Source organism: Leptospira kemamanensis (assembly GCF_004769665.1).
GTDB lineage: Bacteria > Spirochaetota > Leptospiria > Leptospirales > Leptospiraceae > Leptospira_A > Leptospira_A kemamanensis.
Map to the genome: position 1 here is coordinate 1 of NZ_RQGG01000046.1, position 57,480 is coordinate 57,480.

Sequence of the window (57,480 nt, forward strand, 5' to 3'; positions counted from 1 at the left end):
GGATATATTTTCTTCTCAGATTATATCTACGATAATCAATTCATTGGAGATTCGGAGGTAATTGCATTTTTTGTTCCTTTTTTCTCCTTTATATTGAGCCATTTTATCATTTTTTATTTCTTTTCACCCAAAAATACAAAAACAAACTTATTCAGAAAATCTTTACTGATAGGAATGATATCACCAAGTATATTTTGGATTTGCACAGATCTTATTAATGAAATTATTAAGTAAGAAAAAATATTGTGATTAGAATGATCTATTAACTAAATCAAATTAATCAAAGATTTCAAAATATTTTTAATATTAGCTAAGTGATATATTTATGACTCAATTAGATACAATACCAACGATAGAATTTAAATCACAAAAATCTTTTGAAACTTGGCTTGATAAGAATCACAAAAGTTCCAATGGAATTTGGTTAAAAATATTCAAAAAAGATTCTGGAATCAAAACCATCAGTTACGCCGAAGCCCTTGATGTTGCACTTTGTTATGGTTGGATTGATAGCCAAAAACAAAAGTTTGACGAAAATGCATGGTTGCAAAAATTCTCTCCCCGAAAAGCCAAAAGTATTTGGTCAAAAGTCAACATAGGACATGTTGAAAGATTAACCAATGAAGGAAAAATGAAACCTGCTGGATTAAAGGCTGTCGAAGAAGCTAAAGCAGATAGTAGATGGGAAAAGGCATACGATTCACCAAGTAAAATGACTGTGCCAGATGATTTTTTATTAGCACTCAGCAAAAACAAAAAGGCGGAAAAGTTCTTTAAGGGTCTCAATAAGACAAATATTTTCTCTATTGGATTTCGAATTCACACAGCAAAAAAAATAGAAACAAGAGAAAAACGAATCAAAGAAATTATCGAAAAGTTAGCAAAAGGGGAAAAAATCCAATAACTTCTCTATCAAATTTAAAGCGACTAACAGCAAATAATTACCCAACTAATACCTGGGACACCGATATAATCTAAATCAATCTCTTCTCTTGAAACTCTCTTATCACCACTTTTAAATCTGCTGGAGAATCCACTCCCAAATTTGCTTTTTCGGCAAGAAACACTCCAATCGTAGATCCATTTTGTAAGGCGCGGAGTTGTTCTAAGGATTCGACTGTTTCCCAATCGGATGTGGGGAGTTGGTTATAGGACATTAAAAAATCACGTTCATACGCATAAATGCCAAGATGACGGTGGTATATTGCTTCCCCTTTAAAAGAAGCAGGGATAGGAGAACGAGAAAAATAATTGGCGCGTGAATTTCTGTCAAAGACCACCTTTACTTTGTTAGGGTCTTTAGGGTCTTCATGGTGCGAAAAAGGAACGGCCGCAGTTGTCATTTCCCAATGGCGGTGTTTGGTTTTTAAACCCACTACTCCATCTATGAGGGAAGCTTCCATACCAGGTTCATCCCCTTGGATGTTCACGATGATTCCGTAGTCCGGGTATTTGTTTGCCACTTCGATGATACGATCTGTGCCTGTGGGATGGTCGGGACTCGTAAGAACGGATTCACCACCAAACCCTAATACAACATCATGGATTCGTTTGTCATCGGTTGCGACCACCAAACGGTGGAAAGACTTGGACTTTGAGGCATGTGTATAAGTCCACTGGATCATTGGTTTTGTGCCAATGAGGGCCAGTGGTTTTCCAGGAAAACGTGTGCTCGCGTAACGCGCAGGGATCACACCAAGGATTTGGTCGGACATAGTCCTAGTTTACCAAGAACTCGGTAAAGTAAACCTCTTTGATTTTTCCATTGGTCAAAATGTGATTTAAGTGGGCTTTGATTTCCTCACGTAAATCCAATTGGTTGGTAATGGATTTTAAATCGTCTTTTGTTTTACGAGCAATCACCAAGTTAATGATGTTTTGCATTTGTGCGACACGTGCTGCAAGTTCTGCAGAAAGTGCAGGTTGTCCTGACTCAAATCCAAGAGACATCTTTAACTTCACAAAGTGTGATTCTCCAACATCAGAAGTATTCACTCGGAACTCTTCCTGAAATGTGTAAACTTCCAAAGGAGGTGGAGCTTTCACAAGTGAGATATTCTTTTGTTGTTTGAACACACTTGTTGCAGTTTTCTGAGCAACAAACATCGATATTACGGTTACAATGATAATTCCAAAAATGGCCGCAGCGATGTACAATAACCATTTTACAATGGGGGACATCCCAGCAGAGGCGGAACTACCTTCGGCTAACCCACCTTCTTCTTCATCTACTTCACGGTCACCCATGTTAAAATTCTCCTTCTACATTTGTTTCAGTGTTCGGCAAACGAGAGTCAGGTAGTCCGTATTTACTTTCTCCTGGCGCTCGTTTTGTAGACTTCTCTGTTAAAATGATGATATCCACTCTTCTGTTAAAAGCCTTTGCTTCCGGTGTACCTTCATTTTCCAACACAAGAGGTCTGTAGGATCCAAAACTAACTGCTTGGAACCAACTAGGCTCAATTTCTTCTGCATTGATCATAAATACAGTGGCGTTCACTGCCCTTGCTCCCGCCAAATCCCAGTTATTGATATATTCTCTTTCTTCGCGACCAGGACGACTCACTGGATTCACAGCATCATCATCACTATGTCCTTCTACTCGCACAAATCGTTCGAGTCCTTTGATAAGGCCCGCTGCTTTTCGTAGAGTCTCTCGTATCGCAGGTGTTAAAATAGCGGAACCTGGATAAAAATAATCAGCACCTACAAGAGAGATCACAAGGCCTCTTTCGTTTTCCGAAATCCGCACTTTCCCCGCTTCTACTTCCGGTTTGAATACTTCTTGTGCATCTTTTTTGGATTTGGAAAGGTTACGCCCTACCACTTGAGATGGCAAAGATTCAATTTGCATCCCCATCTCTTCCAAAGATCCTTTTGATAAAGTTTGTCCACCTGTGAAAAATCCTGTGGTGGATTTAAATGCCGAGAGAATGATTTGCATCTCCTTTGCATCTGTTTTCCCTGTGGTATACAAAAGGATAAAGAAACAAAGGAGAAGTGTCACCATGTCCCCGTAAGTCGCCATGAACTCGGGAACTTTTTGGATACACTCAGGACATTTTTCTTTTTTAGAAGCCATGGCTAAGGATTAATCTCCGTCATCTTTCAAGGCAACTCGTTCTGCAGGTGTTAAGAAACTCGCCAATTTCTCTTTTACAATCCTTGGGTTATCACCCGACTGGATGGATAAAGTTCCTTCCACCATCACTTGTTTGATCACAAGTTCATCTTCCGATCTACGTGTGAGTTTTCTCACAACTGGTGCTGCAAATAAGTTCTGAGCAAGCGATCCGTATAATGTTGTAATTAGGGCTGTCGCCATACCTTGTCCAATGGCACTCGCGTCCCCACCACCTAAGTTCTTTAACATCCCCACAAGACCCACAAGGGTCCCAAGCATTCCAAACCCTGGCGCAAAACCAGCGTAAGCATCCCACCAGGAACGTCCGTATGCATGCCTTGTGGCTGTGTTCCCAATTTCCGTTTCCATAATGTTACGGACAAGTTCGGGATCGGTTCCATCCACTACGAGTTGGATTCCCTTCTTTAAAAATTCTTCTGGTAATTCATTGATATCATCTTCTAAGGCAAGTAAACCTTCACGACGAGCTTTTTCAGAGAAACTAACAAGTGTCGTGATGAGACCTGGTAAATCCGATGGTGGATTTTGGAAGGCTTTTTTAGTCACCGCACCCACTCCAATGGTAGATGTCCAAGGAAAAGAAATGATCGTGGCTGCCGCTGCCCCACCAAATGTAATCATCACCGAGGGAATATCGATAAGGTCTGTTAATGCAAGACCCCCCGAAACCACCCCTAGTAACATCAAGGCCACTCCTAGGGCCAAACCAATGACTGTAGCTATATCCATTTCTTATGTTTCCTCAGGTCTTCTTTCAGTGACTCGAGGGAGGTTGTGAATTCTCGTTTGGTAAGCGATTACCTTTTCCACAACTTCCGCAACAGGCTCTTGTACAATGAATTTTTTCTCATTCACAAGAGTGATGATTGTATCCGGATTGGCTTCAATTGTCTCAATCATATCTGCATTGAGAACAAATTCCGCACCTTTGAGTCGATGTAAAATGACCAAGAGATCCCCCTTCAGAGATTTCTATTTATGTCTATCGACTACCTTTCGAATTTCGCTTACGAATTTTTCTTCCGTGAATCGATTGATGGAATTTTGGAAATCCCAACGTTTGAATTGGATTTTTTCTGCCCTTTTGATGGCGTCATTTAAGGATTTTACCGTCTGTTCTTCGAAAAATACCCCAGTTTTGCCCTCTTTCACCGATTCTAAGGCCCCACCTTTTCCGTAGGCGATGACAGGAGTGGCGTAGGCCTGCGATTCCACTGGTGTGATCCCAAAGTCTTCCATCCCAGGGAAAATAAATCCCCGTGCTTTTTTATAGAGTTCAATCACTTCTGTGCGAGGCAGTCCCTTTTTCCAAAGGATGTTTTTCGGAAGATTTTTGATGAGTTTTCCCTCTTCTTGCCCTCCCCCCACAAGGATCAGTGGTTTTCCATTTTCACGGAAGGCTTCGATGGCTAAGTCAATTTTTTTATAAGGAGCAAAAGCGGATACCATCAGATAATAATCATCTTTGGAATTGTCATGCACCCGAAAGTCTTGTGGCAAACATGGTGGGTAAATGATTTTATAATCACGGCGGTAGTACTTTTGGATCCGCCTTCCCACAAAATGAGAGTTACATGTAAAATAATCGACCCGATTCGCGGAAGCAGCATCCCAAGTTCTTAAATAATTAGCAATGGATTGTAAAAGGAAAAATTTAAAACCCTTCCTAGCGGGAAAATAATCATAATACATATCCCAAACATAACGCATAGGACTATGCACATAACTCAAATGGAAAGTATCGGGATGAGGGATGACCCCTTTGGCAACACAGTGAGAAGAACTGATGACAACATCATACCCTTTGAGATCCAAAGTTTCAATGGCTGTAGGGAATAAAGGTAAATAGTATCGATAGTATTTTTCTTTAAAAGGAAGGTTGTTTGTAAAAGCAGTTGTGATCTTACGATCTTCTATCCTTGCATTCAGTTTCCCTTTGGAATAAAAAAGGCTAAACAAATCCGCTTCTGGATACGCTTTTAACATACTATCCAGGACAACTTCTCCCCCACGCATTCCCGTGAGCCAATCATGTATAATTGCAACTTTCATTAATCTTGTGGTCCAATCCTTCTTCCCGTAATTGGCGTTGTACGGCCGTAATACGATGCTGTTATTAAAAATGGGATCGGCATGGTGTTTTCTAAATTCCTAGAACTTTCCATATACCGTCTTCCTTCTTTTCCGATAGCTTCTGCGTCTTTGATGGTCGCAAGAAGTTCATCATACATCTCAGTACTTCCAATGATTTTGGGAATCGTACCTTCTGTTTGGTTTAATTTATCGGAGATGGAACGGAAATCCAATGTGATTTGTCTTAGGTCAGAACGATTTTCTTCCATCGTGGCAGATGTGGCTTTGAAAAAATCATCAAAATACCGTGCCGATGGTAAGTAGTCAGGAGACTTTTCCCCTTCCCGAAATGTAGGTTTAAAAAAGGGACGTTTCCCATCAGAACTACCTGGGTTGATATTGATGATCCTTCCCGAAAATAAAGTGATGGTTTGAAAATCAACTTCATAATTGTCCCAAAGGGTGAGAGGGTCTTCGAGAGCAATGTGTAACTCGATCGCATGATCCATGTTATGGTCGAGAAACCTTCTGTCTGGAACATCTATCATGGGTCTTGAATCAATATGGGCCACATACCCTTTCTGAATCCCAAGGATTCGCACCTCTGTTCCTTCTTTGATCCCATCAATGCGTGAATAAAATAACGAAAGTCGGTATGGATATTTTTTGGTGGGTCTGTCCGGCTCTATGACAGTCGTAAAAAATGCAAAAACCAAAATGGAAAAAAAAATGATACCGACGATGGTTTCGTTGTTTAATTTTTTTGATTTCATAGGGGACTCAAAGTACTTTCCTTCCAAAGAAAGAGTTGGCAAGCAGATTTTCCGTGAGTGAATGGGATGAGATGAAAGCAGTCACCATCCTTAAATACGATGAAACCGAACCACAATTGGAACTTCGTGAAAAAGAAATTCCAAGACCAAAAGAAAACGAAGTTAGGATCAAAATCCACCTTTCCCCTATCAATCCATCGGATTTGATGTTCATCCGTGGTTTGTATGGTTTCAAAAAAAAGGCTCCCGTTTCCGCAGGATTTGAAGCGAGTGGAACCGTAGATGCTGTGGGCAGTGGCATCAAAACTCTCAAACTGGGAATGGCTGTTTCTTGTGTGGCCCCTCAAAACGATGGGTCTTGGGCTGAATACATGATCACAACGGAAGACAACTGTTTGCCGTTAGTGGATGGAGTGACTCTTGACGAAGGTTCTAGTTTTTTTGTAAACCCTATGACAGCCTGGGCCATGGTATCCCGTTGCCAAAAAGAAGGACATGCGGCCATGATCCAAACAGCTGCTGCCAGTGCCCTTGGCAAAATGGTGGTTCGCCTCTGTAAAGAAAAAGGAATTCCCCTAATCAATGTTGTGCGAAAAAAGGAACAGGAAGATAGTTTAACAGAAATTGGTGCGGAACATATCCTAAACTCCTCCTCACCGAATTATCAAAAAGATTTATTCAAACTCTCCAAAAAACTGAACGCAACCTATGCTATCGATGCAGTTGCTGGAGAAACAGCACAATCCTTAGTAGAATGTATGCCTTATGGTTCGAGGATAGTTTGTTATGGTGCTTTGTCAGAAAAACCATTTTCTGTGAACTCAGGAATCATCCTCTTTCAAAATAAAAAAATCGAAGGTTTCTGGTTGTCCTCTTGGATTTATGAAATAGGACTAGAAGAGTTTCAAAAACAAGCGAAGGAAGCACAGAAGTATTTAAAAACGGTTTTCCAAACCAAAATCAACAAACGATTTGCATTCGAAGACTTTCAAGAAGGTTTGGAATTTTACAAACAACATATGACCGAAGGGAAGGTAGTGTTTGGTCCGTAAGTATTTCTTCCTTGTATCGATCCAATTTCTATTTTTCTTTGGATTCTCAAATTGTATCAGTGATACAAAACAAAATTTAGAAAGTCTGAAGGCGTGTAAGTTTGATTTGGTGGATGTTCGTGTCGAACTGAAACCAAATCCTAGTTTTCCACTCATCCCACTTCTTGACTTATATCCACAAGTCTCAGTGACAAATCCTAATTCCACCAAAGTGAGTATTTACCAATTTGATTTGGAAATCGAACTTTTGACTGCACAAGGGAAGGAATATATAGGCAAACTGCAAAATTTAAACCCCGTAGAAGTGGAACCCAATTCTGAAGCCCTGGTAGTTTTGAAATTAGTGCCCGAACAAAAAGGTTCCATCCTTCCGAAACTTCTAGTCCTTGCTGAGAAACTGGGAACTGCTGCAAGAAAGGGAGAAGAAGCTGAGTTCGAAATTTACGGAACCGTACAAATTGATAGTGTGTTTGGAAAACTTCCTCTTCCCGTAAGAGAAATCTCTCGGATCAAATTGAAAAAATGAAGTGGTTTTTCCCCACAAAATCAATGTTCTTTGTTAGGTTTTGGTTACTTGTAAGTTTCCTTTCTATAGGGTATTGCATTCAAAATCGAGATGATTTGTTTTATTCTGCTATTGAAGGAAACCAAAGAACCTTTCAAGCTTATGCCCTAAAAAACTCCGCTTGTGGAAAGGAAAAACTCCCTGGCACTCTTTTTCTTTCCAGGGTAAAAATTGATGATTTAAAACTTTGTATTCGAGCCATTGAACTCGTTGATTGTAACACATGGAATACGGAAGGTTATCTTCCTGACACATGTAAAGCGGTTGGAACAAGATTTCGTTAACTATGTTTCGTTATCTCTTTGATTTATCCACGGCAGAAGTATTTTTATTCGCAGCACTTGGGCTCGCTGGTGTTTTTTTACTGATTTTTGGGAAGTTAAGAAAAAAGGAAAAAGCCAAAAACCAAAAAAACAAATCAGGTTCCACACCAGATGATTCCAATCGAAGTGCGGATGGCAAAACCAAAAAAGATCCAAAGTCTTCCAAAGATAACAATCTAAAGGTGATGGAAATTTTCGATTATAATGGCACAAAAATCCTTCACCAAGATGGTGCTTATACCGTAAACGACCAAGGTGTTGTGACCAATTATATGAATTGGAATTTATTACCGACGAAATACCAAAAAATGGTAAAGGAACTCGACAATCGTTCATTAGGTGAAAAAGGAGAGGATTATTTTTTAGAAATGATCAATGGGTTTTATTATGTATCTCTGCCAGGGGGAAAGAAAAAGAGATATGATTCGATCCAAAGTATCCCGGCAGATATACGCAAACGATTAGGAGTTTGAAGTTTCCTTTAGGAAGCTGATAATACTTCCACTTTCTTTTTCGATTTGGCTTCCTGTTTGTTTTTACGTGCGAGTAAAATTTCTTCTTTTTTAGCTCGGTCACGACTGATTCCTTCATTCAAAACTTTTTGTGGAGGTTTTTTCAGATCCCAAACTATTCCAAACCAACTTAAAAACTTTAAGATATAATAACTCATATCAATCTCATACCAGTAAAACCCTTGGTTTGCCGACGAACAGTAGTAATGGTGGTTGTTATGCCAACCTTCTCCCATCGTAAGCAGTGCTAACCAAACATTGTTTTTACTAGTGTCTCTTGAATCGAACCGAACCGATCCATAGACATGGGATAAGGAATTGATCGTCCAAGTGGCATGTCCTAAGATAAATGTGGAAACAGCATAACCGTAAACAAGCCATCCCCAACCACCCACGACATACAATAGAATTGCATAAGTCAAAGGTGGGATCCAATGATAACGATCCAACCAACGCAACTCAGGAAATTTATAAAAATCGGGAATGAGTTTTGCTTCGTAGTCGTTGTAATCATCCCGTAAAAACCAAAACATATGAGAATACCAAAACCCTTTCCGACTTGGGGAATGGATGTCTTTTTCGGTATCCGAATATTTGTGATGGTTCCTGTGATGAGCGGCCCACCACAAAACCCCTTTTTGCATAGACATGGATCCAATCCAAGCCAACACAAATTGGAACACACGTGAGGTCTTAAAAGAGGAATGCGAAAAATAACGATGGTAGGCGGCTGTGATTCCAAACATCCGGAGGAAATAAGATCCTACCGCAACCCAAACGAGAGCCCAGGAAAAGGGAACGGTGAAAACAGTTAAGACAGTCGCTTGGACAAGAAAAAACAAAATGAGGAAGAGTAAAGGAGCCTGTTCTTTGACAACAGGTTCCACCGAAGAAGATGCAGAATTCATTCAATAACCTATACTTATTGGAGTCTTTTCAAATCGATTGGTTGCAAAAAAATTCATTCTACTTGATTCCCGATTTGCCTCTCCTAGCCTGTCCATAAACCCATGTCATCGAAAATCGTTGTCCAAAAATACGGTGGAACCTCAGTTGGTGACACCACTAAAATTAAAAATGTGGCCAAACGCATCAAACGTTACCACGATGAAGGCCAAAAAGTTGCTGTTGTCGTTTCGGCAATGGGACATACTACAGACGAACTGGTCGATCTTGCTGACCAAATTTCGAAAAACCCTCCCAAACGGGAAATGGATATGTTACTTTCCACGGGGGAACAAGTATCCATTGCGTTACTTGCGATTGCACTCAATGAATTGGGAGTTCCGGCCCAATCCTTTACCGGTTCTCAATTAAAAATTTTGACGGATGGAAACTTTTCCAACGGTAAAATTGAAATGATCGACAGATCCAGAATCGACGAAGCCTTTAACAAAGGAAAGGTGGTTATCGTCGCAGGATTCCAAGGGATTGATAAAGACGAAAATATTGTTACCTTAGGACGAGGTGGAAGTGATACCTCTGCTGTAGCCCTTGCCGCAGCTTTAGGGGCAGACGAATGTGAAATTTATACAGACGTAGATGGGGTTTACACAGCCGACCCAAGAAAAATTCCAACTGCAAAAATGCACAAACAAATCACTTACGAAGAGATGTTGGAACTCGCAAGCCTTGGGGCTGGAGTTTTACATTCCAGAAGTGTTGAATTAGGGATGAACTACAATGTGGTCATCCACGTACGATCGAGTTTCCACGACAAACCGGGAACGTTAGTAATGAGTGAGGATAAAATTATGGAAAAAATGAAAGTGAGTGGAGTGACTGCAAAAGGTGACCAAGCACGTGTTACCATTGCGGACGTAAAAGACAAACCAGGAATTGCAGCAGACCTATTCACTCAACTATCTAACAAAGATGTCATCGTTGACGTCATTGTGCAATCCTCTCCAAGAGACGGAATCAATACCATTTCGTTCACCATTGCCAAAAAAGACATTGGAGCTGCAAAACCAATCATCGAAGCCTATGCAAAGGATCATGGGAATGGAAAAGCAGAGATTGACGAAAACATTTCTATTGTTTCAGCAGTGGGAGTGGGTATGAAATCTCATGTGGGAGTGGCAGCAAAAATGTTCCAGTCCTTAGCTGAGAAAAATATCAATATCGAAATGATTTCGACATCAGAGATTAAAATTTCTTGTGTCATCAAACAAAACCAAGCGGAAGACGCAGTAAAGGCTTTACACACTACCTTTATCGGGTAAACTTTTGACCGTATGCAAAAAAGACCACGACTCAAACGTCATTTCGTTTTCATTTTTGCTGCGGTTGTTTGTGTTTTCCTAGCCGTTCCCACAAAACCACTCGGCTCCTATGAGTCGTTAAATGCTGTCCTTGCCATTGTAGGTCCCAAGTCTATCTCCACCTTGGATTATGAGGAAGGAGTGGAACGGTATAAAAACCTTTCTCGTTTTTTTCCTGCGTATCGCAAAAAAGGATCCTTACATTCCCAGGTCATCGACTTTCTCATTGACCGCGCAGTAGTAGACAATGTTGCCGATGAAGAATCGATCCAAGTCAATGAAAAACGGATCGAAGCGGAAATTCAAAAACGAATGGAAGCGCAAGGAATCAGTGACATCGAACAATTTAAAAAAGCAGTTCAAACACAGTTTAATCTTCCTTACGATGTTTGGTTAGAGGACCTTCCTTACCAAATCAAAAAAGGACAACTTTTACAAATCAAAGTGAGTCCACCACTTCCCTCAGAACAAGAAGTGCAATCTTGGTATAACAAAAACAAGGCGAAAGTGGGAAACGAATTTAGATTCCGTGAATTAGTTATCTCTCCTGCGAATAGTTCCATTGAAGAAGAATCTCGTTTGTTCAATGAATTAACAGAAATTCGAAATAAGTCCATTCAAGATCCTTCCTTTTTCAAACTTGTGGCTTCTGGGCCGAGAAACGAATCCAGATACAAACTCAATGGTGGTCTCGTGAATTGGGTTCCTACCTTTGAATTGTATAAATCACAACCAATGACAGCCTCCGTTCTCGCACAAGTGGGGGGACAAGGAAAGTTTTCAGAGGTTTTCCGTGATGATCGCAAACGATATTGTATTGTTTACATTGAAGGGGTGCGACCTACACCACTCGATGCTGTGAGAAAAGGGATCCAAGGATTTTTATTTCGCGAAAAAGAACAAACCTCCTTTGAAGAATGGGTTGCCGCCACGAGAAAAAGTACATCCATCACGATCTTTGATCCTATCTACATCAAAGAACATAACATTAGTAATCCGGAAGAAAAGTACAACTCAGATTAATGGTAAACCGTAAGGACTACAATCCCAGCTTTGCGGTTGTTTATTTAGACAACCAAACACTTACCTTTTTAGAATCTCATTTTGAGATTTCACTTGTCAAATCCTTTGTCAAAAAACTTCATTCCGTCTTTCCAAATCTCAAAATTCATATCAATGTTTCTAATTCCATCTTATCAAAGTTTGATGGGGATAAAATCACAGAGTCATTTGTGTTTTACCAACAGGTTTCTTCAGAAATTGAATTCATCAAACAAATTGGTGCCTTACTTCCTGAATCGATTTTCAAAGATCCAGAATGGGATGAAGTTTGTTTTTTATATTTTACAGGGATCTCTCCACTCTTAAATCCAACTCTGACTGAAAAAATTTGGAATCGTCACAAAAACTTTTTTTGCCAATATTCCTATTCGGAAAACTTACCACCAGGTCTCATTCCAACAGTCATCACTAGAGAATTTTTAAGTTCTTTGCCTGACCAACTCACAACCGACATTCATTCTTTTTTCTTAAAGAACATCAACCAATACGATGTTGATATTTTTTTCCAATCTCCAGATTTGCGACAATTACGTTTGGACTTTCGATTCAATTCCATTCGTTCCAAGGTTCTCATCAAAGGGTTACTTGAGATTACAGAAGAAATTCCATACGAGAATTTACAAAATATCCTGAAAGAAAATCCGGAACTCTATCGTAGTTCTCCTTCCTATTTGGAATGGGAAATCTACAAAGGATGTGAACTCTCTTGTATTTTTTGTCCGAGAGAGTTTGTCGACAAATCCAATGATGGAAGTTTTGTTCCTCTCACTTCTGTTCAAAATTTAATAAAACAATTAGAAGAAAAACAACATTCTCCGATCACCATCAGTTTGTCCGGAAATGGAGAGCCTCTTTTACATCCTGAGTTTTCGTTGGTAGTGAAAGAAATTCTCAAACTCACTTCCCTAAAAGAACTCATCATTGAAACAGCCTTATACAAACACGTGGATGTTTTAGTTTCCCTCATTGGCGAATTAGAACCTTCTTCAAAAGAAAAACTTTGTATCATCGCAAACGTCTCTACACTAAAAGAAGACAAATACCAAACCTTATACGGAAAAAAAGGATTAACACAAGTTTTAGAAGCTGTGGAAACTCTATCTAAAATCCTACCACCAAACTCATTGTATGTGCAAATGATCAAAATGAAAGAAGTGGAAGAAGAAATTGATTCTTATTTCACATATTTTGAAAAAAAGGGAATCAACGTCATTTTGCAAAAATACAATCGATTTGCAGTAAAGTTACCAGAAAGACGAGTTAGTGATCTTACACCGATTCATCGAGAATTTTGTTGGCACCTAACACGCGATCTATACCTTTCTGTAACTGGTGAAGTATCGATTTGCAAACAAAACCAAACCGAAATCATAGGAAATTTATTCACAGAATCGTTTGAAAGTATCTGGAAACGAGGATTACCATTTTTTCACCATAGTTTTAAAGGTGAACATGACAAAATTCCAGCTCCTTGTTTGAATTGTGATGAGTGGTACACCTTCAACGCATGATAGTTTTGCCTTCATACAGGCAAGACTAGGTTCTACACGATTTCCCAAAAAAATTTTAAAATCCATTCCAGAAGGATCAAATCTAACGTTTTTGGATCATATTCAGAATCGTTTAACAACTTTACTCGATAAGGAACAAATCGTTTTTTTGATTCCAGAAAATGATGAGGAAACGATTCAATTTCTAAAAGGTAGAGGATATTTATACTTTTGTGGATCGGAAACGGATGTAAGAGAAAGGTATCGATCTGCTGCAAAACAGTTTGGAGCCAAACACATCATTCGACTCACGGGAGACAATCCGTTTGTGGATGTCGATTCCATACGGTATTTGTATGAAGCAATCTTAGAAATCAGAGAACCTTACTATAGTTTGTCGATGGTGGGACTACCTCTTGGAATGGGAGTGGAATGTTTTTCTGCTGCTTCACTTTTTTACGAATCAAACGAAACCAATTTAGAACGACATAAGGAACATGTTTCCTTACACATTAAAGAATTTCCCGAAATTCATACACAATACCGACTGTATCCCCCTCACTTACAAAGAATTCCTCTATTCCAAGAAATGCAAAATGGTTTGATTTCCCAACTTAGAATCACTGTGGATGAAAAAAATGATTATGACTTAATCTGTGAAATTTGGAAACATTTGGGCGAAACAAATCCTAACTTTGGTGTGGAAGAAATTTTGTCTCTGTACAAGTCCAATCCACAAATATTTTCCATCAATTCTGATGTTTCCCAAGTAACTTTTTCCTTACCAAAACCAGAAAAGGAAAAAAAGAAGGTGAACATCCTCTACGGAAATCCAAACCAATTTGGATATGGACACTTTGAACGTTGCAAATCATTATCCATTTATTTACAAGTGAATGGTTATGATGTGGTTCTCAGAGATACCTTTCACGATGACGAACGAGATCTGCCTCATATATTCGATATCCGGGAAATCGAATACCCTGTCCGCCATTCCTTTTATATCGATAACCTAAACCATCCACCTAACAAATACAATGCGTGTTTTTTCTTACCTCATCCTTCTTATGTTTTTTCCGAAACAGTTTCCAAAGAAGAGAATCCTGATCCAACACCCACAAATCTCTCGTATTACAGCTCCCCTTTGTCGGAGCTGAACCGAGGGACAAAAACCATTCCTGGAAAAATATTGGTTTATGCTGGGCAATTGGATGAAACCGAGTCCAATCAAATTGATGATTACTTACTTCAGTTTTACAAACAAAGTTTGAATACCGAAAATCCTTCCTTCGATTTCATCTTGCGAATTGGAGGGAAAAAACCAAACAACTCTAAGATTCATTTCCAAGAACGAATCTCTTATACCGAATTTTTACGTGAAATGAATTCAGCAGAATGGGTGTGCACCTATTTTGGACAAACCATGATGGAAGCAATGGCCAAAGGAAAAAAAGTGAGTTTGCTTGGAATTTCGGAAGTGCATACAACTCTTGGTGAATTCGCAGAGAAAGAATTGGGGATTCCTTTTATCGGAAGATTGTCCAAACTGGATTCCGTTTTCAGATTTCCAAATAAAATGAACACAAAGAATATCAATTTGGTTCGCGATGCGCACATACAAATCCTAGACTGGTTAAACTCCCTTACTTAAAATGAATATGAAAATCAAATCCACATTTTTAGTTTCTTTAATTTTGTTAGTTGGATCCTATACATCTGTTTTTTCTGATACAGAAGACCAAGAATCAATTGAAATCAATGCCAAAATCGAAATCGAAAAAGTAAGTCGAAATATCATCAATGCTCTCCGGTATGGAAGATTTGGTTTAGCTGATGGAGAATGGAAAAAAATCCAATCGGAAGTTTATAAATCTTTTGCTGAATACGATTATCTCAATGGAAGTTTGTTATACTCTCGAATGGAATGGCAAGAAGCGAAAGAGAGTTTGAATCGTGCACTTAAAAAAGAGCCCAACCACGAAGCCGCAAGTTTCCTACTCGGGATGATTTACGCACAAGAAGATAGTTGGTCAGAAGCAAAAGAAACTTGGATCGAAACCAATCAAATCTCGCCTTACAATCCATTTTATCATTATAACCTTGGATTGGCCTATTACATTCTAAAAGACTATCCGAATGCAATCACTTCCCTAAATAAATCTTTAGAATACAAAACGAACTACAATGAAGCAAAACTCATTTTAGCAAAAACCTTTTTGGAACTGAATCAAGTGGATCAAGCTAAAACGGAACTAACATCCATTTTGGAACAAGATCCAAAACATATGTTAGCATCTCACTTGATGGGACGAGTCGTGTATCTACTCGAAAAAGATCCTAAAAAATCTCTCACCTATTTGAAGAATCCAAGAGTTCTCGGTTGGAGAGAAAAAAAAGTGTATGCTCGTTGTTATTTTGAAATGAGAAAATGGCGTGAAGCAGAAAACTTACTGAGACCAATCGCCTATTCACCGTTTGCTGACGAATACGATCAAAGTTTTTATCTTAACTTACTTCTCAATCTTGGATTTGATGAAAGAGCAAATGACTTTTTCCATTTCATTCAAAAACAATCCCAAAACGAATCCAAAATTGCAGAAGCGTATAGAATGTTACTCTCTTCCCGCGAAGGAAAAGATTTACTTTACCATTACTTCAAACTTAGATATTAATTAACTATTATTGATTTCTTGATATGAATACTTGAATTTATCTTCTAGTATTCATATTCTATAGTTAATAAATTACGAAACGACGATATCGGTTTTGGCTTGGGTGTATTTCCACTCCACTGCCACTCGAATCAATTTTTCGTTTTCTGTGATGCTGAGTTTGGATTTGATACGCGAACGTAAAGTTTCAATCGTGGAAGGAGCAAGTCCCATATTGGCGGCGATTTCTTTCACCGGCATCCCTTCTCCAATCATGAGAAATACTTCCAACTCTCGATTGGACAATCGATCGATAGGATCTTTTTCATCTTTCTGGGAAGCACGATACAGATGCCCAAGTAGTCTTGTTGCTTGTGAAGAACTCACAAAATAATCACCTTTGAGCACTGTATGGATGGCTTCTACAATTTGTGTGGTAGTATCTTCTTTAAATACATAACCCATAGCACCAAGTTTAAATGCACGATCCACAAAGGTATCATCCGTCAACATACTGATGATGATGACGGCGATATTAGGAAATGTTGTTCGAAGGCGTTTGAGTAACTGCAATCCGTTTTGGTTTTGTTTGAGTTGGATATCAATTAAAACCAATGTTGGTTGCAGTTGTTCTATATCGTTAAATGCTTTTTCAATATTATCCGCACTCCCGATGCACTCTAAATCTTCTGATTTAGCAATTAAGTTTTGTAGTGCATCTACTACAAGTGGATGGTCATCAACGATATAGACTTGTTTTTTCATAAATTACGACTCTAAGATTCTTTTAAAGCTGCGATCATCTCTTGCGTTGCTTTTTTACCATCACCGAACAACATCAAACAGTTGTCAGCAATGAAAAGTGGATTGGGAACTCCCGCAAATCCAGGGCTAAGGGAACGTTTGATCACAACTACCGTTTTTGCATTTCCAACGTCCAAAATCGGCATACCAGCAATTGGTGATTTAGGATCTGTTTTTGCAAGTGGGTTCGTTACGTCATTCGCACCATTAACGATCACAACATCAACATTTTCGAAAGTACTATTGATCTCGTCCATCTCTTTCAAACGATCGTAAGGAATATCGGCTTCCGCAAGTAACACGTTCATGTGCCCAGGCATACGACCCGCAACTGGATGGATCGCAAAAGTAACATCGATTCCACGAGCTGTGAGAAGTTGGTACAAATCTCTGACAGTATGTTGCGCTTGTGCTACAGCCATACCATAACCAGGGACAATCACTACACTTCTTGCGACATCTAACAACATCGCTACTTCTTCTGCACTGGTTGACTTAACTTTACCAGAGTAAAAATCGCCATCATCTTTCATTTCTGTAGCGACAGCCCCAAATCCCCCAAATAGAACATTCGTCAAACTACGGTTCATCGCTTTACACATGATTTGTGTTAGAATGATTCCAGATGCTCCTACGAGAGATCCTGAAATGATAAGAACGTTATTATTGAGAACAAATCCTGTGGCAGACGCCGCAATCCCTGAATAGGAGTTGAGGAGGGAAATTACAACTGGCATGTCGGCTCCCCCAATCGGAATCACAAGGAAGATACCGAGGAGTAAACTCACACCACTTAAGATCCAATAAATAGATTCATCCGTTGGCTCTAAACATCCATAAACTCCAAGTCCTACAGCAGCAAGGCCAACGAGGATTTTTACAAGTTGATCACCAGGATAACGAACTGCTTTTTCTGTAATAAAACCTTGTAACTTACCGAAGGCGATAAAACTTCCTGAGAACGTAATCCCACCAACAATTGCCGAGAAAACAATCGAAACGATTTCTTGGTAATTGACTGTAGTCGCATATTTTGGAATGGAAAGTTGTAAAGCAGCACCAGCTACAAAAACAGAAGCGATACCACCAAATCCGTTGAGTACGGCTACAAGTTGTGGCATTGCAGTCATTTGGATTTTGATCGCAAGGATGATACCGATCACAGATCCAATGAGAACACCCACAGCGATCCATTCGTAAGAAAGAATTTCACGATCAAAAAGTGTTGCGACAACGGCAATGAGCATCCCAAGTGCACCAAGAAGATTTCCTCTGGTCGCTGTTTTAGGATGAGCAAGTTGTTTGATTCCAACGATGAATAATATGGAAGCAACGAGATAAGCGAGATTTAAAATACTGATGAGTTCCATTATTTCGGTGTATCCTTTTTCTTAAACATGCCAAGCATCCTGTGAGTGACAAGGAATCCACCCACTACGTTGATGGTGGCAAAAATGACAGAGAGTAAGCCCAAAATTTTGGTGATATTACTTTCTTGGATTCCGGCTGCATACAATGCCCCGATGAGGGTGATGCCGGAAATGGCGTTAGAACCCGACATAAGTGGGGTGTGGAGGATGGGAGGGATTTTTGTGATGATTTCAAATCCCACGAAGATCGCTAAAACGAAAATCGTGACGGCTGTAACAAATATTTCCATAAACTAGTAGTAGTTATGGAAAAAATGGCCATTTTGGAAACAAAATTTTCGGTAATTTTACGTAACTAGTGTCCTGAAATGAGAAAAGAATGGGGATTCCTTGGGCATTCTTACCTAGTTTTCTGCATCAAAACAGGTTTTCTTTGCAGACTTGGACCAATTTCTTTCAAATCCCGAACAGAGTGTGCCATTACCAAATGAATCTACTTCGTTTACAAAAAAAAGTAAGAATCACCTAAGCTTGCAAACCCTAAGAGGAAAACAAAAACAGATCCTTCACTTAACGAATATTAATTGTTTTGTCTATAATGCATAAATGTGTGATGAGTGGCCTTTACGATTTGTTTTGACAAATCTTAGGGAACAGTTACATTCTTTCTGGTTCCCAAAATGAAATCGTTTTTTCTACTCCTTGTTTTTCTATTCAATTGCCAAATCAGTTGGTACCACACTCGGGTATCGATGAATCACGGGGATGAAATCCCAATTTCCCAAGCAGGTCTCGGTTTCAATGCAAATGGAATGGCTTGTTTTATCTCGAGTATCCCATTTGCCATGGAAGACGAGAATTCAAAGACAGCACTTTCAAAAAGGCCGATCATCGATAGGCAATTCATTGAAAACCTTCGTACGAATTTAAATCTTAAAGGGATTCCGACCAAACACATCAAGGAAGTATATGGCATTCCCCAAAACTGGCCTCATTTCGAATTAATGGAATCTTTTAGAACCTCTCCCAATTTCAATCGATTCAAACAAATAGAATCGATGCCAATTGATGAAACGGAAAAAACGAAATTACATAAGTTTGCTGAGATTACAGATGAACATACTTATTTTCTGAAAGTGGATGATATCACAAGTTTATTTAACGGATATGAAGACTGTTCGCACTATTATCACATCGTTTATCAAAAAAAGGAAAAAGATAATTATAATCTCATTACCTTTTTTTTGACCTTGGGAATCTTACCCACAGTCAATTACGAGAATCATTATTATGCAGTGTATTCAAGAGAATCATCACAAAAAAATTTGAATCTTGTTACCTATAAATATGGTTATAGAAGACTCATCAGTTTACTACTCTTACCTACTTTTAATTTCTTTAATGAAGTCAGATTGTATAACCAAGACTATCGATTTTTGGATCATACGAAAGATCAATTCTTAAGTTCCCTAGAAAACAAAAAAAGTGAACCACTACCCATCAAATACCTAAATCCTGTTTATGGAGATGTGAAGGAAAATCTTTATATCTCTGATTCAGGATTATTCGATACCAAAATTCCAGTAGATGCTCGGTATGCTGTGATTCGCGATGGAAAAACAAATGTGAGTTTTTATGATCCTATGCACGGCCTTTATAAAATCCAAGCCATCAACGTAAATCAAAAGATCAACTCAGATATCATTACGAATGGGATTGAACCAACACTAAAGGATTTCATCAAAACAAAGTTAGTTGAGAAAATTCAAAAAAAATATCCTAAATCAAATATCGTTCACGAATCTTTTACTCCCGAGTATCGAGATGGAACTTATACATTTATTTTGGAAATTAACAAACCCGAAGCCAATTTAGAAACTTTTAAAAAAGAATATTTTGTTTTTTCCTGTTTTAAATCGCAAAGTCAGATTTTCATACTTTCCAAAACGTTTCAAAAAGAATACAACGAACTCATTTCTCCTCAATTGGCAGAGGCAGAAATCATCGATTTTTATTCCAAAGTCAATTTCCGTTCCAAGTACATCGAACCAAAACCATTGGATTTAGAAGTCAGTATGAATGATTCCAAATCCAAATCAGGGAACGAAGAAGATGATGGAGACGACGACGACGATGATGACGAAGAAGAGGGAGAGGGGGAAGAAGAAGTTGCGGCTGGGTTTAGTTCAGGTGGTGAAATCGATTTAGGGGGACTATTTTCGATCTTAAAAGAGAGAACTTACATTCCGAAAGGAAAATTGGATATCAAACCAGGGCGTTTTAAGTTCAATAACGCCAGATTCAATGCACCAAAATTCAATTCAGGATCCAAATTTCATTTCAAACCAAGTCGCACTAAAAACTTTTCGAGCCCGGGGAAATGGAGAAAATAGGAAATTAAGACTTGCCCAAAAAACAAGGTGTAACATTTATGGTTACAAGTAGCCACTATGTCGATCCCGAGTAGATATTCCGTTGCCATTCATATCCTAACCATTTTGGAAATGGATGGAGAAGTTTCATCCGAGGAAATTGCGGGGTCGGTGGGCACTAACCCTGCTATCATTCGTTTGTTACTCGGGAAATTAAAAAAAGCAGGTATCATCAATGTACGTCAGGGTATCAAAGGTTCTTCCTTGTCTAAACCTGCCAGGGAAATTAACTTACTAGATATCTACAAGGCTACAGAAAAAGAAGATGCCTTATTTCTTTTGCATGAACATCCCAATCCTAAGTGTCCGATTGGAAAAAATATCCAATCTGCCCTGACGGGAATTTTAGATGAGGCACAAAAAGCCATGGAAACTAAACTTTCAAAGTATAATTTAGCAGACGTTAGTTCCGAAATTCGAACAAGAACAGAGTCTAAAAAAAATGGTTTATATAAAAAACAAGCATAGGAACTAAAATTTTTTTAACATAAGATGTAATAATGTAAGTTACAACAAAACAACATAGGAGTAAAAAATGAAAATTACATTAATTGGAGCAACGGGGTTTATCGGAAGTAAAACTCTAGAAGAAACTTTAAACAAGGGGTATCAAGTGACCGCTGTTTTACGAGACCCTTCTAAATTGAAACTGGAAAACCCAAACTTAACAAAAATCCAAGGGGATATTTTTGATACTGATGGTTTATCCAATATCATTTCCGGATCTGATGCTGTATTAGATTCCTATAACCCTGGTTGGACAGATCCAAATATCCGAGAGAACATGATCAATGGATCTTTATCTATTCTCAATGCTACCAAAAAGGCTGGTGTGAAAAGGATCATTGTTATGGGTGGAGCCGGTTCTTTGGAAGTACAACCTGGAGTGCAACTGATTGACACCCCAGAATTTCCAAAAGAGTATTTTGCCGGTGCAGACGGTGCAAGGCAGATATTAAACCACTTACGATCAGAGAAGGAATTAGATTGGACCTTCCTTTCTCCTTCTGCCATCATCGAACCAGAAGGTTCAAAAACTGGTAACTATCGTGTTTCCAAAGAATCTCTTCTTGTTGATACCAACGGGCATAGTCATATTTCACTGGCCGATTTAGTAAAAGCTTTTGTGGATGAACTAGAAGAAAGAAAACATGTAAAACAAAGATTTACAGTCGGATATTAGTTCGATTGATAAGAAATACATTGTGTATATCCGAAGACTTCGAGGTTACACAATGTATTTTGTTAGCTCTTATTGATACTTCATTAAAAAAGAATCGATTGCCCCTTGTTTGACCTGACCATCGATACTTCCATTGGTAAAACCAGAATAATAAATTGTTCCATATCGATCCGCTGATATCCCTCTTCCATAAAGAGTCGATCCACTATTCCCTGTAGTTTTGGTCCAAATCAAATTTCCGTTTCCATCATATTTGGAAAGATAGGCATCTTGCACACCTATGAGTGTGTTACCATTTAGATTACCAGTCGTATAACCCGTAGTATAAACATGGAAAGCATTGTCTGCATAAACTTGAATTCCATTGGTGTTTGAAGTTCCGCCACCATTCAACAATCGTGTCCAAATTTTCTCACCTGATACGCTAAATTTTGTTAAAGCTTGAACCGTATTTCCATCTTTAGATTGGCCATCTAAATTCCCGCTAGTATCTCCTACCAGATAAACAGAACCTTTTTTATCCAAAGACATTCCCACGATTGTAGTCGTTGCACTTGTTAATCCCAAATACCGCGACCATTTGATTACACCATTTGTGTCTAAAGAAAATAAAAAGGAATCAGATACTCCTCCTGGTAATGTTGTACCTAAAAAGGAACCGGAACCCCCCACAATCCCTGTTACGAATAGATGATTAGAAACCGGATCAAATTGAATTTGGTGCCCATATGCTGTAAAACCTACTTGGCCAATCAACCTCGTCCAAATTAAATCACCATTCCTGCTATATTTAAAAATGATCACATTGCGAGTATTACCTGCTGTTTCACCGTTAACTACTTGAGTTTCGGTGTTACCTGTAATATAAACGTTTCCTTCATTATCGGATGTGATACCTGACCCTAATGTTTCATCACCCGTCGGAAAAATTCTTGTCCAAAATACAATTCCGGAAGGATGCATTTTAATCACAAGACTACCTCCACCACTTGCTGGAAGTTCATTGAAAGGGCCATTGGAACTTCCAACGATACAAAGATCTCCAAAAGCATCGATATGAATCAGTTCAGCATATGTTGACGAAACAACGGAACTGCCCATCTGTTTCAACCGATGAACATTTCCTTCTCGATCAAATTGGGATACAAAAATATCGACATAATTATCAGTAGTAGGTGATATTTTTGGCTGATTCAATAAAGATCCTGTTGTTGTACCAAGTTGATAAATAAATCCATTTCTTTCAGCAGCATTGGATAGTGAATAGGTATCGAACCCTGTCTGGCCAAGTAACCTTGTCCATTGTTTGTTTCCTTGGTTGTCTTGTGGAATTTCGAAACATTCTTTATCTTCCAAAAAACAACGAAGTAATTGTGTTTCTAAAAAAGCTTTTGTGTTTCCATCCGAAGGATTGTTAAACGACAAAGGTTTGCATTGGGATACAATCAAAATGATAAGAAGTAGAAATGATCGCATTCGCATATAGTGTTTAAGAATTAACGACGGAATCAATTGACAATTTGTATAAAATCATCAAAGAGAGGGATCTGTCATTTCTAATTCGGCAAAACCTTTGGCTCTTAAGATACAAGAATCACATTTTCCACAAGCTTTTCCTTTCACAGGATCATAACAAGAATGTGTTAGGTGGAGTGGTGCCTCCACTTCCATTCCCAGCTCAATGATTTCTTTTTTTCCGAGATGGAGGAGGGGTGTTCTAATTTGGATGGAATCACCCTCTCCACTTACCCCTTTTTTGGTGCCAAGGTTTGCCATCTTTTGAAAGGATTCGATAAATTCTGGCCGGCAATCGGGATATCCGGAATAATCCAAAGCATTGACCCCAATATAAATGGAATCATACCCATGACCTTCCGCGAGTGACAGAGCAAAAGATAAAAATAATATATTACGGCCAGGAACATAGGTATTCGGAATTTCTTCTTCGATCCCACTAAACAAGGATTTGGCGTTCTTTCTCACCTTGATTTTTTTTTCGGTAAGGGAACTTCCCAAAAAGAATCCAGGATCCAATTTTTGGATCACATGTTTGATTCCGAGAGTTTTTGCGATTTTTTTACTTTTGATCAGTTCGATTTTATGTTTTTGAGAATAATCGAAAGATAAAGCGAGTATTGGTAATTTTTTGTTTTTGGGATAACCAAATTCTTTAGCTGCCACATAAAGACAAGTGGTTGAATCGAGTCCACCTGACAGAAGTACAACGGCACCTTTTTTTTCCGATTTGAGTTTTTGTGAGGAATCCTTATCGGAGACCATTTATTTTTTTGGCCCTCGATACACACAGGAACTCGTACAAGTTTCGTACAATGTGATTTTATCGAGCAGAGGCAGTTTTGGTTTCAGTTGGTTCCATAGCCAAACCGCAATGTTTTCACTAGTGGGATTTTCGAGGCCAGGCACATCATTTAAAACATAATGGTCCAAATGTTCGTCTAAGATCGGTTTTACGATGGATTTTAGTTCCCCAAAGTCCATGATCCAACCCGTATGAGGATCGATTTCCCCTTTGAGATACACAGCAAAACGAAAACTATGCCCGTGCATCCGTTTGCATTTATGGCCTTCGGGAACATTCGGTAAAAAATGGGCAGCTTCAAAACCAAAGGTTTTGGAAAGTTCGATCTCTTCCATCACTCTTCCGTTGCGTATTCCGAAAATAGTGACTTTTGGTTTCCCGCGTGGTCTTGGAATTCGACTGGGTAATTGGATGTAAAACAAGCATCACAAAAACCACCACCTTTATGACCTTCCACTGCCTTGTGCATTGTATCCAATGTTAAATAAGCAAGGGAATCTACACGAAGGTACTTTTGAATTTCTTCAATCGTATGTGTGGACGCAATGAGTTCTTTGTGAGTTGGAATATCAATTCCATAATAACAAGGGGCAACAGTTGGTGGAGCAGAAACACGGAAATGGATTTCTTTGGCACCAGCATTACGGATCATTTTGATGATCTTACGGCTAGTTGTCCCTCGCATCACCGAGTCGTCAATGATGACAACACGTTTTTCATTCACCACTTCTTTTACCACATTGTATTTGATTTTGGCACCGAAGTCTCGGATCTTTTGGTCTGGTTCAATGAAGGTACGGCCAATGTAATGAGAACGAACAAGTCCACTTTGGTAAGGAATGCCTGACTCTTCACTGTATCCAAGAGCCGCAATGTTTGCGGAATCGGGAACAGGGATGATCACGTCGGCTACCACCGGCATAACACGTGCAAGCTGGCGACCAAGAGACTTTCTTACTTTATAAACCGACTCTTCAAAGATATACGAATCAGGTCTTGCAAAGTAGATATATTCAAAAATACAAAGGCTAGGTTTTGCTTTTGGGAATGGATAGAGAGAGCGCATTCCTGTGTGGTCAATCACAACCATCTCCCCTGGTTCTACATCCCTTACATATTCGGTTTCGGTAATGTCGAAGGCACAGGTTTCCGATGCGAACACAATCGCTCCATCAGAACGTTTCCCCATCACCAGTGGACGAAATCCATTCGGATCCCGAACAGCAATGAGGTATCTTGGGGTTAAGACTAACAAAGAATAGGCCCCTCGCACCTGGGCGAGAGATTCACAGAGAGCTTCGAGTAGGTCTGATTTATGGCTTTTCGCCATTAAGTGGACAATGACTTCAGAATCGATAGTGGTTTGGAAGATGGATCCGTCGCGTTCGAGTTTATTTCGGATGTCCCACGAGTTCACTAGGTTTCCATTATGGGCTAGAGCCACAGGACCTAAGTGAGATTCCACTCGGATCGGCTGAGCATTTCTAAGAAAACTCGCTCCCGTTGTGGAATACCGGTTGTGGCCAATGGCCGAATCCCCAATGAGCTCTTTGATCTTCGGTTGAGTGAAGATATTTGCCACAAGACCCATATTGGCATACCGGTATAAGTGTGAACCATCGGTTGAGACGATCCCACTGGACTCCTGGCCACGGTGTTGCATCGAGTACAAACCTAGGTAGGTAAAATTAGCAGCTTCCTTGCTATTGTAGATGCCGAATATGGCACATTCTTCTTTTGGTTTGTCAGATTGGAGAATCATTGTTAGAATGACAATTGCAGTATTTCCAAAATCCCAATTAGATGCAAATCAATTCCAACTATATTCTCGTCGATACAGCAAAAGCTTTGGATTTGGCCCTGATCAATCTAAGACAGTCCAAAATTCTGTCGATTGACACAGAGTCCTCGGGTTATTACACATATTACCCCAAAGTTTGTCTCATTCAGATCAATTCCAATGGCAAAAACTACTTAATTGACCCACTCAAGATCACAAATTTGTCAGCTTTGGGTCCTTTGTTTGAAGATCCCAATATTCTGAAAATCTTCCATTCCGCACAAGATGACATCAAAGCCCTCAAAAGAGACTTTGGGTTCAAATTTGTGAACACAGCGGATACAATGATCAGCTCTCGATTATTGTCTTTAGAACAAAGTTCGTTATCTTTTGTCGTGGAACACTACCACAAAGTGACACTTTCCAAAGTGGAACAAAAGTCCAATTGGGAAATCCGTCCTCTCCAAAAACAACAACTCAAATATGCAGCGCTCGACACAGCATACTTGGAATCCATTTGGTTGAAAATGGAAGAGGAACTGAAACGCAGATCTCTTTATGACGAAGCCAAGTCAGAATTTGAATTCATCGCTTCCGAAGATTACGTAGCAAAAGAAGGAGAAGGATTTTCACTGGGAAAATTTCCAGACATCCTCAACTTCACACCACTCGAACGCAGGAAAATTTTAGAACTCCTTCGTTACCGAGATGAAAAAGCAAAACGAATCAATAAAGCAAGTTTTCGTGTGTTTAATAATGACAGATTGTCTCAGGCAGTGAAAGGACATCCAAACGAAGAAAAATGTGTGGAATGGTTTGGAAAAAAAGATGGAACCGAAATTTTCAAACTTTTGACTTCTGAATACAATGATCCCATTGATACTTCTGAACTTTCGAAACGTCACGGCGAAGACTTAAACGAAGAAGAAAATCATAAATTCGAAAATGCTAAAAAATGGCGTCTTCGCATTATGCGCGCTAGACGAATGGAACATTCCCTACTTCCTTCCAACAAACAACTCATCACAATTCTAAAAGCTGCTCCTAAAAATTTAGAAGAGTTAAAAGCGCTTAATGTGTTTTCTGAATGGAAAGTGCAAAACTATGGTCCAAGTTTACTTGCTGCCATCCAAGGACTTCCATTTGATTCGATGATCAACCGTTTGGTGGCGATTCGTTCCAAAGAAGCATTTGTTGCCAAACGTAGGAAAAAACAAAACCAAAACTCGAAAGACGAAGGCTGATGTTACCTTACGAGTCCTTTGTAGAAAAACTTTCAAAGGACTTTGACTACATCCCAGATACATCGGAAACCAAATCCGGTGTCATCTTTCCTTTGTTTGGTTCCCACGCAACCGCAGAAGGCATCATCCTCACAGAACGTGCCAAACACCTAAAATCACACCCAGGCCAAATTTCTTTTCCTGGTGGTGTGATGGAAACTTCGGACCCAAATCTCCTCGTCACAGCTCTCCGCGAATGGGAAGAGGAAATGGGTGTGCACCGGAATTCTCTCGATGTGTTAGGAAAATTAGAAGGATTACACACTCGCACGGGATTTCATATCACTCCGTTTTTAGCCAAATACACCGGGGATTTTACCTTTTCCAAAAATGAAGACGAGGTAGAACGAATCATCCTTTTGCCATTCCATGAGCTCTGGACAAAACCATTTTATGCCATTGAAATTCCAAACAGGGAACCAAAACATTTTGCCTATTATTTTGATTTGCCAGATGGACTGTTGTGGGGAGCCACCTGTGAAATGATCCTTCGTTTCCTAAAAGAACATTCTTCCTTTGATCGCACACCACAAATTGTGAAACCAAACCTAACCAAACCCCCATTTTTAGATCCCAAATCCCTCTAAGGGGAATTCCCTTTTTCGCCGATGTAGTACAAGTGCGAAAACCGGAACGGTCAATGAAGAAATGCGATCTCAATTTCCGAAGGGGAATTGTATTTTATTTCGTATTCCTTTTCATATCTTCACTATTGTTTTCCAACTTCCAAACGATCCATTCGCAAAATTCATCTAACAAACGCTATGTTTTCATATTAGATGCCAGTGGTTCCATGTCGGAAAAATGGGATGGGAAAACACGAATGGCCGTTGCCAAAGAAAAACTCATCCATGTACTTGGTGGTCTCCCAAAAGATGCCAGTGTGGGCCTTGTGGCCTATGGAAACCGCATCGCTGGTTGCCAATCGGCAAGATTGTATCATCCCATCCAAAGAGGGGGAGCATCCGTTGTGAGTCAAAAACTGACAACCATTGTTCCCGCAGGTTCCACACCCATCGCCCAAACCTTACAAGTGGTAGGCGAGTACCTACTCAATGACCAAGTGGAAACTGAAATTATTTTTATCTCGGATGGAGTGGAAAGTTGTGAAGGAGATCCGAAGTCAGTCTTGTACAATTGGCGTCAGTCAGGCAAAAAATTTCGCCTGCAGATCCTCGGCATTGACATTGATCCGAGAGGAGAAGAAGATTTAAAACGTCTTTCCATCCTAGGTGATGGAAATTATTTTCCCTTAAAAGCACCGGGAGACTACGACAAGTCCTTCCAAAAGATCTTTTCCCATTTGCAAATTCAGGATGAGATCCAAACGAAAATCACTCATCTTCCCCAAACAACTCTTACTCTCCCAAATTCGCTCCCAATCACAAACACTCCAAACACTGGTAAAATCCAAATCGTCAATATCTTACCCTATGATGACGGACAAGAAAATGGGTATATCGTAAATTATGAATATTCGGCGACCCTTCCAACAGAATATATGATCCAATTTTATCTGTATCCAACAGAAGAAAAACGACGTAGTTTTCCCATTCCTCCTCTTCGCGAACGCCGAATGGGAGATTTGGTGACCCAAAAGATTGATTGGAAAGAGGGAAAAGAAGGGAAAGGTCGTTTTGTCATTCCCCTTCCTCCTGGAAAACGAATGAAGACCTCGGTGGAACTTTGGGATATGACAGGAGTTCCTAAAATTATTGCCTTATCTGAAGAAAAACCCATTCACGAGAAATCCAATATCGACCGAAGTGATAGGTAATGAGACAGAATTCTAAATTTAGTTCTGGTTTGGTTGGGATCTTGGCCCTTGCCTTTTTGGGATTTGGATCCTTTTTTTCCCTCTCTGCCCTCGGATCGACCCAAATCGTTTTCGCCAAGGAAAGAGACAAACAAGGGGAACTTCTCTTCCAAAAGGCAAAAGAATTTTTAGAAGACCGAAATCATTACCAATCAGTGGAAACTTGTAAAAGTTTTCTCATCCTCTACCCTGGGCACCCAAAAACAAGAGAAGTTCGAAAAACCTTGAGTGCCAATTACCGCATGACGGGTGACATTTTAGCTCTCGCGGAAAATGAACTGAAAATTTACAAAGAATTTCCCAACACAGAAGAAGGCCTTGAATCATATTTAATTTCAGGAAAAGCCTATGTGCGAATGGGCCGAGAAGACAAAGCTTATCAGATTTTTCAGGACATTATCAAAAATACGTATTCGAGCAAAATTGCACAAGAAGCAGAATTAGAACTGACTCAGATGGAAATTTTGGGAGAGAGTAAAAATAAGTAATTTTTACGAAAATATTGCCCTAGGGATCTCCGATAATAAACTAGGCACGTTGAGCAAAAAGGGTTCAGAGATTTAAGAATGTCGTTTTTTCAAATGGTTACTTTCCCAGCGAACTCCTACATCATTGTAGAGGGGAAAAAGGATGCGAATAATTTCTATATCATCCGTGAGGGGAAGGTACGTGTCACTCGTGAGACAGCTGTTGTCGGAGAAGACCCGAACCAAGTCTTAGGACCGGGAGACTTTTTTGGTGTGGTAGCTGCAATGAGCCAACACCCACAAATTGAATCGGCAACTTCCCTTACCAATGTATCCCTCATCTCAGTGAGTTACGACCAATTTGGTACGCTCATCCAAAAATCAACTGCAGTTGCGATGAATATCATTCGTTTCTTCTCGATGAAGTTACGACAGTTTGATACCACCATCACACGTTTATCCTTTCGAAATGCAGTAGAAGAAGATCCAAACGAACTTTTTAAGATTGGTGAGTATTACTTCCAACAACAAAATACATCGCATGCAACCTTTGCGTATCAAAGTTATTTAAAACACCTTCCGAATGGTCAATTTGTGCCGCAGGCAAAACTGCGTTTACAAACGATTAACCAACCATTCCAATCAGCACCAATTGATTACACCAAGTTCAACCGAAATTACAAAGACAATGAAATGATCTTTTGTGAACACGAACCTGGTAAGGAACTCTTCATTTTACAAAGTGGAAAGGTAAAAATTTCTAAAATCGTAAACCAAAACGAAGTGATGCTCGCTGTGCTCCAAGCAGGAGACATTTTTGGGGAGATGGCCATCTTAGACAACAAACCTCGTTCTGCTTCTGCCGTAGCAGCGGGAGATGTGGAACTTCTTGCCATCAACAAAGCAAACTTCGAAGGTATGGTGAAAGCCCAACCACAACTTGCCACTCGTCTCATCACTTTATTATCTGAACGGATTTGGATTGCTTACAAACAATTAGCAAACTTACTGCTGAAAGACCCACAAGGTCGTATCGTGGATACGCTGATGACCTTGGCTGAGAAAAACAGAATCAAAGTCGCCCCAAAACAAGCTTACAATTTTGAAATTGGAACCAAAGACTTACTCAAAATGGTTGGTCTCACCGATCCAAAAGACGAACTCATCATTTCCGATATCATGAAAAATAATAAATTTATTCGAATGGACATGGGAAAAATTGTTTGTTCGGACATGGCAGAGTTAGAAAAACTCGTCCAATTCTACCATAAGAAGGCTAATATGGAGAATAAGCTCAAGAAGTTGAAATAACTACTTGCCAACTTTTTTCTCCTGACTAATGTTAGAGGCCAAAGAAATATGAGTGATAAGATACTAGTTGAAGAAAAAGGTAACACGATCCGCGTTCGTTTTATGGACCAAATCCTAGATGGAAACGCGCCCGAACTACGTGAGATCCTCGCTGAGATTTTGGAAAAAAATGTCCAAGAGATCTATTTGGATTTAGAAAAAGTGGTGATTGTCAGTTCTCTCGGTATTTCCCGTTTGCTTTCGTTTAAAAACAAAGCAGATGAAAAGAAAATGACCGTCAAAATCGTCAACATACAAGATAAACTAAAAGAAACCTTGAAGAAATTGATGTTAGATCAATTTTTTGGAATCTAAACCAAGTTACCGTTTCCTAGAGAAACTAACACCAATTCGCTAAAACCCCTCGCGGTTTTCCAAACATACGTGTATCGTTTGGAACTCCTAAGGGGATCCACTTTGCTTCCCTCCATCGATTACACCTCTCACATCACAAATTGATTTGATTTTCCAAACCTTTGGTTTCTGATTTTCCCTTATGTCCAAACGGATTCAAAAACTTCTCAATCGGATACAACTTCAACATTTAACAAAAGGATTAAGTGATGAAACTGCGCGAGCATTGCGAGTGAATGCAAGCTTTCAATTCATCATGTTTATGCTTCCTACAATTCTTTTACCTGTAATCTTTTTTACGGAGCCTGAAGAAACACATTTCACATCGTTAGTATCCTATGTGTTGCTGATTCTTCCTTTGGGATATTCTCGTTATTTATTATATAAAGGAAGTTATGCAGTAAGTGCATTTTTTACTCTACTAGCGAGTAATCTTCATATTGCTTCACTCACCTATTTCCAAGCTGATGACCCTGCTCCCCTTGGATTTTTGCTATTTTCAATCATACCTTTTCTGATGTTAACAAGAAAAAATATGATCCTTCGTTGGTTCTTTGTTAGTTTATCTTCAGTTTTATTTTTGGGTTCCCAATTGTATTACCGAGTGATGGGAAGGGAAGGATTGTACGGCCCACCAAAATGGGTAGTTCCAGCTGACTATTTAATGCCCCCGCTCATACTTGTGGTTATATTTTTCATCATCCTCATCCATCAATTTGTCAAAGCTGTGAATCGAGCAGAGGACAAACTCAATGCAGAACACCAAAAGTCAGAAAGTTTATTATTAAATATTTTACCAATCGAAGTTGCGAGAGAATTAAAACAAAATGGAGTGAGTAAACCAAAACATTTCCCATCGGCAACCGTTTGTTTTACAGACTTTGAAGGATTTACTAAAATTGCGGAGACAATGACACCCACAGAACTTGTGGAAGAATTGGACCGGTGTTTTTCCTACTTTGATAGCCTTATGGAACGACACAATTTAGAAAAATTGAAAACGATTGGTGATAGTTATATGTTTGTTGGAGGCATTCCCAAATCCAACCAAACACATGCAGTTGATTCCGTGCTCGCCGCTCTTGAAATCCAAGCCTTTATGAACCAAATGAAGGAGATCAAAGAAGGACAAGGATTGCCTTATTGGCAACTAAGGCTTGGGATCCATTCAGGTGAATTGATAGCAGGAGTGATTGGTGATAAAAAGTTTGCTTACGATGTCTGGAGTGACACGGTGAACACTGCCAGTCGCTGTGAATCTTCAGGGGAAACAGGGAAAATCAATATTTCCTCCAACACTTATGATCTTGTAAAAGATTTTTTCCAATGTGAATATAGAGGAGAGGAGCAAGCCAAACACAAAGGGAAAATCAAAATGTATATTGTAGAAGGACTACTGCCTGAATTGCAACGGGAAGGACATTCTAAAATTCCGAACCAAGAGTTTATGACTCGTTATCAACTTCTTAGTGAATTGAATGATGGTGAATAATTGAATTTGTTTTGTTTTTTCGATTCAATTGAATAGAATTTACTGGAAGCAAAAGGATTTTTGAAATCCTATTGCTTCTTGATTTGTATTTTATGAACTCGCTTAAAAACCTTGGGCTTTTAAATCTGCTTCCATCATAATTTTAACGAGTTCTTTGAATTTCACCTTTGGTTCCCAACCTAACTGACGTTTTGCTTTTTCTGGGTTTCCAATGAGGAGTTCTACTTCTGTTGGTCGGTAGTACTTGGGATCAATTTTGACAAGGACTTGGCCTGTTTTTTTGTCCTTACCAATTTCATTGTCTTCTTTTCCTTCCCAAACTACTTCGTAACCAGCAATTTTATAGGATTCTTCAATGAATTCGCGAACGGTATGAGTTTCGTTTGTAGCAACTACATAGTCATCTGGAGTGTCTTTTTGTAACATCATCCACATCATTTCTACGTAGTCTGGCGCATAACCCCAGTCACGTTTTGAATCAATGTTTCCCATTGTGATAAAAGGAAGTTTTCCAGCTTTGACAGCAGAAACACCAAGTGTGATTTTACGAGTCACAAAGGTTTCCCCACGTCTTGGAGATTCATGATTGAATAAAATTCCATTGGATGCGTGCAAATTGTACGCTTCTCTGTAATTCACAACGGCCCAATACGCATACAGTTTTGCTACCGCATAAGGAGAACGAGGGTAAAATGGCGTTTTTTCTGTTTGAGGAACTTCTTGGACAAGGCCATACAATTCAGATGTGGAGGCTTGGTAGAACCTTGAGTTAATGCCTGTTTGTTTGATGGCATCCAAAATGCGAAGGGTTCCCACAGCATCTACTTCAGCCGTATACTCAGGAACTTCAAAGGAAACCTGAACATGGGACTGAGCCGCAAGGTTGTAAATCTCGGATGGTTGGATTTTTTCTAAAATTCGGTTTAAATTGGAAGAATCCGTGAGATCCCCATAATGTAAAAAGAGCTTTGGGTTTCCATGGAGGTGTTCAATTCGATTGCGATTGAATAAACTCGTTCTACGAACGATCCCATGGACTTCGTATCCTTTTTGGAGAAGGAGTTCTGCTAGATAGGAACCATCTTGGCCTGTGATTCCTGTGATGAGTGCTTTTTTCATAGATCAGAGAACAGTTTTTCAAAATTCTTTCGAATGAAAAGGAAAAATGTAGAAGGTAGGGGAATAAACCGAGAATTCCTATCGAATTCCTTTTGCCTTTTCGGGTTTCCTCCCCATTTTGACAAATATTACAATTGTTACGAAGATGTTACGCCAAAAACCATCCCTACTCACGACCCAGATATTGGCATTTGCCTTTCTTTTCCTAAGTTTTCCTCTATTTTCCCAAGAAAAACCAGGAGTGACGTCGGAGCCTGTTCCCAACGCTTCGGAAGAAAAAAAAGAAACACCGAGTGTGCCGCAAGCGACTAGTATCACACAAAAAACAGAAAACCAATCCAATTGGGAAACTGGTCTCGGCAAGGGGATCAAAGCGACCTCGAACGATGGCAAACACAATATCCAACTCCGGTTCCGATCCCAAATACAAGGGAACCAAAGTTTCCAACTCGACCCTTCCCAAGACACAACCAACTTCCTCGTAAGACGAACTCGGTTACAACTAAAAGGGGGTCTTTTTAACGATACTTGGCTTGTGAATTTACAATTGGGATTTGCAGAACGGGATATGGAAAGCCAAAGGCGAAACACCCTTCGAGATGCCAATATCATCTACAACCAATACCGTGATGTGAAAGTGGCTTTTGGACAAATGAAAGTTCCTTTCAGTAGGCAACGTTGGAATTCATCGAGCGCCTTACAAACAGTGGATCGTTCCTCTGTTAACTCTGAATTTAACTTAGACCGGGATGTTGGAGCCTATTTATTTTCAGAAGATTTTTTAGGCAACAAACGTATGTTTGCTTATTACCTAGGTGTGTTTGGTGGACAAGGTCGTAACCGAGTGGAAAGACAAACTCCCGGAGTCTTAACGGTTGCCCGTTTCATTTTTTCACCCTTCGGTGGAATGTCAAAATCGGGATCAGACAATGATTGGTTGTCGGAAGTTGACTTTGCCAGATACAAAGAACCAAAAATTTCGTTTGGAGTCTCTGGTGCTTATAACAAAAATTCGGATCGTTCTCTTAGTACACATGGTACGGAATATAGTTTTGCCAAATTCAATTATAGCCATGCTGCAGGAGATATTTATTTCAAATGGATGGGGTTTTCCTTCCAGTATGAATGGTTATGGCGAAGAGCAAACACAGCTTATGTGGAAAGAACGGTAAGTTCTGCCTTATCGAGAGAATATTCGAGAAGTGGACAAGGGCATTTTGTGCAACTCGGGTATCTCTTCACAAACCAATATGAACTCGTATTTCGATTTGGTGAGTTTCGGCCATTAGGGGAAACAGATCCTACAATGAAATATTCTCGTGAAGTGGGTGGTGCTTTGTCTTATTATTTTGCCGAACACAACCTCAAATGGCAAACAGACTATTTTTATTATACCGGAACCCCAACGGCTGCAGAAGGGGATCATGTAGTTCGAACTCAAATACAGGTATTTTATTAAAATGAAACGTTTCTTATTTATTTCATCCTTATTCGTATTCACGATCTTTCTCTTCCAATGCCAAGCGCAACGGGAAGATAAAATCAAAGAAACCCAAAACCAATGTTTACAAACAATGTATCTTGCCAGTTTGAATGCTGGTCGAACAGGTTTTAGTGGAAGTTTCCAATTATTAGGATCGTGTACGGGTTCTTCCAATTATAGTCCTTCTTGTATTGAATCCTATGCAGTGGCCAAAGAAGAACTCACCTGTGCTCCAGGTTATACCAAATCCAGTGCCAAATGTTCGACTCAGAATCTAGTCGGTGTTTGCCGGTACCAACCCAATGGAGATACAACCAAGGTGAATACCATTGTGTATGCCAAACCCAATGATACCAAAGAGTTTGCCATGACCGATTGTCAGAACATTGCCTCAGGTTCTATTTTTACAGAAACCTATTTTAATCCCACAGATAGAACCACTTCTCTCGATACCATTCTCACGAATGGATATCTCTGTATCGACAAAGCACAAAAGAACTAATTATTACGACTGAATGCAAATGATCCAATCATATGCATTTTTAAGTCGTTGAGAATGTTTACAACAAACCTTCGATGGGTTTTGCTTTTTTCGTGGTGAGTAAAAAAGGTCTGCCGAAGGAATTGGTGAGTTCACCATCAGGGTCTACTCCTGCCGCTTTGTAAATCGTAGCGACAAGATCTCGAACATGGACGGCTTCGTTTGGTTTTGTTGCCTTGGCACCAAGTTCATCGGTTTCTCCCCAAACAAATCCTTTTTCCATAGGTCCTCCACCAATGAGAGTGGACCAAACTTTGGGATGGTGGTCACGTCCATCACGCGAACCAACATCCGGTGTCCTTCCAAATTCACTCGTTAATACAAATAACGTTTGTTTGATGAGACCAGTTTGGTTTAAGTCTTCAAGAAGTGCAGCAATTCCCATATCCGTTTCTTTCATGATTTTTGTGATTTGCGCTTTGTTGCCTGTGTGAGTGTCCCAACCTCCAATGGAAATATGGATGAAAGGAACCTCTTGTTTGGCAAGACGTCTGGCAAGTAACATCGCTTTCCCTTGCCAAGTGGTACCGTAACGAGCTTTTGTTTTTTCATCTTCCAAACTGATGCGAAAACTATCGATGTCTTTGGAGTTCCGAAACTCTTCTGCTGCGGTTAACATTTTTTTCCAATGATTCGCTTCCTTGGTTGGGAAGGATTTGGAAAATTCTTCGTTCATAAAGGAAACCAAATCCTTTCTTCTTAGGATACGTTCTTCCGAAAACTTACCATGGGATGGATTTAAATGTTGGATGGGTTCATCTACATTGCCTACATGATACCCAGAATAATTGATTCCTAAAAATCCTGAGTTTCCATTTTTACCACCACGCCCACCAATGGACACATAACTTGGAAAATACGAAGATTTGACATTGGCTTTTTTGGCATAGGCGATCACAGATCCAAAATGAGGGATGTCAGGAAAACCCATCGCCTCTGTCATCCGGTATCCGGTACTCAGTAACGTATGTGCAAAACCATGGTCTCCTTCTTCACTCCAAGTAGAACGAATGATTCCAATCGAATGCAGTTGTTTGGCGGTAAGCGAAAATGGTTCCAAAACCGATAACCCGGAAATGCTGGAATTCACTTTGGAAAAGGCACTATTGGGTTTTGGATCGAGTGTGTCCACATGGCTCATCCCACCCATCATCTCAATGAAGATCACAGTTTTTACTTTGGAAGGGAGGGAAATGGATTCTTTTTCCTTTTCCTCATCGTCTGCTCGAAGGGAAACAAATGGATTTTGGGAGAAAACAAAAGATCCCATTCCAAGACTTAACATTGATTTTTTTAAAAATTCTTTACGATCCATTTTGATTCCTTAATTCACGTGTTGGAATTCCTGACTATTCAGGAGAGCCCAAAAGATATCTTGCAAAAGGTCCTTATCAAACACTGTGTCAGGTTTTGTTTGGTAGGATTTGATTTTTTCAAATTCCCCTTTAGAAGGAAAACGACCGAGCAGTCGAAAGTATAAATTTTGAATCACTTGGTTCATAGATTTTGACAAATCAAATTCTGCCTTAACCAAAGATTGGTTACTTCCAAAATCCCAAACCAATTTTCCAACAACTCGACCATTCATAAGAGTTAACATTTGTTCAATGGTTAATTCAGAGATATCATCCGATATATCCACACGTTGTCCAGATCCAAACACCGCAAGTAAAGTATGGTAAGGAGCTGGCCTTTCCACTTCGACGGCGCTAGTAAATTCTTTCGCATTGTCGAATGGGATCCGAACCTTTCCCGTCCCTGTCAAATCATATGGTTTTTGTCCCATGAGGTTTGTAAAAAAGGAAAGGTTTCGTTCCCGGATATTGCCAATCTTTTGTAAGTCAGACACCCGGATGAGAGAATTCAAAAGTTGGTCACTATCCAATCTTTGAGGAGGAAAAAATTGGATGGGATCTTCTTTTCCAGATTCTCTTGCCACCGAACGTTTGTAAGCATCGGATGTTACAATGTACAAAATCAAATCTTTCAGTTTCAGTTTGTTTGCTAAAAAATAAGAATCCAGATGGTTTAGAATCTCTTCTCCTTGGACAACTGTATCTTCGTTCCAATCATCCAGTGGAGTGAAAAAACTCCAACCCATAAGTTCCGTCCAAACGCGATTGATCATGACTTTGCGAAACCTGTCATTTGATTTGTCGGTGAGCCAAGAGGCAAAAACTTTCTTACGATCTTCACCTGGTTTCAGTTTGGCTTCTTTGCCATCCAAAAACTTGGGACGAACTAAATCTCCACCAGGCGCATCATCCGTATGAGGAAAACGAAGTCCGAGTTTTGGTTCATAATATAAGGTGGCAAATTCCAATTCGTGTTTCTTTTGGTAGTCTTTTCTTTGTTCGTCGGTCCACTTGTTCCAAAATTCACGGTTCCACTCATTATTTTTGTCTTGGAGATTTTTTTGTTCTTCCATTGGCAAATGAACTTCTAATTCTCTCGGAACATAACTGAGTGATTTACCATATCGGTTTGGTTCCCAACTCCCATCTCGAAAGTATTGTTGGCTAAAAAAAGCAGCGAGAGCATAATAATCTCTTCTGGTAAAATCAGAAATATAAGGATGGTCATGGCACCTAGCACACGCTACACGTTTTGCATAAAATAACCTTCCTACATATTCTGCAGTTTGTAATGGATCGGCTCCATCGCGAATGTAAAATAAAGTTTGTGGGGATTCCTTCACTGAGCCTGTAGAGGTTAACATCTCTGTTACCAATTGGTCATAAGGTTTGTTTTGGTGAAGGGAGTTTGCGAGGTATTGGAAAAAAGTTCCTGTGGGAATTTTTCTTCCTTTTGATTTGTCTCGTAACATCGCTCCGAATTTGTTTCCCCAATATTCGGCAAATTCCGGTTGTTTTAAAAAACTGACGGCAAAGGATTCCAAATTCTCATCATTCGAATTTTCTAATTCCTTCCATTCATTGACATTGGGAATTGTTCCTCGTAAATGCAAAGACAACCGGCGAAAGGAAGTTTTTCTATCCGCCTTAACGGAATTAGGTGATAACTTGAAATACAAACTATCTAATGGATGAACTGCATTCTGTTTTGAACGGGAGAATACATAACTGAGTGATCCAAACAAGATCAGAATTGAAAGTAGGAAATACAAACTTCTACGTATTGGAGAGGAAACCTTTCTCATATGGCAAAGATTCTATGTTGGATTTCGTGAATTGAAAATATTTTTCTTGCAAAAGTCAATTTTTTCCGGATAAACCTTGGTTGCGATGGCAGAAGAAAAAATCTATGAAATGCTTTGGGACTGCGAATTCTGTGGTTCTAAAAAATTACTCGGGAAAACACATAGGCACTGTCCTAATTGTGGAGCCACACAAGACCCCAACAGAAGGTATTTTCCAAAAGACGAAGACAAAGTGGCCGTCCAAGACCATATCTATTATGGTGCCGATAAAACCTGTCCCTTTTGCCAAACAGCCAATGGGGCAAAGGCAACTTTCTGTGGAAACTGTGGTGGATCACTTGATGGTGCCCAGTCAGTAAAACTTCGCTCCGAACACGATGGAGTCACGGAAGACTCTGTCCAAAAGGCAAAAGAAGACCTTGCCTTCCAAAATTCCGAATTTGTAAAACCGCATCCTAAAACTCCGAAATGGGTGCTTTGGATGCTTGGATCCATTCTATTTGGTGGGATTGGATTTGTTTGTTTGGGTGTCTTATGGACAGAAAAAGTAGAACTCCAAGTCACTCACCACGAATGGTCACGCACCATTGCGATTGATCAATTCAAACCTGTTTCCGAATCCGATTGGTGCGATTCCATGCCAATGGGAGCGTATAGTGTTTCCAGAAGCCGTCAAATCCGCAGTTACGATAGCATTCCTGATGGCCAAGATTGTCGCACCGTTCGTTCGGATCGTGGAGATGGAACTTTTTCAGAAAGCGAAAGTTGTACCACAAAATACAGAAAAGAACCTGTGTATGATGACCATTGCAGTTACCGCATTGATAAATGGGCCTTTGATCGGAATGCCGTTGCCAAAGGTTTTGGAACCACACAAGAACCATATTGGCCAACCCCACAAATCCGTGAGTGTGTTAGCACTGCCATTGGTTGTGAACGACTTGGCAAAAAGGAAGAAAAGTATTTGGTGCACTTCACTGAGTCCAGTGGGAAAACCAAAGGGGAAAAACATGATTGTGAATTTGATATGGCGAAATGGAAATCCGTTTTACCAAAAGCACTATACCAATCAGAAAAAAGTGTCATTTTCAATTATATCACTTGTGACAGCATACAAATGTTAGATGGAAATGGAGCAGAGGAATAAAATGGACCAAACTTGGTTAAAAACTACATTAGAACGGTTTAAGAATGAACAAGACCCCGTTCGAAAATTTTTAAAAGAAACAAAATTATTTGAAGAAGCCCTTGCCAATCAAGAGTTTGAGAAAACCGATTTACTCATTCGTAAGGAACTGGGTGGGATTCTAACCACATTCAAAGAAAGTTTTCGTAAACTCGAAGAAGGTTTTGTCCAGAAGGCCCAAATCCAAAATATCGGAAAAACAAATTCTGCCATAACCTTACTCGATCGGATCATCATGAAAGTGACGTCTGCTGGGTATGGTCTGAATGGGCTTGGCACTGGAGTAAAGGCAACTTCTGCTGAAATTGAAAAGGTTCTCAACCACGACTTTTCTATGTTGGAAAAAGTAGAAAGCTTACAAAAAGAAATTTTAGAAACCTTACCTACTGCCTTTGCTTCCAACCCAGAAGCGGCTATTGAATCGGTAAACAAACTGTTACTCGATTTCGAAACACAGTTCGAAGCAAGAAACTCAATTTTTTTAAAATCATAAACAAAGGAAAACAAAATGGCACTAATAGACAGAATTAAGTTTGAAGGAAACCCAAGTGAAATCGTTTGGAAATACCCATCCGATGAGATTAGTACTGCAGGACAATTGGTAGTGGATGAAAACCTAGAAGCGATTTTTTTCAAGGAAGGAAAGGCTTTAGATACATTCGGACCTGGAACCCACACTCTAAAAACAGGAAATATTCCGATTTTAGAAGCTCTTGTAAATCTTCCTTTTGGCGGGAAAACTCCGTTCACAGCAGAAGTATATTTTGTAAACAAATCCATTATGGCTTTGAAATGGGGAACCACAACCCCAATTCCACTCGAAGATCCAAAATATAAAATAGTTCTCAATATACGAGCGTTTGGTGATTACAAATTCAGGATCAAAGACTCTCGGTCGTTTTTACTGAATGTAGTCAAAGGCGGAAATCGTACTACAAATGAAGCCATTGATGAATTTTTAAAACCAAACATCGTACGTGGAATTGGCGATTTTATCTCAGAAGTCATTCTCAATAATAATACTTCTGTGGTAGAAATTAACAAATATAGGGATGAAAGCTCTACTGCTGGTCGAGTAAAATTAGCTCCTGAATTTGAAAAGTATGGAATTGATCTCACTGAATTTAACGTATCTTCGGTGAACTTTGACCAAAACGATCCGAACTACCAAAGAATTCAAAAAATCATCACAGACAAATTTGAAATCGATATGTTGGGAGATAAGTACCAACAGAAAAAGATGTTCGATATTGGACAAGCTGCGGCAGAAAACGAAGGCCAAGGTGGTGGTGCGATGGGAGCTGGTATGGGCATGGGAATGGGGATGAATATGGGTCAAATGATGGGCAATATGATGAACCAAGGCGGAGGACAAAACCAAGGTGGTGGCCAAGCTCCTGCTGCAAACGATCCTGCAGCAAGGATTGCCAAACTGAAAGGACTCCTCGACCAAGGCCTGATCAATGCCGAAGAATTTGAGGCAAAGAAAAAGGAGATCCTTTCTTCTTTATAAAACTAAAAAATTTTTACTATTAGAGTTTCCAATCCTATTGAACTGTTCGCAATCGTTCAGTTAGGTGGGATTGGAATCAAAAAAGTATTTCATCAATATGAATCACAATTAAGATGCTTTTGCTAAATCTTTGTAATTTTGGATTCCATTAAATTCTTTTTGTTTCTTTAACATTTCTTCTTCAAGATCGTAATCGTTCTGTAAACCAAGCCAAAACTGAGGAGTTGTCCCGAAAAATTTAGATAATCGAATCGCTGTATCAGCTGAAATAGATCTTTTGTGCAAAAGAATCTGACTAATTCTTGTCTGTGGAATTCCTGTTTCTTTGGAAAGTCGATAAGCTGTGATCTTTAAAGGAATTAGAAACTCTTCTGAAAGAATTTGACCAGGATGTATATTGGGTAAGCGTTTCATGTAATCTCCTTATTAATGATAATCAACTATTTCTAACAATGAGGCATTATGACCATTCCAGCTAAAACAAATTCGCCATTGATTATTGATTCTGATGCTATATAGACCATCTCTATCACCCTTCAATAATTCTAATCGATTCCCTGGTGGAACTTTTAGGTCTTCAATGTTTTGAGCATTGTTAATCATTCTAAGCTTTTTTCTACCTTGGAACTGAACCTCTTTTGGTAAATCTCTAGAAAACTCACCTTTCCATACTCTTTCAGTTCGTTTGTCAGCAAAACTGAGAATCATTGCCCAATACTAACGCAATAAGATACTGTTGTCAATCGTTATTATTGAATAAAACTGAAGAGTTTACGAAAACAATTGTTTGATCTCAGCCAAATTGGCTTCTGCTTCTCTCTCGCCTTTATCAATGATCTCTTGGTAACGAGCAAAATCAAATAATTGAAACTCTTCCAAATGAAAATGCACAAATAAATCCATCTTCGGGCGTTTGAGACGAGTGATCTCTCTACCTTCCAGGGTGATGGTGCGTGTCATGATTTGCAAAATCGGTGGGTATTTGAGAGTGTCCCAAATATAACGGAAAAAACCTTTTTCTGTGGTATTACGGTCTTCAAATAGTTTCACTGGCACAATTTCTTGTAAGGGGGAGACGTTGATTCCCATCACCACATCCGCACCTTTGGAACGAATGAGATTCTCAGGAACATTATTGATCATTCCCCCATCGACTAACAGCTTTTCGCCGAGCCTATAAGGAGGAAATGCACCTGGTAAACTCATCGCACTTGTGAGTGCTTCTGTGATGGGTCCTTGGTCAAAGATATGTTCCTTTCCTGTTTGTAAATCAACAGCAGAAGTTGCAAATGGAAGTGGAAGTTCTTCAATCCTTTGGTCTCCAAATCCTTTTTTTAACATCCGTTTCATCCGTTTGCCCTTAAAAAAAGCAACCACGGGAAGTGTAGGATCAAATGCACTTTCCAAACCACCAAAGAAGTTTTTTACCATCTCTTCAATTTCCTCGGGACTATTTTTTCTCGCATACAAAGCCGCGATCACAGCTCCCATAGAAGCACCCGATACAAAATCAAAATGGATTCCTTCCCGGTGTAATACTTTAAGAAGTCCCACATGAGCAAGAGCCCTTGCTCCACCACCACCTAACGAAAGACCTCTGGTCTTTGATACTAAATAACGGGCGAGAGTATCTTTTTGATAGAATGTTTTGAGACTTTGGTCTTGGGGAAGGTAACTTTTCCTTACCCCACTCTCCATCATTCGGATCGCACGACCTTCAAAATTTCGAATTCTGCTTTTCCAAAACTGTATGATTTCTTCTTTCTCTTTGTAAAACTTTTCGGGATCATCTTCCCAAAATACTAAAAAGTCTGATTGAACCACTAAGTAGTGTAAGTCGACTCTGGAAGTAGATTCATCAAAATAGATATGGAGTAATGGAGTTTTATTTCGAATATTAGTAAGATATTCAGAAATTTGTGTGGGGTCCATTCCTTTAAAAGTGGAAATGGGAATGGCCGAAGAAAGTTTTTTTGTCACTTCTCCATATTCATCTAAAAACGATTTTACCTTTTCACCGAAATGGTATTCTGGCTCCAAAGGAACATGAACGCATAACCTTCGTAAACCGGTAACTTTCTCTTTGTGATTGGCGCGGTCTAAATTTTCCCGCATTCTTGTTCCCATCATTTGGATGATGTTTTGGGCAAAGATTTTTTCTTGGGATGCCAATTGTAAAAACAACTTTCCATTTAACACATACACAAGTGAGTCAATGACGGCAATGGCAGAAGTGGAATGATTGGAACTTGAGATGAGTGAGTTTTCGGCAAGGACTTGCCCTGATCCCACATAAACATGGGACTGACCACCTACATTTTCTAAAAGGATTTCTCCATAACGTACAATGTAGATGGACTCAGAAGACTCACCCTTGTAATAAAGTGCCTCGTGACTACGGATGAGTTTCTCTTGGACATTGTTGGCAAGCCTTGTTAAAACAGATGGGGGAAGTTTTTTGAAAAGCTCCACAGACTTTAAAAATTTCTGTATTGCTTGACGTTCTAATTCTGTTCGTTTCATTCTTCCCTCACCTTATTAAATTCGTATACTTACCCACTCCTTTCTACGAAATTTTCCGACAAAAAGCACTGCCATCGATAAAATCCAAATAAAAAACGCGGACCAGATCCCAATGGTTCCCCATTTTAGTACTATCCCGAACAAATACGCCAGTGGTAACATGATGAGAAAAGAAACAACAAGATATACATACATCACATAATACATCATACCCGCACTACGAAGAGCCGATCCCACCACCATATGGTAGGCATCACCCACTTGGATGAGAGCCACAATGCAAAGAGCGGGGTATGCTTCCTTCATCACACTAGGAACATCAGTAAACAAACTGATAAGCCATGGCCCTCCAAGAATAAAAAAGAGACCCATACTTCCCATCACAATCGCAGAGAAAGTTGCAGAACGCATGGTTCCTTCGTAAGCTAATCGGATTTTGCCTTGGCCCATGGCTTGACCAAGAATCGTTGTGGCTGCAATTCCAAATGAAAATCCAGGCATAAATGACAAACTAAGACATGTTAGCACAACACTCGCTGATGCAAGAGTTGTAGTACTAATCATACCTGCGATTTTATAAAAACCAGAAAATGCAAAGTTAACGAGGGTTCCTTCCACTGCAGGAGCAAAACCTACCATACAGAGTTCTTTGATGATTTCCCAACTAGGGGAAAAAATTTCATAACGAAAGAACTTTATTACATCCTTTCGAAGGAAATAAAATAATACAACGAGGAGTGCTGGCACAGAACTCAAACTCGAAGCAATGGCTGCCCCTTTCACACCCATCGCAGGAAATCCCCAATTTCCAAAAATCAGTAACCAGTTGAAAAAGATATTCGTTGCAGCCGCTAACATCGACGAAATCATACCCACTTGGACAATCCCAATTCCGTCGAAGAATCCGCGTAAGGCGAACCCAACAAAAAACAAAACTGTTCCCACAAATCGATAGGATAAATAAACACCCGCTACTTCAATCACCTCTGGATCATCACCGATCCAAGCCATCAAATTAGGTGCGTAGATGTATCCGAAATAGGATAATAAGGAACCTAGTACGAAGGATAAATATATCGAATTGACGAGGGTGATACCTACCCCTCTTTCATTTTTTTCACCAAATCGTCGTGCTACGATGATTTGGACAGCCATAGAACCACCCATAAGGAATGCAAAGATGGAGAAATATACCATCCCTCCAAATCCCACTGCGGCAAGTGGCACTTCCCCTAACTTGCCAACCATAGCAGTATCCGCTACCATAATGGCAGTATAACTGATCATTCCAAAAAAAACTGGGATTGCTAAACCAAGAATTTTCTGATTCAGTCGAGTTGGCTTCAAGATGCGTCTAATTTTGTGAAGCATAGTTTTGTCATTTTTATATGTATATCGATCTACACAACCACCTTTATGGATGTTTACCCCCTGAAACTTTGTTTCGAATTGGAAAAAAAAATCCGAATCCAAGATGGCATCTCTATTTAGATTCCTATGAGAAAGCTTACGGAATCAAAATCCGTCCTTCTACTTTCTTTGAAGATTATTCTGATCTCAAAGAGTTTTCAAAGTTATATCATTTCAAAGAAAAAGCTCCCTTTTTGCATTTCCAATCCAAGTTCAACCTCATCATCGCCTTAGTAAAGTTTGATGAACTAGAAATTACAGAAGTATCCCATGATGTTGTGTTTGCCAATAGTTTAGAAGACATAACCTATGCAGAATACCGATTGATGTTTGGAAAAGAAGAACCAAAAGAAAGTTTTTATTCCAAACTCATGGCATCTTTGGAAGGACTCAAAAAAGGAGAAGAGTCCGCCAAAAAAGCAGGAAAACGGATCCAAGGAAAATTGGTCATGTCCCTACACCGTGACCTAAATTTTGAACGCCATTATGATTGGATGAAAAACTGGATGGAAAAAGAATCCATGGTCCGCGAAGGCCTTGTGGGAATCGATTTTTGTCATATCGAAGAAGGGTTTCCTCCGAAAGACAAAAAATCATTTTTTGAGTCCGTTGGGAAAGATAACAAAGCAGAACCTAACACTGCATTGTCGATTCTTTACCATGTGGGAGAAAGTTTTCGTGATAAAACTCCTTTTTCTGCCGTTCGTTGGGTTTTGGAATCGGCCGAGAATGGCGCCCATCGCCTTGGACATGCACTTGCACTTGGTGTTGATTCCGATTATTTTTTGGGCGAAGAAAGAACGGAACTAGTTTCAGAAGCAAAGGACCAAATTGAACACGAATTGATGTATTACGATGAAATCACCACCTATGGTCCGTTTTATGCCATAGAAGAGTTGGAAACAAAACGAAAAGACCTCAAAACAAAACTAGATTCGGAAACCCTAACCATTCCTTTTAATGAAACACAGTCCCAATACTTACATACCTTTCAAAACTATGCAATGGCCAAAATAGCCAAAACCAATGTTGTCATTGAATGTTGTCCTTCTTCCAATTTGTACATAGGAATGTTGGAATCCTATATCGATCATCCCATCACCCGTTTTCTACAAAACGATTTGAAGCTTACCATTGGATCGGATGATCCGGGTCTTTTTGGCACCACGATGGCAGAAGAATACCAACATGCTCACACAGCAGGTGTTTCTGACAAAGACTTAGAATCCATACGTTCTGTCTCATTGGACTACCGATCGACCAAACTTTCGGGACGTGAATTGGATTGACCCTGGTGTGGATTCGGTAAACTGGAATGTATGCGGGTATTTTCCCAAATTTTTGTGATGATGATCATCTTTTCTTTGGCGATGGGACCACTTGTGGGCCAAACCAAAGAAGGGTTTTATGACACAAATAATTATGATCTGAGAAATATTCCAAGTTCCGATCCTGAATCCAATGTTTTGCAGGATGTGACTCAACCTCCTAGGTTTGAAACCCCTGTCCTTGCGACTCCTAAAAATGTAAAAACTCAATACAGTGGCATCGACTCCATTCCGGGTGCTGGCGCTCTCACAAATTCTCGATCCGCTTCGCCTTCCACAACCTCTGGGCAAAATGCAAACAATCCTTATAGTTTGACCAATTCACAAAATTCTTTGATTAACCCTCTCACTGGGGAAGTGAACGAACAAGCCTTACAAAACCAACTCCAAAAGAGCAGAACCAAACAAGAACTCAAAAAAAAACAAAAAGAAGAATTTGATGAAGATGCGGTTTATGAAGAAACCATGTTTCGCAGAGGTTATATCATTTTCTTTTTAACATTACCGTTTGCATTGATCGCATCTTCAGGTGGTGTCGCTTTATTGCCTGTTGCCTTACAAAAATCAGCCGTTGCGAGTGGGATTCTGATCACAGGTTCTCTAGGCCTCTCTGGCGCCAATGTGTATGTAGATAGACAAAGACTCGAAGAATATCGCGAAAAGAAAAAGCAGTTAGCAGACGTTAAACCTTGAAACTCAAACGGATTTTCGTTTATTTACTTCACATTTTAGCTTCCACAGAAATCAAACGAATAGAAATCCGCAAATTTTATATGGAACACTTGCGACCAATCGGTCGAACGTTGTATATCCTGTTTGGCTTTTTATCGGTAGCGATTCTCATTTTAGATTTTGGATTTTATTATCCGGATGATTGGAAACCTTATGTTACGATTTCTATCCGAACATTAGTTGGTTTTTTTATCGCATATGAAACCTTACATTTGGTATTTACCAATAAAAAATGGAAAGAATATCTTAGATTACATTTAATCGAACTCATCATCCTAGGTATGTTAGGATTAGAAATTATCTATGAAAAAAATATCATAGAAGTTTTAAAGTCGTATCATATCTCTGGGGAAGACACCACACTCATCTTTTTATCCGCGAACCAAATCTTGTTTTTGTTTTCGAATTTGGCACATTTTTTTCGTTTATCGAAAAAACGAGATTCCAAAAAACTCAATCCATCCTTTGTATTTGTTGGTTCCTTTGCCTTTATCATATCCCTTGGTGTTTGTTTTTTACATTTTCCGAAATCTAGTTTTGGATCCGTCAATACCATTGATATAGTTTTTACAACCATCAGTGCCACCTGTGTGACAGGATTGTCTACTATTGACATTAGCAGTCAGTTCACTTTAACAGGGCAACTTGTGATTTTACTTCTCATCCAAGTCGGTGGACTCGGTCTTATGACCTTAACCAGTTTTTTTTCTATTTTCCTCACGGGAAAAGGATCCGTCAGTGATACATTGATGATCAAAGACTTACTTTCTGAAGAGACGATGGGTCGTGCCAAAGAAATTTTAAAACAGATCACCTTACAAACATTAACAATTGAACTAGTTGGTGCCATCATCCTCTTTTATTCTTTTCCTTCGGACTTTCCCATTCCCTTTCCAGAACAAGTTTATTATTCGATCTTCCATTCCATTTCCGCTTTTTGTAATGCGGGTTTTAGTTTGATGCCAAATGGTTTGGCAACAGAAGCCTTTCGTGACTCGGAAGGATTTTTATCTACCATCATGTGTTTGATTGTACTGGGAAGTTTAGGATTTCCAGTGATCTATCAAATCAGAACCAAATTGTTCCATCCATTCGATCATCGTTTTCGTTGGTCTTTGACATCAAAACTAGTGTTTCGTATGTCCGCTTTATTACTCGTCTTTGGATGGATTTCTAGTTTGGTGTTGGAATGGAATACGAGTTTAAAAGATTTTTCTTTGGTTGGAAAGGTATTTCATTCTTTATTTTATTCAGTCACTACTCGATCTGGTGGACTTCATACTTTTGATTTGGGTCTTATGGGTCACCCCATGACATTTGTTACATTTTTTTTAATGTGGGTCGGAGGATCACCTGTCTCCACAGGTGGAGGGATCAAAACAACAACCTTTGCCATCTCACTATTGAATATTGTTAACCAAATCCGTGGGAAAGAAAGAATGGAGATTGACCACCGCACCATTGCCGATTCAACTATTTCCAGAGCAAGTGCCACTATTGTTTTATCTTTATTTGTAATCTTTATATCCATTTTTTGTTTATTGATTACAGAAAACGCAAACTTCATTGATCTATGTTTTGAAGTTGTTTCTGCTTATAGCACCACTGGTTTATCAAGAGGACTCACTCCTCACCTCAGTGATTTTGGAAAAATTTTAATTTGTGTCGTTATGTTTGTGGGAAGAGTAGGAATTTTGACATTACTCATTGCCCTTTCTAAAAAAGTGAATCCGAGTGCTTATGAATACCCGAAAGAATATGTGGTAGTAGGTTAAATCTTATGCAAAGAAAAAAAATAGCAGTGATTGGGATTGGAAGTTTTGGTAAACTGTTTGTTCGTTATCTTTTTGAGGATGGGCACGAAGTAATTGCCATTGACAAAGACATAACAGTGATTGATTCCATCAAAGATTACGTCACTGTTGCAGTGGCATTGGATGCAACCGACGAACACGCATTACGTTCACAAGGCATCGGTGATGTTGACTATGCTGTCATTGCACTCGCCGATGATTTTGAAACATCTATCATTTGTGCTGACAGCCTAAAAAAATCGGGTGTCAAAAATATCTTTGCAAGATACCAAACTGAACTCCAAAAAAAAGTATTAGAGTTACTCGGCATCCAGGACTTATTCAATCCGGAAGAAAAAGCCGCTAAAAGTATGGCCGAAACTTTATCATTTGTTGGTATGCGTTCTAGTTTTTTATTATCGGATGAATATAGTGTCGTGGAAGTTTCTGTTCCCAAACGTTATATCAATTTAACGATAGCAGAAGCAGACCTTCGTCACAAGTACAACATCAATATCATTACCATCAAAAGGCCGTCGGTAAACAAAGATGCGAAAAGAGCCTCCGATATTAAATCCGAAAAAATTTTAGGAATCCCACAAGGCAACACAGTGTTACGAGAAGATGATATCGTTGTTTTATTTGGATCCCAAGTGGATTTATCTAAATTCTTGGAAACATAGACTGACTGATAGACTAGTTGATGGATCATTAACAAAATCAATAACCAAACCAACCAAAAAAGTAAGACCATGGGCCCAGAAAGAATCATATGTTTAACCGAAGAACCAACGGAGATGATTTATCTCCTAGGCGAAGAAAAACGGATCGTAGGCATCTCTGTTTATACAGAAAGGCCGACGAGAGCCAAAGAAGAAAAAACAAAAGTCTCAGCCTTTATCAGTGGCAATCTCAAAAAAATTCTATCCTTGGATCCAGACCTAGTCATTGGGTTTTCGGACATCCAAGGCCAACTTGCCAAAGACCTCATAGAACGAGGATTAAACGTTCTTATCTTCAACCAACGATCCATTTCGGAAATCATATCCAATATGCAAATCATCGGAAACCTGGTGGGACAATCGGAAAAAGCCAAATCCATCACGGATGGCTGGCAGAAACAAATCCAAACCTGGGAAAAGGAAAACGAATCCATTCCCAATAAACCCAAAGTGTTTTTCCAGGAATGGGATGAACCCCTCATCACAGGGATCCAATGGGTAAGCGAAGCCATCGAACTTGCAGGTGGGATTGATTCGTTTTCCCATCTCAAAGATCGGAAAATGGCCAAGGAACGCATCATCCAAGCAAATGATGTCAAAGAGGCAAACCCCGACATCTACGTTGGTTCTTGGTGTGGAAAGGCAATGGATTGGGACTGGGTGCGAAATAAACCCGAATGGCAATCCACTGGTTTTATCCAAAACAATCGCATTTATGAGATGGACCCAAGCATTATATTACAACCAGGTCCTGCTTTGTTTTTGGAGGGGATTCCGAAACTCCGAGAACTCTTTTTTTCGCCTTGAATTACCTTCTTTGTCATCCAGCTGTCATCTAAATGTAACAGAGATATTCTAGATTTGAAACATATCAATGAGATATGGAGACATTCATGAACGTTTCATGTAACCTGACAAAGAAAAACATTACTTTGTCTGTTGTGATCGCACTCATCACAATTTTTACAATTGTTGGAAAAATCGAAGCGCAAGCGAATCCAACAGCACCTAGCACAGATACTACGCAAATAACAGAAGCACCGACGGAAACTCCTGCTCCTGCAGCAGAAGCTCCACAGGAAGCCGCAACGCAAGAATCGGAAATCGGACTCGTTAAATTATTTGTGACTGGTGGATGGTCAATGTGGCCACTCCTTCTTTCTTCCATCGTTGGATTCGGAGTCATCCTCGAGAGACTTTACTTTTTCTTCACAGCAAAACTGGTAAGAAAAGGTTACAACCAAGACTTACAAGATGCGATTGATGCTTCTGGTATGAATGGTGTAGATGAATTCTTAAAAGCAAACGAAGGACAACGAATCACTGATGTATTAAAAAATGGTATGGAAGTTTCTCAAAACGATCCAGAAATTTTTGCTGCTGGTATCGAAAGAGAAGCAGGGGAAGTGATGACACTACTCGAAAAAGGTCTGACAGTTCTTTCTGCAGTATCAACCATTGCACCACTTGTTGGATTCCTTGGAACCGTATCTGGTATGATCAACGCTTTTGATGCGATTGCAAACGCTGACCAAGTGAACGCAAAAGTAGTTGCTGGCGGTATCAAAGAAGCCCTAATTACAACTGCTGCTGGTCTTATCGTTGCGATTCCTGCGATGACATTTTACCAATACTTACAAGGTCGAGTTGCTTTCTTTACTTCTGAAGTAGAAGAAGCGGCAAACAAAATCTACAAAGAATACTTAAAACTCAAAGCCGGAAAAAAAGCGTAACGCTCGGTAAGTAAACTAACCATGATTAAGTTAAAGAAAAAACAAGAATTAGAGGAAATTTCGGCAGCATCCATGTCGGACATTGCCTTTCTACTCTTGGTATTTTTTATGGTAACAGCTGTATTCTTTGTAAAGGAAGGACTCAATATCTCCCTTCCTCGCAAACAGTCCGAACCTCAGCCATTTTTACGAAAGAATGTATATGAAATCTTGGTCACACAAGACAGATACAAGATGCGTAATCCGGCATTTGGAACCAAAGAATATGTGAGTTTAAAAGAGTTTCGTGATGACCTAAACCAAATGGAAATCCCTGACCTCAAAAACAAACTCGCACTCATTGTTACAACCGGTGATACCAAATATGCAAAGATGTTGGATGCTTTATCAGCAGTACAACTTCGCGGATTTGAAAAAATCTCAGTGAGAAAGAAGAAATAATATGTTACGAAGAAAGAGAGTCGCACCTTCAGTTCCCGTAAGTTCGATGGCAGACATTGCCTTCTTACTTCTCGTGTTCTTTATGGTAACCTCCGTACTAGATTCCGATCCTGACCTTCCGATTAATTTACCAGATGTACCTGGTGGAGAGCAGTTAAACAAAAAGATCGCCAATCTCTATCTAACGGCAGATGAAAAAAGAACTGTTTATTTCAATTCAGTGAAGATGGAATTAAACGAAGCGATGAGTGAAATCAGAGCCAAAATTTCCACAACACCTGATCTCAAAGTTTTGATCCATGCAGATCAAGATTTGACATATGAAGAATTAGACAATGTTTTTGAAACTCTCCGAGAGATTGGTGCCTTAAAGGTTTCTCTTGTTACCAAGACCACCCAAGGTGGCGGATTAAAAGGTAAGTAACGTGAGCGAAACAGTTGTTACACAAAAAAGATCCAAACGTGAAAGAATCCATAGATTCATTGATCGTTATCGTATCGAAACGGGTCTTGCCATTTCCGCCGTTATACAGGCGTTAATCATTCTTTTTTGGTTCACACCTCATTTGGAAACAGATAGTTTGGATGATCTTGTGGAAGAAGTTGCCTTCATTGACAACGTCCAAATCCAAGAACCAACCACAGATTCCAAACCAACTGATGGTGACTTTGATCTAACCGACAAAGAAAAAGAAGAAAAAAAAGAAGACCCACGTATCGCTGGAGCCTCTGATCCAATTGTCTCAGGAGCTACCTCTCCTGTTGACCTTTCGCCCAATGTTCGACCTGAATACACCTCCGATGCAAAAGCTCTTGGTGTGACGGGAACCATGACATTGGAAGTGGTGATCTCCAATACAGGAGAAGTACTACGTGTTAGGTCCGTTGGTAAGCAGTTAGGTGGTGGACTCGAAGAAGAAGCCATTAAAGTTTACCGAAGAAAACGTTTTTCTCCTTCCATCTTAGAAGGAAAACCAATTACTGTTAAAGTATTGGTTCCGATTCGGTTTACACTGAACTAAAAGGAAAGCCACTGCTAACATTGAGTAGTGGCTTTTTTTACGCCTACATTCGTCCCAATCCAATTCTCTAATGCTTGTTTGGGGGCGAATCCACCACTGAAGCAGTGGTGGACCGGGCTCTCCGCTTCAATCTGCAAGGAATGCAGGATTTCCGCTACGATCCCTTTCGCAAAGAAGTCTGATGGCCAAAGAATTAAAAAATATTAAATAGTATAATTTTTCAATACCAAGGAAATGCCAAAGTTACTGTGCTGGTTCCGGTAATTCCAAAACTTTATCTACTTCTTCCATAGGTTTTTCTGGAATTTCAATTTTTTCGATTCGGATTTCATGTACAAAGTCTGGATCTTCAAATTTGTCTAAAATGGTAATCCTTCTTGGGTATTGTTTCTCATTCCAAGGTTCATAAAATCCGTACTTCAAAACCCCTTTGTAAAAACTAAATAATTCACGATAGGTAAACTCCATCCATTCCAAGGCACCACTTGTTTTTTCAAAATAACCAACATATTGATCGGTATCTGGATTGGCATTTAACTGCACTGAGGTGAAGTAAACAACCTCGTAGTTTTGATCCAATTTTTTAGAAGGTCCTGCATATTGGATGATGGGAAATTCTTTTAATCGCCAAGGAAGTGTTAAGTACAAACGAAGTGATTCCAAATAAATTCGGACTTCATCATCACCCATAAACACCTTACCCGTGTCAGCGGCGATGTAATAGGTTTCCTTTTTGTCCAATCCATAGATGAGGCCCTTTTTTTCCCCACCTAAAAATTCAACCTGCATGGAATTGGTTTCAAAATCCAAATACACACGCATCCTTTGTTCGGATTCTTTGATGGGTGTAAAAAATCTAACAAACTTGGAATGCCAAACATCTTTCACAACAAATTGAACTTGTTTGTAGTCCTTCCAGTCACCCGGTGTTAACTCTTTGATGGTGGGATTTGTAACAAACGTTAATCCTTTTTTCTTGAGCTCTGGATCCAAACGATTGGATGACAAACTCGGCGGACGTAAGTCAGCAATGGAACAGGAAAAAAGAAATAAAAATACAGGAATGATGAAAGATAAAAAACGAACCATGACTTCCAAACTGAAACCAAATCCAAGGACTGTCAATAGGGAAAGAAGAAGAAGTGGAGTGGAGTGGAGTGGAGTTAAGCCAAACAAATTGAGTTGAAATAGAGATTAGAAGAGATGAGGAAAAAGAAAGAAGAGAAAAGGCCGGAGATCCGACCTTCTCTTGATAAAAGATAATTATGCTTTTGCAGCACCTGTTTTTTTGATTGATTCCGCTACTTCATTGATTTTCGCTTTTACGGATTCAATTTTTCCTTCAGGCATTTTTGCTTTGATTTCTTCAGCAATTTTGTTGTAGTTTTCTACGATTTTAGAACGAGTTTCGTCGTAGTTTTTTCCAGCAACACTAGAGAATTCTTTAATGTCTGTTAGGATTTTGTCCACAGATTGGCGGATTTTTACTGATTCCTCAGTATTGTCCAAAGCACCTTTAGAAACTAACTCATTGTAAGTAGATTCCAATTGTGTTTTTGCTTTTTCTAAACCTTCTTTTCCAGATTGAAAGAGACCGATTCCAGCGTTAAGAATGTCCATGATTTGTTTTTCCATAATTTAGCTCCTGGTTTTCACCTATTTGTGCAATGCACAATACAGTTATGTGCGTTGCACAAAATTATACAAGTACTTTTTCTAGGGTGGATTGGTTTTTTTAATTTTTTTTTGGATCTACGACAGGGAAAACAATCCCTGGTTCAATCGGTTTCGATTTCTAAAGCGCTGATCGGCTCTTTTTGTTGTGCCATAATCGATTCCAAAAACTTCACGTAGGCTTCGCGTCCAGGGTATTCCACTTGGTTCACACCAGTTCTCACAGCGGCTTCCGCCACAGCAGGTGCCACATGATATAACACGCGTTCGTCTAACGGTTTTGGAATGATATAATCTTCTCCAAATCGAATTTCCAATTGGTTGTAAGCTTGGCAAACTTCCACAGGAACAGGGATTTTTGTGAGTTCACTGAGTGCATATGCTGCAGCTAGTTTCATTTCCATGTTTACCACTTTCGCACGGACATCGAGTGCCCCACGGAAGATAAAGGGAAATCCAAGGACATTATTCACTTGGTTTGGATAATCACTGCGGCCTGTTGCCATGATGAGGTCTGGTCTTGCTCGTTTGGCATCTGGATAAGGAATCTCCGGATCTGGATTGGCAAGAGCAAACATGATGGGTTTTTCCGCCATAGATTTCACCATTGCTTCGGTCACAACGTTTGCTACAGAAACCCCAATGAATAGATCGGTTCCAGGAAAAATATCTTCTAATGTCTCAGCTTCCGTGTTACGAACAAAAGGAAGTTTGGATTCATGTAAATTAGTGCGTTTGTGATTGATGACACCACGAGAATCCAACATATAAATGGACTCGTGTTTCACTCCAATATGAGTCAACATTTCTGCGATGGAGATGGCCGCAGCCCCTGCTCCATTGATGACAACTTTTAAGTTTTCTGCTTTTTTCCCAGTGAGAACCAGTGAATTGAGTAGTGCAGCTGTCGAGATGATTGCTGTTCCATGTTGGTCATCATGGAATACAGGAATTTTCATACTCTCATCTAAAGTTTTTTCTATGTGAAAACATTCCGGAGCACGGATGTCTTCCAAATTGATTCCACCAAACGTTGGTTCGAGGGCTTTTACAATCGTAATGAATTTTTCAGGATCGGTTTCGTTGATTTCGATATCAAATACATCGATGCCTGCAAATTTTTTAAATAAAACTGCTTTTCCTTCCATCACTGGTTTCCCAGCGGAAGCTCCAATGTTGCCAAGACCTAAAATGGCAGTTCCGTTGGTGATGATCCCCACTAAATTTCCACGATTTGTATATTCGTAAACGAGATCAGGTTGTTTTTCAATTTCAAGGCAAGGGTATGCGACGCCAGGTGAGTATGCTAGTGACAAGTCATAACTGTTCTCCGTTGGTTTAGTCGGAACTACTTTGGTTTTTCCTTTCGGAAACCTAGAGTGATACTCAAGCGCGTGATTTTTCATGGTCTATTTTCCCATGATTTCTGATTCAATGGAAAATCCTAGAATAAATTGATGCAATGGCCTTCCAAAAAAGGTTGTCAGTGGTTCTATGTCCCTTTAGATAAAGTCCTCACGAAGGCATGAGGAGGTCATTTTGGAACTGGTTGGCGAATTTTTTGGAACGGCTGTTTTGATTTTACTCGGGGATGGAGTTGTCGCTGGTGTTTTATTAGAAAAGTCCAAAGCCAAAGATGGTGGTTGGATTACCATCACTACTGCTTGGGCCCTCGCGGTTTGTTTTGGAGTCCTTGTAGCAAAAACACTCGGAAGCCCTGGTGCCCACTTAAATCCAGCGGTCACACTTTCTGTTTGCATCCAATCAGGCGATTTTTCGATCTTTTTACCTTATAGCTTAGCGCAAGTTTCAGGTGCTGCCCTCGGTGCTTTTTTAGTGTATCTGCATTACCTCCCCCACTGGAAAGAAACAAAAGACCCAGGGAAAATCTTGGCCGTCTTCTCCACGGAACCTGCCATCAAACATACCCTTTCCAATGTGATCAGCGAAGGGTTTGGAACCTTCCTCCTCATCCTCGGGATCCATGCGATTTTTTCTCCCGCAAACGGCGGAGCGAATGGAATTGCGGGCACGGGCTTTGTTGCACTCCTTGTTTGGGCCATCGGACTTTCGATGGGAGGAACCACTGGGTATGCCATCAATCCTGCTCGTGACTTAGGACCAAGGATCATTCATTCCATCGTTCCGATACCGAATAAAGGAAATTCTGGTTGGAAGTATGCCTGGCTTCCCGTAGTGGTTCCGTTAGTGGGTGCGGGAATTGCAGCGGTGGTGATTCGGTGGGGGATGTAAAAGAGAAAAACTATTTGCAGTATTTCATTATATGAGTACGATAACGTAATCGGTGTTAACTTCCATTGACACCCAAAACTAAATGATTCCTTCACAATGATCAAATATACCTCTATTCTCATCCTTTTTCTCTCCACTGTTATCTCCGCTGAAACAAAACGGATATATGCTCAATATGGTAGTGGAAGTATCAATGACAGTAAACCTATCATCTCACCTGGTGTTGGTCTTGCAGTAATCGCATCCCAACCTGCCTTTTCGGAAAAACAATTACAATTAATACCTG

General features: G+C 39.6%; 61 protein-coding genes (1 of these 61 only partly in view). 36 read left to right on the forward strand and 25 right to left on the reverse strand.

Annotation, left to right across the window (positions count from 1 at the left end; genetic code table 11):
• Positions 1-325: 325 nt before the first annotated feature.
• Entirely contained in the window at positions 326-904 is a 579-nt protein-coding gene (locus EHQ59_RS15775; protein ID WP_135620694.1) for a YdeI/OmpD-associated family protein, read from the forward strand.
• Between the two features lie 70 nt (positions 905-974).
• On the opposite strand, the gene kdsB is transcribed toward EHQ59_RS15775, so the two are convergent.
• Genes kdsB through EHQ59_RS15810 form a run of 7 tightly spaced genes read right to left on the reverse strand, consistent with a single transcriptional unit; the run spans position 975 to position 5,991 of the window.
• A complete protein-coding gene (gene kdsB / locus EHQ59_RS15780; protein ID WP_135620696.1) occupies positions 975-1,715 on the reverse strand; it encodes a 3-deoxy-manno-octulosonate cytidylyltransferase in 741 nt (246 codons plus the stop codon).
• 4 nt (positions 1,716-1,719) lie between these two features.
• Positions 1,720-2,247, reverse strand: coding sequence for a flagellar basal body-associated FliL family protein (locus EHQ59_RS15785; protein WP_002972703.1), 528 nt, complete (start codon positions 2,245-2,247; stop codon positions 1,720-1,722).
• 1 nt (position 2,248) lies between these two features.
• On the reverse strand, positions 2,249-3,082 hold the full coding sequence (gene motB / locus EHQ59_RS15790; RefSeq protein WP_135620697.1) for a flagellar motor protein MotB: 834 nt from the start codon (positions 3,080-3,082) through the stop codon (positions 2,249-2,251).
• Positions 3,083-3,091: 9 nt separating this feature from the next.
• Complete coding sequence (locus tag EHQ59_RS15795; protein WP_135620699.1) at positions 3,092-3,874, reverse strand: motility protein A; 783 nt, start codon at positions 3,872-3,874, stop codon at positions 3,092-3,094.
• A gap of 3 nt (positions 3,875-3,877) precedes the next feature.
• A complete protein-coding gene (locus tag EHQ59_RS15800) occupies positions 3,878-4,096 on the reverse strand; it encodes a flagellar FlbD family protein (RefSeq protein WP_135620701.1) in 219 nt (72 codons plus the stop codon).
• Positions 4,097-4,117: 21 nt separating this feature from the next.
• Complete coding sequence (locus tag EHQ59_RS15805) at positions 4,118-5,197, reverse strand: glycosyltransferase (RefSeq protein ID WP_135620703.1); 1,080 nt, start codon at positions 5,195-5,197, stop codon at positions 4,118-4,120.
• Entirely contained in the window at positions 5,197-5,991 is a 795-nt protein-coding gene (locus tag EHQ59_RS15810; protein ID WP_135620705.1) for an MlaD family protein, read from the reverse strand. Before EHQ59_RS15810 ends, EHQ59_RS15805 begins: the two co-directional genes overlap by 1 nt.
• Before the next feature lie 35 nt (positions 5,992-6,026).
• On the opposite strand from EHQ59_RS15810, the gene EHQ59_RS15815 reads away from it, so the two are divergent.
• Genes EHQ59_RS15815 through EHQ59_RS15830 form a run of 4 tightly spaced genes read left to right on the forward strand, consistent with a single transcriptional unit; the run spans position 6,027 to position 8,404 of the window.
• Positions 6,027-7,043 carry a zinc-binding dehydrogenase gene (locus EHQ59_RS15815; protein ID WP_244245578.1) on the forward strand — a complete coding sequence of 339 codons (1,017 nt, stop codon included), beginning with the start codon at positions 6,027-6,029 and terminating at the stop codon, positions 7,041-7,043.
• Positions 7,033-7,569, forward strand: coding sequence for a hypothetical protein (locus tag EHQ59_RS15820; RefSeq protein WP_135620707.1), 537 nt, complete (start codon positions 7,033-7,035; stop codon positions 7,567-7,569). The genes EHQ59_RS15815 and EHQ59_RS15820 overlap by 11 nt, the downstream gene beginning before the upstream one ends.
• Positions 7,566-7,892: an LIC13255 family lipoprotein gene (locus EHQ59_RS15825; RefSeq protein ID WP_425270160.1), complete on the forward strand. Its 327-nt coding sequence runs from the start codon at positions 7,566-7,568 to the stop codon at positions 7,890-7,892. Before EHQ59_RS15820 ends, EHQ59_RS15825 begins: the two co-directional genes overlap by 4 nt.
• Before the next feature lie 2 nt (positions 7,893-7,894).
• Positions 7,895-8,404, forward strand: a complete 510-nt coding sequence (locus EHQ59_RS15830; RefSeq protein ID WP_135620708.1) for a hypothetical protein — start codon at positions 7,895-7,897, stop codon at positions 8,402-8,404.
• A gap of 8 nt (positions 8,405-8,412) precedes the next feature.
• On the opposite strand, the gene EHQ59_RS15835 is transcribed toward EHQ59_RS15830, so the two are convergent.
• Positions 8,413-9,351: an acyl-CoA desaturase gene (locus tag EHQ59_RS15835; RefSeq protein WP_135620710.1), complete on the reverse strand. Its 939-nt coding sequence runs from the start codon at positions 9,349-9,351 to the stop codon at positions 8,413-8,415.
• 102 nt (positions 9,352-9,453) lie between these two features.
• On the opposite strand from EHQ59_RS15835, the gene EHQ59_RS15840 reads away from it, so the two are divergent.
• The 5 genes from EHQ59_RS15840 to EHQ59_RS15860 are packed head-to-tail and all read left to right on the forward strand — an operon-like array spanning position 9,454 to position 15,931.
• Complete coding sequence (locus EHQ59_RS15840; RefSeq protein ID WP_135620712.1) at positions 9,454-10,668, forward strand: aspartate kinase; 1,215 nt, start codon at positions 9,454-9,456, stop codon at positions 10,666-10,668.
• Between the two features lie 12 nt (positions 10,669-10,680).
• Entirely contained in the window at positions 10,681-11,730 is a 1,050-nt protein-coding gene (locus EHQ59_RS15845; protein WP_135620714.1) for a putative peptidyl-prolyl cis-trans isomerase, read from the forward strand.
• The gene (locus EHQ59_RS15850) at positions 11,730-13,280 is read left to right on the forward strand and encodes a spiro-SPASM protein (protein ID WP_135620716.1); all 1,551 of its coding nucleotides are present in this window, start codon (positions 11,730-11,732) and stop codon (positions 13,278-13,280) included. The genes EHQ59_RS15845 and EHQ59_RS15850 overlap by 1 nt, the downstream gene beginning before the upstream one ends.
• The gene (locus EHQ59_RS15855; RefSeq protein ID WP_135620717.1) at positions 13,255-14,910 is read left to right on the forward strand and encodes a cytidylyltransferase domain-containing protein; all 1,656 of its coding nucleotides are present in this window, start codon (positions 13,255-13,257) and stop codon (positions 14,908-14,910) included. The genes EHQ59_RS15850 and EHQ59_RS15855 overlap by 26 nt, the downstream gene beginning before the upstream one ends.
• 7 nt (positions 14,911-14,917) lie before the next feature.
• Entirely contained in the window at positions 14,918-15,931 is a 1,014-nt protein-coding gene (locus tag EHQ59_RS15860) for a tetratricopeptide repeat protein (protein ID WP_244245579.1), read from the forward strand.
• Between the two features lie 72 nt (positions 15,932-16,003).
• On the opposite strand, the gene EHQ59_RS15865 is transcribed toward EHQ59_RS15860, so the two are convergent.
• From EHQ59_RS15865 to EHQ59_RS15875, 3 genes are read right to left on the reverse strand one after another with little or no spacing between them, the layout of a single operon-like run.
• Positions 16,004-16,675, reverse strand: a complete 672-nt coding sequence (locus EHQ59_RS15865; RefSeq protein WP_100789490.1) for a response regulator transcription factor — start codon at positions 16,673-16,675, stop codon at positions 16,004-16,006.
• An 11-nt stretch (positions 16,676-16,686) separates the two neighbouring features.
• The gene (locus tag EHQ59_RS15870) at positions 16,687-18,084 is read right to left on the reverse strand and encodes an NAD(P)(+) transhydrogenase (Re/Si-specific) subunit beta (protein ID WP_135620721.1); all 1,398 of its coding nucleotides are present in this window, start codon (positions 18,082-18,084) and stop codon (positions 16,687-16,689) included.
• Positions 18,084-18,374, reverse strand: coding sequence for an NAD(P) transhydrogenase subunit alpha part 2 (locus EHQ59_RS15875; RefSeq protein ID WP_039937055.1), 291 nt, complete (start codon positions 18,372-18,374; stop codon positions 18,084-18,086). The genes EHQ59_RS15870 and EHQ59_RS15875 overlap by 1 nt, the downstream gene beginning before the upstream one ends.
• Positions 18,375-18,764: 390 nt before the next feature.
• Here EHQ59_RS15875 and EHQ59_RS15880 point away from each other — a divergent pair, with 390 nt between their 5' ends.
• From EHQ59_RS15880 to EHQ59_RS15890, 3 genes are all read left to right on the forward strand, one after another.
• Positions 18,765-20,477 carry a hypothetical protein gene (locus tag EHQ59_RS15880; RefSeq protein WP_135620723.1) on the forward strand — a complete coding sequence of 571 codons (1,713 nt, stop codon included), beginning with the start codon at positions 18,765-18,767 and terminating at the stop codon, positions 20,475-20,477.
• Between the two features lie 57 nt (positions 20,478-20,534).
• Entirely contained in the window at positions 20,535-20,984 is a 450-nt protein-coding gene (locus EHQ59_RS15885; RefSeq protein ID WP_135620725.1) for an Rrf2 family transcriptional regulator, read from the forward strand.
• Positions 20,985-21,051: 67 nt separating this feature from the next.
• Positions 21,052-21,699: an NAD(P)-dependent oxidoreductase gene (locus EHQ59_RS15890; RefSeq protein ID WP_135620727.1), complete on the forward strand. Its 648-nt coding sequence runs from the start codon at positions 21,052-21,054 to the stop codon at positions 21,697-21,699.
• Positions 21,700-21,768: 69 nt separating this feature from the next.
• Here EHQ59_RS15890 and EHQ59_RS15895 read toward each other — a convergent pair whose 3' ends face one another.
• From EHQ59_RS15895 to purF, 4 genes are read right to left on the reverse strand one after another with little or no spacing between them, the layout of a single operon-like run.
• Complete coding sequence (locus EHQ59_RS15895) at positions 21,769-23,175, reverse strand: SBBP repeat-containing protein (protein ID WP_135620729.1); 1,407 nt, start codon at positions 23,173-23,175, stop codon at positions 21,769-21,771.
• A 57-nt stretch (positions 23,176-23,232) separates the two neighbouring features.
• Positions 23,233-23,979, reverse strand: a complete 747-nt coding sequence (gene queC, locus EHQ59_RS15900; RefSeq protein WP_135620731.1) for a 7-cyano-7-deazaguanine synthase QueC — start codon at positions 23,977-23,979, stop codon at positions 23,233-23,235.
• Positions 23,980-24,354 carry a 6-carboxytetrahydropterin synthase QueD gene (gene queD, locus EHQ59_RS15905; RefSeq protein WP_012387208.1) on the reverse strand — a complete coding sequence of 125 codons (375 nt, stop codon included), beginning with the start codon at positions 24,352-24,354 and terminating at the stop codon, positions 23,980-23,982.
• Positions 24,354-25,781: an amidophosphoribosyltransferase gene (gene purF / locus EHQ59_RS15910; protein WP_135620733.1), complete on the reverse strand. Its 1,428-nt coding sequence runs from the start codon at positions 25,779-25,781 to the stop codon at positions 24,354-24,356. Before purF ends, queD begins: the two co-directional genes overlap by 1 nt.
• 41 nt (positions 25,782-25,822) lie before the next feature.
• Between purF and EHQ59_RS15915 the strand changes: the two genes are divergently transcribed.
• From EHQ59_RS15915 to EHQ59_RS15945, 7 genes are all read left to right on the forward strand, one after another.
• Positions 25,823-27,043 (forward strand): ribonuclease D, encoded by a 1,221-nt coding sequence (locus tag EHQ59_RS15915; RefSeq protein WP_135620735.1) that lies wholly within the window; start codon positions 25,823-25,825, stop codon positions 27,041-27,043.
• A complete protein-coding gene (locus EHQ59_RS15920) occupies positions 27,043-27,669 on the forward strand; it encodes an NUDIX hydrolase (protein ID WP_135620738.1) in 627 nt (208 codons plus the stop codon). Before EHQ59_RS15915 ends, EHQ59_RS15920 begins: the two co-directional genes overlap by 1 nt.
• A 53-nt stretch (positions 27,670-27,722) precedes the next feature.
• Entirely contained in the window at positions 27,723-28,859 is a 1,137-nt protein-coding gene (locus tag EHQ59_RS15925; protein ID WP_135620740.1) for a vWA domain-containing protein, read from the forward strand.
• A complete protein-coding gene (locus EHQ59_RS15930) occupies positions 28,859-29,386 on the forward strand; it encodes a tetratricopeptide repeat protein (RefSeq protein WP_135620742.1) in 528 nt (175 codons plus the stop codon). The genes EHQ59_RS15925 and EHQ59_RS15930 overlap by 1 nt, the downstream gene beginning before the upstream one ends.
• Positions 29,387-29,464: 78 nt before the next feature.
• Entirely contained in the window at positions 29,465-30,676 is a 1,212-nt protein-coding gene (locus EHQ59_RS15935; protein ID WP_135620743.1) for a Crp/Fnr family transcriptional regulator, read from the forward strand.
• A 48-nt stretch (positions 30,677-30,724) separates the two neighbouring features.
• On the forward strand, positions 30,725-31,030 hold the full coding sequence (locus tag EHQ59_RS15940; protein WP_135620745.1) for an STAS domain-containing protein: 306 nt from the start codon (positions 30,725-30,727) through the stop codon (positions 31,028-31,030).
• Between the two features lie 181 nt (positions 31,031-31,211).
• The gene (locus tag EHQ59_RS15945; RefSeq protein ID WP_135620747.1) at positions 31,212-32,561 is read left to right on the forward strand and encodes an adenylate/guanylate cyclase domain-containing protein; all 1,350 of its coding nucleotides are present in this window, start codon (positions 31,212-31,214) and stop codon (positions 32,559-32,561) included.
• Positions 32,562-32,663: 102 nt separating this feature from the next.
• Here EHQ59_RS15945 and gmd read toward each other — a convergent pair whose 3' ends face one another.
• Entirely contained in the window at positions 32,664-33,680 is a 1,017-nt protein-coding gene (gene gmd / locus EHQ59_RS15950) for a GDP-mannose 4,6-dehydratase (RefSeq protein ID WP_135620749.1), read from the reverse strand.
• Between the two features lie 145 nt (positions 33,681-33,825).
• Between gmd and EHQ59_RS15955 the strand changes: the two genes are divergently transcribed.
• Both EHQ59_RS15955 and EHQ59_RS15960 read left to right on the forward strand, forming a co-directional pair.
• Positions 33,826-35,139, forward strand: a complete 1,314-nt coding sequence (locus EHQ59_RS15955; protein WP_135620751.1) for a porin — start codon at positions 33,826-33,828, stop codon at positions 35,137-35,139.
• A 1-nt stretch (position 35,140) separates the two neighbouring features.
• Positions 35,141-35,665, forward strand: coding sequence for a hypothetical protein (locus EHQ59_RS15960; protein WP_135620753.1), 525 nt, complete (start codon positions 35,141-35,143; stop codon positions 35,663-35,665).
• A 58-nt stretch (positions 35,666-35,723) separates the two neighbouring features.
• On the opposite strand, the gene EHQ59_RS15965 is transcribed toward EHQ59_RS15960, so the two are convergent.
• Both EHQ59_RS15965 and EHQ59_RS15970 read right to left on the reverse strand, forming a co-directional pair.
• The gene (locus tag EHQ59_RS15965; RefSeq protein WP_135620755.1) at positions 35,724-37,019 is read right to left on the reverse strand and encodes a DUF1501 domain-containing protein; all 1,296 of its coding nucleotides are present in this window, start codon (positions 37,017-37,019) and stop codon (positions 35,724-35,726) included.
• A 9-nt stretch (positions 37,020-37,028) separates the two neighbouring features.
• The gene (locus tag EHQ59_RS15970; protein WP_135620757.1) at positions 37,029-38,864 is read right to left on the reverse strand and encodes a DUF1553 domain-containing protein; all 1,836 of its coding nucleotides are present in this window, start codon (positions 38,862-38,864) and stop codon (positions 37,029-37,031) included.
• Between the two features lie 76 nt (positions 38,865-38,940).
• On the opposite strand from EHQ59_RS15970, the gene EHQ59_RS15975 reads away from it, so the two are divergent.
• The 3 genes from EHQ59_RS15975 to EHQ59_RS15985 are packed head-to-tail and all read left to right on the forward strand — an operon-like array spanning position 38,941 to position 41,563.
• Positions 38,941-40,011 carry a zinc ribbon domain-containing protein gene (locus tag EHQ59_RS15975; protein WP_135620759.1) on the forward strand — a complete coding sequence of 357 codons (1,071 nt, stop codon included), beginning with the start codon at positions 38,941-38,943 and terminating at the stop codon, positions 40,009-40,011.
• 1 nt (position 40,012) lies between these two features.
• Positions 40,013-40,543: an LIMLP_15305 family protein gene (locus tag EHQ59_RS15980; protein WP_135620761.1), complete on the forward strand. Its 531-nt coding sequence runs from the start codon at positions 40,013-40,015 to the stop codon at positions 40,541-40,543.
• A gap of 15 nt (positions 40,544-40,558) precedes the next feature.
• Entirely contained in the window at positions 40,559-41,563 is a 1,005-nt protein-coding gene (locus EHQ59_RS15985) for an SPFH domain-containing protein (protein ID WP_135620763.1), read from the forward strand.
• 108 nt (positions 41,564-41,671) lie between these two features.
• On the opposite strand, the gene EHQ59_RS15990 is transcribed toward EHQ59_RS15985, so the two are convergent.
• The 4 genes from EHQ59_RS15990 to EHQ59_RS16005 form a co-directional block, all read right to left on the reverse strand.
• Complete coding sequence (locus EHQ59_RS15990; protein ID WP_135620765.1) at positions 41,672-41,977, reverse strand: HigA family addiction module antitoxin; 306 nt, start codon at positions 41,975-41,977, stop codon at positions 41,672-41,674.
• 12 nt (positions 41,978-41,989) lie between these two features.
• Entirely contained in the window at positions 41,990-42,271 is a 282-nt protein-coding gene (locus EHQ59_RS15995) for a type II toxin-antitoxin system RelE/ParE family toxin (RefSeq protein WP_135620766.1), read from the reverse strand.
• Between the two features lie 63 nt (positions 42,272-42,334).
• Positions 42,335-44,086, reverse strand: a complete 1,752-nt coding sequence (locus EHQ59_RS16000) for a patatin-like phospholipase family protein (protein ID WP_135620768.1) — start codon at positions 44,084-44,086, stop codon at positions 42,335-42,337.
• 15 nt (positions 44,087-44,101) lie between these two features.
• The gene (locus tag EHQ59_RS16005) at positions 44,102-45,433 is read right to left on the reverse strand and encodes an MATE family efflux transporter (protein WP_244245581.1); all 1,332 of its coding nucleotides are present in this window, start codon (positions 45,431-45,433) and stop codon (positions 44,102-44,104) included.
• A 41-nt stretch (positions 45,434-45,474) separates the two neighbouring features.
• On the opposite strand from EHQ59_RS16005, the gene EHQ59_RS16010 reads away from it, so the two are divergent.
• The 9 genes from EHQ59_RS16010 (at position 45,475) to EHQ59_RS16050 (ending at position 53,267) form a co-directional block, all read left to right on the forward strand.
• Complete coding sequence (locus EHQ59_RS16010; protein WP_135620772.1) at positions 45,475-46,785, forward strand: amidohydrolase family protein; 1,311 nt, start codon at positions 45,475-45,477, stop codon at positions 46,783-46,785.
• Between the two features lie 30 nt (positions 46,786-46,815).
• Complete coding sequence (locus EHQ59_RS16015) at positions 46,816-47,517, forward strand: hypothetical protein (RefSeq protein ID WP_135620774.1); 702 nt, start codon at positions 46,816-46,818, stop codon at positions 47,515-47,517.
• The gene (locus EHQ59_RS16020) at positions 47,514-49,331 is read left to right on the forward strand and encodes a TrkH family potassium uptake protein (RefSeq protein ID WP_135620776.1); all 1,818 of its coding nucleotides are present in this window, start codon (positions 47,514-47,516) and stop codon (positions 49,329-49,331) included. The genes EHQ59_RS16015 and EHQ59_RS16020 overlap by 4 nt, the downstream gene beginning before the upstream one ends.
• A 5-nt stretch (positions 49,332-49,336) precedes the next feature.
• On the forward strand, positions 49,337-50,032 hold the full coding sequence (locus EHQ59_RS16025) for a potassium channel family protein (RefSeq protein ID WP_135620778.1): 696 nt from the start codon (positions 49,337-49,339) through the stop codon (positions 50,030-50,032).
• A gap of 69 nt (positions 50,033-50,101) precedes the next feature.
• Entirely contained in the window at positions 50,102-50,878 is a 777-nt protein-coding gene (locus tag EHQ59_RS16030; protein WP_135620780.1) for a cobalamin-binding protein, read from the forward strand.
• Between the two features lie 86 nt (positions 50,879-50,964).
• Positions 50,965-51,804, forward strand: a complete 840-nt coding sequence (locus tag EHQ59_RS16035) for a MotA/TolQ/ExbB proton channel family protein (RefSeq protein WP_135620782.1) — start codon at positions 50,965-50,967, stop codon at positions 51,802-51,804.
• A 21-nt stretch (positions 51,805-51,825) separates the two neighbouring features.
• Positions 51,826-52,245 (forward strand): ExbD/TolR family protein, encoded by a 420-nt coding sequence (locus tag EHQ59_RS16040; protein WP_015676438.1) that lies wholly within the window; start codon positions 51,826-51,828, stop codon positions 52,243-52,245.
• Between the two features lies 1 nt (position 52,246).
• A complete protein-coding gene (locus EHQ59_RS16045; protein ID WP_015677138.1) occupies positions 52,247-52,669 on the forward strand; it encodes an ExbD/TolR family protein in 423 nt (140 codons plus the stop codon).
• A 1-nt stretch (position 52,670) separates the two neighbouring features.
• Complete coding sequence (locus EHQ59_RS16050; RefSeq protein WP_135620783.1) at positions 52,671-53,267, forward strand: energy transducer TonB; 597 nt, start codon at positions 52,671-52,673, stop codon at positions 53,265-53,267.
• Positions 53,268-53,510: 243 nt separating this feature from the next.
• On the opposite strand, the gene EHQ59_RS16055 is transcribed toward EHQ59_RS16050, so the two are convergent.
• The 3 genes from EHQ59_RS16055 to EHQ59_RS16065 all read right to left on the reverse strand — a co-directional run bounded on the left by EHQ59_RS16055 (position 53,511) and on the right by EHQ59_RS16065 (position 56,347).
• Positions 53,511-54,356: an LBF_0142 family lipoprotein gene (locus EHQ59_RS16055; RefSeq protein WP_135620785.1), complete on the reverse strand. Its 846-nt coding sequence runs from the start codon at positions 54,354-54,356 to the stop codon at positions 53,511-53,513.
• Positions 54,357-54,530: 174 nt separating this feature from the next.
• Entirely contained in the window at positions 54,531-54,902 is a 372-nt protein-coding gene (locus EHQ59_RS16060) for a phasin-related domain-containing protein (protein WP_015677288.1), read from the reverse strand.
• Positions 54,903-55,045: 143 nt separating this feature from the next.
• Positions 55,046-56,347 (reverse strand): malic enzyme-like NAD(P)-binding protein, encoded by a 1,302-nt coding sequence (locus EHQ59_RS16065; protein WP_135620787.1) that lies wholly within the window; start codon positions 56,345-56,347, stop codon positions 55,046-55,048.
• A gap of 133 nt (positions 56,348-56,480) precedes the next feature.
• Here EHQ59_RS16065 and EHQ59_RS16070 point away from each other — a divergent pair, with 133 nt between their 5' ends.
• Together EHQ59_RS16070 and EHQ59_RS16075 are read left to right on the forward strand one after the other, a co-directional pair.
• The gene (locus tag EHQ59_RS16070) at positions 56,481-57,194 is read left to right on the forward strand and encodes an MIP/aquaporin family protein (RefSeq protein WP_135620789.1); all 714 of its coding nucleotides are present in this window, start codon (positions 56,481-56,483) and stop codon (positions 57,192-57,194) included.
• 96 nt (positions 57,195-57,290) lie between these two features.
• Positions 57,291-57,480 carry the 5' portion of a hypothetical protein gene (locus EHQ59_RS16075; RefSeq protein ID WP_135620791.1) on the forward strand. The gene runs 575 nt beyond the window's last position, so 190 of the gene's 765 nt are visible here — the first part of the coding sequence; it begins with the start codon at positions 57,291-57,293; the stop codon falls past the right edge of the window.

Bases quoted from the DNA above. Each gene is read 5' to 3' on its own strand.
- EHQ59_RS16030 (WP_135620780.1), top strand. From the start codon at position 50,102: ATGGGCCCAGAAAGAATCATATGTTTAACCGAAGAACCAACGGAGATG.
- EHQ59_RS15960 (WP_135620753.1), top strand. From the start codon at position 35,141: ATGAAACGTTTCTTATTTATTTCATCCTTATTCGTATTCACGATCTTT.
- EHQ59_RS15990 (WP_135620765.1), bottom strand. From the start codon at position 41,977: ATGAAACGCTTACCCAATATACATCCTGGTCAAATTCTTTCAGAAGAG.
- EHQ59_RS16065 (WP_135620787.1), bottom strand. From the start codon at position 56,347: ATGAAAAATCACGCGCTTGAGTATCACTCTAGGTTTCCGAAAGGAAAA.
- EHQ59_RS16060 (WP_015677288.1), bottom strand. From the start codon at position 54,902: ATGGAAAAACAAATCATGGACATTCTTAACGCTGGAATCGGTCTCTTT.
- EHQ59_RS15850 (WP_135620716.1), top strand. From the start codon at position 11,730: ATGGTAAACCGTAAGGACTACAATCCCAGCTTTGCGGTTGTTTATTTA.
- EHQ59_RS15825 (WP_425270160.1), top strand. From the start codon at position 7,566: ATGAAGTGGTTTTTCCCCACAAAATCAATGTTCTTTGTTAGGTTTTGG.
- EHQ59_RS15970 (WP_135620757.1), bottom strand. From the start codon at position 38,864: ATGAGAAAGGTTTCCTCTCCAATACGTAGAAGTTTGTATTTCCTACTT.
- purF (WP_135620733.1), bottom strand. From the start codon at position 25,781: ATGATTCTCCAATCTGACAAACCAAAAGAAGAATGTGCCATATTCGGC.
- EHQ59_RS15935 (WP_135620743.1), top strand. From the start codon at position 29,465: ATGTCGTTTTTTCAAATGGTTACTTTCCCAGCGAACTCCTACATCATT.
- EHQ59_RS15985 (WP_135620763.1), top strand. From the start codon at position 40,559: ATGGCACTAATAGACAGAATTAAGTTTGAAGGAAACCCAAGTGAAATC.
- EHQ59_RS15925 (WP_135620740.1), top strand. From the start codon at position 27,723: ATGAAGAAATGCGATCTCAATTTCCGAAGGGGAATTGTATTTTATTTC.
- EHQ59_RS15785 (WP_002972703.1), bottom strand. From the start codon at position 2,247: ATGGGTGACCGTGAAGTAGATGAAGAAGAAGGTGGGTTAGCCGAAGGT.
- EHQ59_RS15965 (WP_135620755.1), bottom strand. From the start codon at position 37,019: ATGGATCGTAAAGAATTTTTAAAAAAATCAATGTTAAGTCTTGGAATG.
- EHQ59_RS15890 (WP_135620727.1), top strand. From the start codon at position 21,052: ATGAAAATTACATTAATTGGAGCAACGGGGTTTATCGGAAGTAAAACT.
- EHQ59_RS15940 (WP_135620745.1), top strand. From the start codon at position 30,725: ATGAGTGATAAGATACTAGTTGAAGAAAAAGGTAACACGATCCGCGTT.
- EHQ59_RS15915 (WP_135620735.1), top strand. From the start codon at position 25,823: ATGCAAATCAATTCCAACTATATTCTCGTCGATACAGCAAAAGCTTTG.
- gmd (WP_135620749.1), bottom strand. From the start codon at position 33,680: ATGAAAAAAGCACTCATCACAGGAATCACAGGCCAAGATGGTTCCTAT.
- queD (WP_012387208.1), bottom strand. From the start codon at position 24,354: ATGGAAGAGATCGAACTTTCCAAAACCTTTGGTTTTGAAGCTGCCCAT.
- motB (WP_135620697.1), bottom strand. From the start codon at position 3,082: ATGGCTTCTAAAAAAGAAAAATGTCCTGAGTGTATCCAAAAAGTTCCC.
- EHQ59_RS16040 (WP_015676438.1), top strand. From the start codon at position 51,826: ATGATTAAGTTAAAGAAAAAACAAGAATTAGAGGAAATTTCGGCAGCA.
- EHQ59_RS15945 (WP_135620747.1), top strand. From the start codon at position 31,212: ATGTCCAAACGGATTCAAAAACTTCTCAATCGGATACAACTTCAACAT.
- EHQ59_RS15830 (WP_135620708.1), top strand. From the start codon at position 7,895: ATGTTTCGTTATCTCTTTGATTTATCCACGGCAGAAGTATTTTTATTC.
- EHQ59_RS15875 (WP_039937055.1), bottom strand. From the start codon at position 18,374: ATGGAAATATTTGTTACAGCCGTCACGATTTTCGTTTTAGCGATCTTC.
- EHQ59_RS16015 (WP_135620774.1), top strand. From the start codon at position 46,816: ATGCGGGTATTTTCCCAAATTTTTGTGATGATGATCATCTTTTCTTTG.
- EHQ59_RS15810 (WP_135620705.1), bottom strand. From the start codon at position 5,991: ATGAAATCAAAAAAATTAAACAACGAAACCATCGTCGGTATCATTTTT.
- EHQ59_RS15855 (WP_135620717.1), top strand. From the start codon at position 13,255: ATGAGTGGTACACCTTCAACGCATGATAGTTTTGCCTTCATACAGGCA.
- kdsB (WP_135620696.1), bottom strand. From the start codon at position 1,715: ATGTCCGACCAAATCCTTGGTGTGATCCCTGCGCGTTACGCGAGCACA.
- EHQ59_RS16045 (WP_015677138.1), top strand. From the start codon at position 52,247: ATGTTACGAAGAAAGAGAGTCGCACCTTCAGTTCCCGTAAGTTCGATG.
- EHQ59_RS15920 (WP_135620738.1), top strand. From the start codon at position 27,043: ATGTTACCTTACGAGTCCTTTGTAGAAAAACTTTCAAAGGACTTTGAC.
- EHQ59_RS15930 (WP_135620742.1), top strand. From the start codon at position 28,859: ATGAGACAGAATTCTAAATTTAGTTCTGGTTTGGTTGGGATCTTGGCC.
- EHQ59_RS15995 (WP_135620766.1), bottom strand. From the start codon at position 42,271: ATGATTCTCAGTTTTGCTGACAAACGAACTGAAAGAGTATGGAAAGGT.
- EHQ59_RS16055 (WP_135620785.1), bottom strand. From the start codon at position 54,356: ATGGTTCGTTTTTTATCTTTCATCATTCCTGTATTTTTATTTCTTTTT.
- EHQ59_RS16025 (WP_135620778.1), top strand. From the start codon at position 49,337: ATGCAAAGAAAAAAAATAGCAGTGATTGGGATTGGAAGTTTTGGTAAA.
- EHQ59_RS15835 (WP_135620710.1), bottom strand. From the start codon at position 9,351: ATGAATTCTGCATCTTCTTCGGTGGAACCTGTTGTCAAAGAACAGGCT.
- EHQ59_RS15870 (WP_135620721.1), bottom strand. From the start codon at position 18,084: ATGGAACTCATCAGTATTTTAAATCTCGCTTATCTCGTTGCTTCCATA.
- EHQ59_RS15845 (WP_135620714.1), top strand. From the start codon at position 10,681: ATGCAAAAAAGACCACGACTCAAACGTCATTTCGTTTTCATTTTTGCT.
- EHQ59_RS15805 (WP_135620703.1), bottom strand. From the start codon at position 5,197: ATGAAAGTTGCAATTATACATGATTGGCTCACGGGAATGCGTGGGGGA.
- EHQ59_RS15865 (WP_100789490.1), bottom strand. From the start codon at position 16,675: ATGAAAAAACAAGTCTATATCGTTGATGACCATCCACTTGTAGTAGAT.
- EHQ59_RS15840 (WP_135620712.1), top strand. From the start codon at position 9,454: ATGTCATCGAAAATCGTTGTCCAAAAATACGGTGGAACCTCAGTTGGT.
- EHQ59_RS15885 (WP_135620725.1), top strand. From the start codon at position 20,535: ATGTCGATCCCGAGTAGATATTCCGTTGCCATTCATATCCTAACCATT.
- queC (WP_135620731.1), bottom strand. From the start codon at position 23,979: ATGGTCTCCGATAAGGATTCCTCACAAAAACTCAAATCGGAAAAAAAA.
- EHQ59_RS15880 (WP_135620723.1), top strand. From the start codon at position 18,765: ATGAAATCGTTTTTTCTACTCCTTGTTTTTCTATTCAATTGCCAAATC.
- EHQ59_RS16000 (WP_135620768.1), bottom strand. From the start codon at position 44,086: ATGAAACGAACAGAATTAGAACGTCAAGCAATACAGAAATTTTTAAAG.
- EHQ59_RS15795 (WP_135620699.1), bottom strand. From the start codon at position 3,874: ATGGATATAGCTACAGTCATTGGTTTGGCCCTAGGAGTGGCCTTGATG.
- EHQ59_RS16035 (WP_135620782.1), top strand. From the start codon at position 50,965: ATGAACGTTTCATGTAACCTGACAAAGAAAAACATTACTTTGTCTGTT.
- EHQ59_RS15775 (WP_135620694.1), top strand. From the start codon at position 326: ATGACTCAATTAGATACAATACCAACGATAGAATTTAAATCACAAAAA.
- EHQ59_RS15860 (WP_244245579.1), top strand. From the start codon at position 14,918: ATGAAAATCAAATCCACATTTTTAGTTTCTTTAATTTTGTTAGTTGGA.
- EHQ59_RS15980 (WP_135620761.1), top strand. From the start codon at position 40,013: ATGGACCAAACTTGGTTAAAAACTACATTAGAACGGTTTAAGAATGAA.
- EHQ59_RS15955 (WP_135620751.1), top strand. From the start codon at position 33,826: ATGTTACGCCAAAAACCATCCCTACTCACGACCCAGATATTGGCATTT.
- EHQ59_RS15895 (WP_135620729.1), bottom strand. From the start codon at position 23,175: ATGCGATCATTTCTACTTCTTATCATTTTGATTGTATCCCAATGCAAA.
- EHQ59_RS16010 (WP_135620772.1), top strand. From the start codon at position 45,475: ATGTATATCGATCTACACAACCACCTTTATGGATGTTTACCCCCTGAA.